Source organism: Oryzicola mucosus, from assembly GCF_014534685.1.
In the GTDB taxonomy this organism is placed as follows: Bacteria; Pseudomonadota; Alphaproteobacteria; order Rhizobiales; family Rhizobiaceae; genus Oryzicola; species Oryzicola mucosus.
This window is the reverse complement of record NZ_JACVVX010000013.1, coordinates 1-52919: the sequence shown is the minus strand read 5'-3', so window position 1 is coordinate 52919 and position 52919 is coordinate 1. Positions and strand designations below refer to the sequence as shown.

General features: G+C 60.0%; 40 protein-coding genes and 10 pseudogenes. 24 read left to right on the top strand and 26 right to left on the bottom strand.

The features are described 5' to 3' along the window. The first annotated feature begins 274 nt into the window (after window positions 1-274). Window positions 275-826, top strand: a complete 552-nt coding sequence (locus tag ICI42_RS22570; RefSeq protein WP_188166863.1) for a MarR family winged helix-turn-helix transcriptional regulator — start codon at window positions 275-277, stop codon at window positions 824-826. 216 nt (window positions 827-1042) lie between these two features. Here ICI42_RS22570 and ICI42_RS22565 read toward each other — a convergent pair whose 3' ends face one another. Continuing rightward, window positions 1043-2467, bottom strand: a complete 1425-nt coding sequence (locus tag ICI42_RS22565; protein ID WP_188166862.1) for a UbiD family decarboxylase — start codon at window positions 2465-2467, stop codon at window positions 1043-1045. 153 nt (window positions 2468-2620) lie between these two features. Here ICI42_RS22565 and ICI42_RS22560 point away from each other — a divergent pair, with 153 nt between their 5' ends. After that, on the top strand, window positions 2621-3217 hold the full coding sequence (locus ICI42_RS22560; RefSeq protein WP_188166866.1) for a UbiX family flavin prenyltransferase: 597 nt from the start codon (window positions 2621-2623) through the stop codon (window positions 3215-3217). Next, window positions 3181-3756: a TIGR02444 family protein gene (locus ICI42_RS22555; protein WP_188166861.1), complete on the top strand. Its 576-nt coding sequence runs from the start codon at window positions 3181-3183 to the stop codon at window positions 3754-3756. Before ICI42_RS22560 ends, ICI42_RS22555 begins: the two co-directional genes overlap by 37 nt. Window positions 3757-4862: 1106 nt before the next feature. On the opposite strand, the gene ICI42_RS22550 is transcribed toward ICI42_RS22555, so the two are convergent. Next, window positions 4863-5315, bottom strand: coding sequence for an SRPBCC family protein (locus tag ICI42_RS22550; RefSeq protein WP_188166860.1), 453 nt, complete (start codon window positions 5313-5315; stop codon window positions 4863-4865). Window positions 5316-5830: 515 nt separating this feature from the next. Next, window positions 5831-6106, bottom strand: coding sequence for a hypothetical protein (locus ICI42_RS23855; protein ID WP_230980516.1), 276 nt, complete (start codon window positions 6104-6106; stop codon window positions 5831-5833). Between the two features lie 190 nt (window positions 6107-6296). Between ICI42_RS23855 and ICI42_RS22540 the strand changes: the two are divergent. Both ICI42_RS22540 and ICI42_RS22535 read left to right on the top strand, forming a co-directional pair. Then, a pseudogene (locus ICI42_RS22540) lies at window positions 6297-6626 on the top strand (ATP-binding protein); the annotation flags it as partial. An 87-nt stretch (window positions 6627-6713) separates the two neighbouring features. Continuing rightward, a pseudogene (locus ICI42_RS22535) lies at window positions 6714-7031 on the top strand (hypothetical protein); the annotation flags it as partial. 443 nt (window positions 7032-7474) lie between these two features. Here the strand turns inward: ICI42_RS22535 and ICI42_RS22530 are convergent. After that, complete coding sequence (locus ICI42_RS22530) at window positions 7475-11611, bottom strand: autotransporter domain-containing protein (RefSeq protein WP_188166859.1); 4137 nt, start codon at window positions 11609-11611, stop codon at window positions 7475-7477. Window positions 11612-12112: 501 nt separating this feature from the next. On the opposite strand from ICI42_RS22530, the pseudogene ICI42_RS23840 reads away from it, so the two are divergent. Next, window positions 12113-12361: pseudogene (locus tag ICI42_RS23840) on the top strand (hypothetical protein); the annotation flags it as partial. 490 nt (window positions 12362-12851) lie between these two features. Here ICI42_RS23840 and ICI42_RS22525 read toward each other — a convergent pair. After that, window positions 12852-12995: a type IV secretory system conjugative DNA transfer family protein gene (locus ICI42_RS22525; protein WP_407945195.1), complete on the bottom strand. Its 144-nt coding sequence runs from the start codon at window positions 12993-12995 to the stop codon at window positions 12852-12854. Window positions 12996-14024: 1029 nt separating this feature from the next. Between ICI42_RS22525 and ICI42_RS22515 the strand changes: the two genes are divergently transcribed. Then, window positions 14025-15215 (top strand): MFS transporter, encoded by a 1191-nt coding sequence (locus ICI42_RS22515; protein ID WP_188166858.1) that lies wholly within the window; start codon window positions 14025-14027, stop codon window positions 15213-15215. Here the strand turns inward: ICI42_RS22515 and ICI42_RS22510 are convergent. The 4 genes from ICI42_RS22510 to ICI42_RS22495 are packed head-to-tail and all read right to left on the bottom strand — an operon-like array spanning window position 15196 to window position 18767. Further along, window positions 15196-16683 carry an FAD-dependent oxidoreductase gene (locus ICI42_RS22510; RefSeq protein ID WP_188166857.1) on the bottom strand — a complete coding sequence of 496 codons (1488 nt, stop codon included), beginning with the start codon at window positions 16681-16683 and terminating at the stop codon, window positions 15196-15198. The two genes, ICI42_RS22515 and ICI42_RS22510, sit on opposite strands and share 20 nt — an antisense overlap. Then, on the bottom strand, window positions 16680-17354 hold the full coding sequence (locus tag ICI42_RS22505) for an HAD family hydrolase (protein ID WP_269140809.1): 675 nt from the start codon (window positions 17352-17354) through the stop codon (window positions 16680-16682). Before ICI42_RS22505 ends, ICI42_RS22510 begins: the two co-directional genes overlap by 4 nt. Further along, window positions 17351-17932: a D-lyxose/D-mannose family sugar isomerase gene (locus ICI42_RS22500; RefSeq protein WP_188166855.1), complete on the bottom strand. Its 582-nt coding sequence runs from the start codon at window positions 17930-17932 to the stop codon at window positions 17351-17353. Before ICI42_RS22500 ends, ICI42_RS22505 begins: the two co-directional genes overlap by 4 nt. A 1-nt stretch (window position 17933) precedes the next feature. Continuing rightward, the gene (locus tag ICI42_RS22495) at window positions 17934-18767 is read right to left on the bottom strand and encodes a class I fructose-bisphosphate aldolase (protein WP_188166854.1); all 834 of its coding nucleotides are present in this window, start codon (window positions 18765-18767) and stop codon (window positions 17934-17936) included. Window positions 18768-19235: 468 nt separating this feature from the next. Here ICI42_RS22495 and ICI42_RS22490 point away from each other — a divergent pair, with 468 nt between their 5' ends. Further along, the gene (locus ICI42_RS22490; RefSeq protein WP_188166853.1) at window positions 19236-21020 is read left to right on the top strand and encodes a winged helix-turn-helix domain-containing protein; all 1785 of its coding nucleotides are present in this window, start codon (window positions 19236-19238) and stop codon (window positions 21018-21020) included. Between the two features lie 280 nt (window positions 21021-21300). Here ICI42_RS22490 and ICI42_RS22485 read toward each other — a convergent pair whose 3' ends face one another. Further along, the gene (locus ICI42_RS22485) at window positions 21301-21744 is read right to left on the bottom strand and encodes an acetyltransferase (protein WP_188166852.1); all 444 of its coding nucleotides are present in this window, start codon (window positions 21742-21744) and stop codon (window positions 21301-21303) included. A gap of 2 nt (window positions 21745-21746) precedes the next feature. Then, on the bottom strand, window positions 21747-22331 hold the full coding sequence (locus ICI42_RS22480; RefSeq protein ID WP_188166851.1) for an NUDIX domain-containing protein: 585 nt from the start codon (window positions 22329-22331) through the stop codon (window positions 21747-21749). A gap of 84 nt (window positions 22332-22415) precedes the next feature. Between ICI42_RS22480 and ICI42_RS22475 the strand changes: the two genes are divergently transcribed. The 5 genes and pseudogenes from ICI42_RS22475 (at window position 22416) to ICI42_RS22455 (ending at window position 25997) form a co-directional block, all read left to right on the top strand. Then, window positions 22416-23177: a DeoR/GlpR family DNA-binding transcription regulator gene (locus ICI42_RS22475; protein ID WP_188166865.1), complete on the top strand. Its 762-nt coding sequence runs from the start codon at window positions 22416-22418 to the stop codon at window positions 23175-23177. Window positions 23178-23731: 554 nt separating this feature from the next. Beyond that, window positions 23732-24244: an RrF2 family transcriptional regulator gene (locus ICI42_RS22470; protein WP_188166850.1), complete on the top strand. Its 513-nt coding sequence runs from the start codon at window positions 23732-23734 to the stop codon at window positions 24242-24244. Window positions 24245-24255: 11 nt separating this feature from the next. Further along, the gene (locus ICI42_RS22465; protein WP_188166849.1) at window positions 24256-25008 is read left to right on the top strand and encodes an SDR family oxidoreductase; all 753 of its coding nucleotides are present in this window, start codon (window positions 24256-24258) and stop codon (window positions 25006-25008) included. 12 nt (window positions 25009-25020) lie between these two features. Further along, window positions 25021-25457, top strand: a pseudogene (locus ICI42_RS23835) (cupin domain-containing protein). Window positions 25458-25550: 93 nt separating this feature from the next. Beyond that, window positions 25551-25997, top strand: a complete 447-nt coding sequence (locus ICI42_RS22455) for a carboxymuconolactone decarboxylase family protein (RefSeq protein ID WP_188166847.1) — start codon at window positions 25551-25553, stop codon at window positions 25995-25997. A 258-nt stretch (window positions 25998-26255) separates the two neighbouring features. Here the strand turns inward: ICI42_RS22455 and ICI42_RS22450 are convergent, their stop codons facing one another. The 7 genes and pseudogenes from ICI42_RS22450 to ICI42_RS23820 form a co-directional block, all read right to left on the bottom strand. Beyond that, the gene (locus ICI42_RS22450; protein ID WP_188166846.1) at window positions 26256-27518 is read right to left on the bottom strand and encodes a type II toxin-antitoxin system HipA family toxin; all 1263 of its coding nucleotides are present in this window, start codon (window positions 27516-27518) and stop codon (window positions 26256-26258) included. Then, a complete protein-coding gene (locus tag ICI42_RS22445) occupies window positions 27515-27742 on the bottom strand; it encodes a helix-turn-helix domain-containing protein (RefSeq protein WP_188166845.1) in 228 nt (75 codons plus the stop codon). The genes ICI42_RS22450 and ICI42_RS22445 overlap by 4 nt, the downstream gene beginning before the upstream one ends. 697 nt (window positions 27743-28439) lie before the next feature. Continuing rightward, window positions 28440-28678 (bottom strand): annotated as a pseudogene (locus tag ICI42_RS23825) (hypothetical protein); the annotation flags it as partial. Window positions 28679-28796: 118 nt separating this feature from the next. Continuing rightward, a pseudogene (locus ICI42_RS22435) lies at window positions 28797-28973 on the bottom strand (AAA family ATPase); the annotation flags it as partial. Next, window positions 28974-29632 (bottom strand): annotated as a pseudogene (locus ICI42_RS22430) (transcriptional regulator). 394 nt (window positions 29633-30026) lie between these two features. Next, window positions 30027-30146, bottom strand: a pseudogene (locus tag ICI42_RS24295) (IS110 family transposase); the annotation flags it as partial. A gap of 62 nt (window positions 30147-30208) precedes the next feature. Further along, window positions 30209-30307, bottom strand: a pseudogene (locus ICI42_RS23820) (hypothetical protein); the annotation flags it as partial. A 176-nt stretch (window positions 30308-30483) separates the two neighbouring features. Here ICI42_RS23820 and ICI42_RS22420 point away from each other — a divergent pair. Further along, window positions 30484-31263: an SDR family NAD(P)-dependent oxidoreductase gene (locus ICI42_RS22420; RefSeq protein WP_188166842.1), complete on the top strand. Its 780-nt coding sequence runs from the start codon at window positions 30484-30486 to the stop codon at window positions 31261-31263. A 129-nt stretch (window positions 31264-31392) separates the two neighbouring features. Here the strand turns inward: ICI42_RS22420 and ICI42_RS22415 are convergent, their stop codons facing one another. From ICI42_RS22415 to ICI42_RS22380, 8 genes are all read right to left on the bottom strand, one after another. Next, complete coding sequence (locus tag ICI42_RS22415; RefSeq protein ID WP_188166841.1) at window positions 31393-32199, bottom strand: VOC family protein; 807 nt, start codon at window positions 32197-32199, stop codon at window positions 31393-31395. Between the two features lie 2 nt (window positions 32200-32201). Further along, a complete protein-coding gene (locus tag ICI42_RS22410; RefSeq protein ID WP_188166840.1) occupies window positions 32202-32972 on the bottom strand; it encodes an ABC transporter ATP-binding protein in 771 nt (256 codons plus the stop codon). Beyond that, on the bottom strand, window positions 32965-33981 hold the full coding sequence (locus ICI42_RS22405) for an ABC transporter ATP-binding protein (protein ID WP_188166839.1): 1017 nt from the start codon (window positions 33979-33981) through the stop codon (window positions 32965-32967). Before ICI42_RS22405 ends, ICI42_RS22410 begins: the two co-directional genes overlap by 8 nt. After that, window positions 33978-34805: an ABC transporter permease gene (locus ICI42_RS22400; protein ID WP_188166838.1), complete on the bottom strand. Its 828-nt coding sequence runs from the start codon at window positions 34803-34805 to the stop codon at window positions 33978-33980. Before ICI42_RS22400 ends, ICI42_RS22405 begins: the two co-directional genes overlap by 4 nt. Then, on the bottom strand, window positions 34798-35778 hold the full coding sequence (locus ICI42_RS22395) for an ABC transporter permease (RefSeq protein WP_188166837.1): 981 nt from the start codon (window positions 35776-35778) through the stop codon (window positions 34798-34800). Before ICI42_RS22395 ends, ICI42_RS22400 begins: the two co-directional genes overlap by 8 nt. Before the next feature lie 123 nt (window positions 35779-35901). Then, window positions 35902-37449 (bottom strand): ABC transporter substrate-binding protein, encoded by a 1548-nt coding sequence (locus ICI42_RS22390; RefSeq protein ID WP_188166836.1) that lies wholly within the window; start codon window positions 37447-37449, stop codon window positions 35902-35904. 360 nt (window positions 37450-37809) lie between these two features. After that, window positions 37810-40161, bottom strand: a complete 2352-nt coding sequence (locus ICI42_RS22385; protein WP_330999225.1) for a molybdopterin-dependent oxidoreductase — start codon at window positions 40159-40161, stop codon at window positions 37810-37812. A 102-nt stretch (window positions 40162-40263) separates the two neighbouring features. Continuing rightward, a complete protein-coding gene (locus ICI42_RS22380; RefSeq protein ID WP_188166835.1) occupies window positions 40264-41175 on the bottom strand; it encodes a LysR family transcriptional regulator in 912 nt (303 codons plus the stop codon). Between the two features lie 101 nt (window positions 41176-41276). On the opposite strand from ICI42_RS22380, the gene ICI42_RS22375 reads away from it, so the two are divergent. From ICI42_RS22375 to ICI42_RS24290, 10 genes and pseudogenes are all read left to right on the top strand, one after another. Further along, window positions 41277-42287 carry a YeiH family protein gene (locus ICI42_RS22375; protein WP_188166834.1) on the top strand — a complete coding sequence of 337 codons (1011 nt, stop codon included), beginning with the start codon at window positions 41277-41279 and terminating at the stop codon, window positions 42285-42287. A gap of 137 nt (window positions 42288-42424) precedes the next feature. Continuing rightward, window positions 42425-43033, top strand: a complete 609-nt coding sequence (locus ICI42_RS22370; protein ID WP_188166833.1) for a cysteine dioxygenase family protein — start codon at window positions 42425-42427, stop codon at window positions 43031-43033. Window positions 43034-43117: 84 nt separating this feature from the next. Next, window positions 43118-44725, top strand: coding sequence for a rhodanese-like domain-containing protein (locus ICI42_RS22365; protein ID WP_188166832.1), 1608 nt, complete (start codon window positions 43118-43120; stop codon window positions 44723-44725). A gap of 5 nt (window positions 44726-44730) precedes the next feature. Next, window positions 44731-45900: a cystathionine beta-lyase gene (metC, locus tag ICI42_RS22360; RefSeq protein ID WP_188166831.1), complete on the top strand. Its 1170-nt coding sequence runs from the start codon at window positions 44731-44733 to the stop codon at window positions 45898-45900. Next, entirely contained in the window at window positions 45900-46925 is a 1026-nt protein-coding gene (locus ICI42_RS22355) for a M14 family metallopeptidase (RefSeq protein ID WP_188166830.1), read from the top strand. The genes metC and ICI42_RS22355 overlap by 1 nt, the downstream gene beginning before the upstream one ends. A 116-nt stretch (window positions 46926-47041) precedes the next feature. Continuing rightward, complete coding sequence (locus ICI42_RS22350; RefSeq protein ID WP_188166829.1) at window positions 47042-47884, top strand: LysR substrate-binding domain-containing protein; 843 nt, start codon at window positions 47042-47044, stop codon at window positions 47882-47884. A 316-nt stretch (window positions 47885-48200) separates the two neighbouring features. Next, complete coding sequence (locus tag ICI42_RS22345) at window positions 48201-49640, top strand: amidase (RefSeq protein WP_188166828.1); 1440 nt, start codon at window positions 48201-48203, stop codon at window positions 49638-49640. Next, window positions 49633-51225 (top strand): ABC transporter substrate-binding protein, encoded by a 1593-nt coding sequence (locus ICI42_RS22340; protein WP_188166827.1) that lies wholly within the window; start codon window positions 49633-49635, stop codon window positions 51223-51225. Before ICI42_RS22345 ends, ICI42_RS22340 begins: the two co-directional genes overlap by 8 nt. An 80-nt stretch (window positions 51226-51305) precedes the next feature. After that, window positions 51306-52466, top strand: coding sequence for an amidohydrolase (locus tag ICI42_RS22335; protein WP_188166826.1), 1161 nt, complete (start codon window positions 51306-51308; stop codon window positions 52464-52466). A 63-nt stretch (window positions 52467-52529) separates the two neighbouring features. Further along, window positions 52530-52727 (top strand): annotated as a pseudogene (locus tag ICI42_RS24290) (nitrate reductase associated protein); the annotation flags it as partial. Window positions 52728-52919 lie beyond the last annotated feature (192 nt).

The following is a 52919-nucleotide window of genomic DNA, read 5'->3' as shown; positions in this document are numbered from 1 at the left end:
CCGAAGATCAGACAAAAACTCAGAACCAGTCCGCAATGGGGATGCAGTCTCAACCATACGGAGTTCGGCGGTCATGGATATCTCCTGCCTGATATGGACCATGTCGCAATGGCCTCCTGCTTCGAGCTGATCGATTGCGTCGCAAGATCATTTGTATACAACCTGTACATATTTTTCCGAGTGTCAAGCCTTGTCTTGCGATGGCCGGTCTGTTGATGATATTCGGAGGGCACTGTCGACGGTCGGATACAGTCCGGCTATCTGGAGACGCTCGATGCTCGATCACACGCCACCCCTGACCATTTCACGGGAAGATTTTCTCAAGGACGGAAGCGACCAACTGTTCCGGGAAGCTATCTACACTTTGGTCCTCAGCGTCGAGAAACTGCTGAGATGCAGAAGCGCTTTTGCCCGCATTCTTGGCCTGACCTCCTCGCAATTCGCCGTTCTCATGGGGGTGGCGTCACAGCAGAAATCAAAGGGCGTGACAATCAAGGCCTTGGCCGAACACGTCGCCTTGGCCCCAACCCACGTGACGACCGAGATCGGGCGACTCGAGGCCAAGGGCCTCCTCGCCAAGCGAAGCAACAAGACAGACCGCCGCAGTGTTCTCGTATCCCTAACGCCGAAAGGAGAAATGGAGATTGCACGCGTTACCCCGGTCGTTCGGGAAACCAATGACCTTTTATTTCGAAACGTCGGCTTGAACAGCCTTGTGAAGACTCACCTCATGGCGCTGAAGGTTGTCGCTAATTCTGAGGAAGCACTTGTCCATGTCCGGCATGTCGCGGCGGCCACATCCAAGACGAAGGTCCCGCGGCACTAAGTCTTCACGTGTCAAAACGCAGGAAAGCGATCTTGCGGATTAGCAGCCGTAAGCGACCGTTCTTCCTGAGCGATCAGGCAGTTTCAACAAATGCGGTTAAAATGACGGTTGCGTCGCACGCAACGATTTCGGCGAGCCGCCGCTTCCGCGCATTCACGAAACCGCATCGCTTTCGCCCAAGTTCTCTCCGCCTAGGCGAGGCGCCGCCTATCGTCTTTAACCGATTTCGGCCCGCCAGCGCCGCATGATTTCGTTGCTCTGCGCCAAGCTCAGCGCTGAGGTTTTTGGGTAGGAGTCGCGATGCTGGAAGGGGATGCAAGCGTCTATGATCATCTTGGAATTGGATGTCAGGCCTGCATCGCGGTCAGCGGCCGAGATGCGCGGGTCAAGCGATGAACTCCAGGCGTTTCGGATGATGTCGACGTCTTCAGATGGCTCCGCTCGCGTTGTTACGGCCCACATGACGTCGGCGAGGTTCGATGGGTCGACGTCTTCATCGACCACGACCACGATGCGCCCCATATAGCTGTTCGCCGCCGCGATCAGCGCGGCGCGCTTGGCATGTCCGGCGTAGCGCTGCTTCAGCGAAATAACGGTCATGAGCTGCGAAACGTGCTGCCAGGCGCCGGCGATGTCGGTAACACCCGCCGCTTCCAGATTGGACCACATGCTTGCGGCGCGGAACGAAAGACCAAAATGGAAACGCGGCGGCTTGAGCGGCGGCGATCCAAGCAGGATGGGATTATGGCGGTGATAGATGGCCGTGACGTGCATGATAGGCGCTGGCCGCTTGTCCGCCGCGTAGTATCCAGTGAACTCGCCGAACGGACCTTCAGGAAGACTGTCTTGCGGGAAAGGCATGAGAAGGCCTTCCAAGACTATTTCAGCCCTTGCGGGGATCGGCAGTCCGGTTCGCGGCCCAGGATGAACCGGCACCGGCGCACCCTTGATTGCACCGGCGAAATCGAGCTCGGAAGCCCCCTCGGGCAGGTATTCGAAACCGGAAATGAAGAGGGCCGGATCCTGGCCGCATACAATTGCGACGGGACAAGGTTCGCCCTTGTCCCAATAGCGTTTGGAAATGATGGCGCCATGGCGGCCATTGTGATCGAACTGGATGGTGACGCGCTTTTCGTCGTGCACCTGGATCCGATAGATGGAACTGTTGACCCAGTTGCTCTCCGGGTCCCTCGTCATGACGAGAGCGCCGGAACCGATATACGGGCCGCCGTCGTCTGGATGCCATACCGGGCTCGGCAATCTCCGGAGGTCGACATCCTCGCCATCCATGACGTTCTCCAAATAGGGAACATCGTCTGTTACCTGGGGTGCGATCAATGTCAGCTTGCTGCGACGCTCCTTCCACGCGCGCAGCGCATCGAGCGGCGTAAGCGTATGGTCGATGCCGAGCGCCATTGCGGCGCGCTTTGCGCCCACAGTCGCGTTAGTAAAGACGCGATTTCCCGCCGGCTGTCCGGGTATTTTGTCGAACAGGATTGCTGGGCAGTGCGAGAGGCCGGCAGCTACCTCGGTGATGGCGCCGATTTCATATTCCAGTCGAGCTCCCGAAACACGCCTGAGGTCGCCGATGGCGTCCACCTTGTCGATGAAATCGCGGAGGTCGCTATAGTCAACGTTCATGCTTCATCTCCTGCCCTGCTTCTACTTGGCGGCACCTGCCGAAACCAGCCTTGCCAAGCAAAGAATTTACACTATGTACATAAATTGCCTGGTTGTCGATGGTCTTGGGATTCGGCATAGCATGGCGATAGCGTTCGGAGCCAAGCATTGACCATGACAGACGGGGCACAGAAGCGAATCGTCGTTGGCATCTCGGGGGCTTCTGGCATTGTCTATGGCGTGACGGCGCTGCGCATTCTGCGTGACCTTGGATACGAGGTTCACCTTGTTATGACGCGGTCGGCGCTAGTCACACTTGCCAGCGAGATGCCGATGAAGGTCAGTGCCATCGACGCGTTGGCGGGAGTAGTTCACAACATCAACGATATTGGTGCTTCGATCGCCAGCGGATCGTTCAGGACAATGGGTATGCTCGTCGCCCCCTGCTCGATCCGAAGCCTGTCGGAAATCGCCTACGGCACCACGTCCAACCTGTTGACACGGGCAGCGGACGTCGTCTTGAAAGAACGCCGCCGGCTGGTGCTGATGGTGCGCGAGACGCCGCTCCATGCCGGCCACCTGCGAGCCATGACCCTAGCTACTGAATCCGGCGCCGTCATCATGCCTCCTGTTCCAGCTTTTTACGCGCGACCAACTTCCATCGAAGATATTGTCGAGCACAGCGTTGGACGGGCGCTGGATCTGTTCGACATCGACAGCGGAGCCGTGCGGCGATGGAAAGAACCCCAAGCCCCGCCCGCCAGTCGATGACCCAACCGAGCATCGACCGAGAGACCGTCTGGGCGCAGATACTCGAAATATACGCGGTGCCCGGCGTGCAGCCTGCATGCCTCCTTCTACAGGACCGGTTTTGTGTCGACATCATGTTACTCCTGTTCTCGCTGGCTCTGGGGCGGTGCCGACGCCAGCCGCTGGACCGATCCGACATAGTTGAGGCTGATCGGTTGATTGCGCATTGGCGCGTCACCGTGGTCCAACCGTTGCGCGGCGTTCGCAAGTCGCTCAAGGATCGCGTCGAGCCCGTACCGCCAAGTCAATCGGCGTCGATCCGCGAAGCCATCAAGCGCGCCGAGCAGTCAGCTGAGGAAATCGAGTTCGAAGTTCTGGCGGAGCACCATGCCAACCGGTCGGTGCTTCGCGCCGAACACGGATGGGCAGAGGCCGCGATCGAGACCGTCGTCGCATATTTTGCTGGCAATACGGTATCAAGCACCGCTGCCGAACGCGCGGAAGCCGTCGCCGCAATTGCCTACGCCGCCGAACTAACGCGCACCCAAGACCGGGTTTAGACGTCAACACCTTGAAACGGCAGCGTCGCTCACAGCCTGCGTTCGCTTGATCGACCTGTGGTAAGACGATCACCTTGGATCACGGAACGCGAGCACTTGCCTCATGGCAAAGCCCGCCTTCGCGCGATCAAGCTTGTCGTCGCTCCTCAGTCCTGCGGGGGGCAATCTCTTTGCTCACCTAGCAGGCGAAGAAGAGTGGCGTTTGACTCTGACGATGGGTCTCGTCGCGTGTGATAGGCGAAAGTTATCTCGATTCGAGCCGTCAGCGAGCAATCCAGCTGAGCCATCGCCAGTGATCTCGTCCAAGCCGGCACATGCGGTCGCGGTTCTTCGAGAACTCCCAATGGTCCCGGGCGCATCGTTGACCCCGACGCCCACGAACCAGCGGAACAAGAGGTCTCACTCCAGCCGCTCCATCAGGTGTCGTTCCGAGCGGTCGAATAGTGGCACAAATTAGCATACCGCTCGCTCTTTCAGGCGAAATCAACGGCCGTCGATGCGCAAATATATCACGGCGAAGTCCGGCTCCAGCGCCGACAGCGCCTCCCTCATGATTAACCGGATCGTCTGCAGCGGACGATTGCGCCGAACCCCACCTCAAGATCAAAGCTGACAGTTCGCCAGTTTCGATTGTCGACGCCGCGCTCCCACCATCACTTATCGGAGACACTGTGTCGCTCTCATAGCGTCGCCGCGAGCGCCGCTTTCAACCGCCTCCTACAAGTTAATTTAAAAGAAGACCACGCCATCCAGCACTACAAATGGGCCGCGGGTAGCCTCGGCTGCAGTTACCCTCCTTTTGTAGGCCTCTCGTAACGCAACAATTCGGTCATGAAATCTGTTCGCCCAAGTCATGTCTGATCTTCCTGCCACTTCCGTGGCTTGCAACCGCGACTGCTACAGATCGGTAGGACGCCGTGTGACAGGGTGGAGGTCGTTGATGACGTCGCTACCACAACGGCCAAGTATGGTCGTGTCAGTTGGCAATAATGCGTCCGAGAGGCGTGGACCGCGTCTGGCTCAGGATCCATCGGCGACCAGGGAGGCCGTCGGGTGCGGCGCAATGCGACGTGTGTTGGGTCGAGGTCGGTCTAGAGTACATGCGCTTAAACATTGCTGAGTTTGTCCCGGAACGTGGAGAAGAATTCGCCAGCCAGCTTCTTAGAGGTCGACGCAATCAGGCGGTTGCCGAGCTGCGCAATCTTGCCCCCAATATCGGCCTTGGCCGTATACCTTAGAACCGTCGCGTCCGAACCGTCCTCCGTCAAAGTAACGTCGGCGCCGCCTTTCGCGAAGCCGGCGATGCCGCCCTTGCCCTCGCCCTCTATCGTGTAGGAATACGGCGGGTTGAAATTCTTCAAGGTAACCGCGCCGTTGAATGTCGCCTTTATTGGTCCGACCTTAAGAACGATAGTAGCAGTCATCTCATTGTCGGCTGACTTTTCAAGGCTTTGGCAGCCGGGAATGCAGGCTTTTAGAATCCCGATATCATTAAGTGCGGCCCAAACCGTATCCAGCGGTGCCGCGATCCGCTCTTCGCCTTCGATGACCAGCGCCACGTCCATTTCTCCTCATGCCATGTATTTGTGGGAAACTACATCCTGACGCGCAGGCCTTTATGATCGTAAAATGGCGTCAGTTGCACTGTCGCGAGATACCGTTTTGAGGGCTGATTCGACTTCCGCCCTCCGACAGTCAGCTCGAGTCGAAGCCTGCGGGATTCTTGACGTACTCCATGCTTAGAGAGGCTTCGAGCCGGAACCCCAGACTCCCAAGGCGTATAGTACCCACACGCTGACCGTCCCGCCATATCACGTCGTTGTACCGAAGTACTGGCGTGGCTCCGGATATTTCGACAAGTCGTTCATCTTTCAGGGCTGGATAGATCGAGCCTTTCTGCAGATAGCGGTTGCCTGTCATACATCATGGCTCTCTCATTCCCGCTGTCGCGAGCGCTTACCTATCATTCCACGCTGCAAAGAGCGTGACAAGCGATTGTCTACAATTATTATCTATCAATGATATATAAAAACAAACACAAATGCCACACAACCGATCACGGCCCAACAATCAATCAGCCGTGTCTCACCCAGCCAGGCAGCGGCCAGCAGGCGAGCTGGCTGGTCCATTTGGTGCATCGGCGCCAGATTCTTTTCGGCTCGCAACTCGAGATACTCCACCCATAGCCAGCCGTGACAATTGTCAAGCGGGCTTCCGCAAGTGTTCCATAAACCGGCGCGCCGCGAACGGTCCGCGCCGCTGTTTCGAATATGATCGCGGCAAGCTTCGGTGCAATCTGCCGCTCGGCCGCATTGCGCGACGAGAGGGCCGGCCCGTCGGGCTTGCGCATCGTCGGACAGGGGATGTTGTGGATCGGCATGTCCACGTCGCGCGCAGCCCCACAAGGATACTGACGATCAGTACGTTCATCGCCACCTCCCCGCCTTTGCCCCTTTCTTCGCGGGCGACCTTCGGCGCGCCGCTGATGAGACATGCCTCGGCAGCCGGAAAGCGCCAGCTCGCGCTTCGGCCGCATAGCAGGCCAGATCGCCGAGACGCTGGTCCGTCTCTATCTGCTGATCCTCGATGAGCTCGGATACCTTCCGTTCAGCGCCTCAGGCGGTGCGCTGCTCTTCCACGTGCTGAGCAAGTTCTATGAGCGCACCAGCGTCATCATCACTACCAATCTCAGCTTCAGCGAATGGGCTACCGTCTTCGGCGACGCCAAGATGACCACCGCTTTGCTGGACCGCCTGACCCATCGCTGCCACATCTTGGAAACGGGCAACGACAGCTTCCACTTCAAGGCCAGTTCGGCCGCCGCAGCACAAGAACAGAAGAGAGGAGAGGAGAAAAGGCCAATCCCTTGACCAAATCCTTATCAGAAAACCATACTCAGAGGTGGCTCACTCCCAATGGAAAAATCGGCTCAGTTCTGCGCGGAAAACAACACGCCCTCGGCCGGAAGCGACGACCGATACGCTCCACAAGCCTTTGACGATCTCGACCTACTGTCGGGCGTGGTCGACGCGCCGCCTCGACTGAGTATGGAGATGGCCGAGCTGATCCGTTTCAAGACCTCGACGCTGACGGCGATCGGCTTCCAACGCAACGGCGTCTGGAGATAGGAAACAGCCTCCCAGATGATCGAACATCTCGGCTTGATGTTCGGGGCGCTCGCCGCCTCCCTCTCGGACATCGTCAAGGGTCGCGGCATCCCACTCAGCAGCCTGACTTTCGCATTCCCACCATCAGCATGTCTTCCTCCTATTTGGCGTAGAAGCCGCGCCGCCGAAACGGACCTTGATTGCCGCTCGCACCGCCAGTTGATTTCGCCGACCTTGAACCGATCCCAGCCCAATGAGCAGGAACGAGCATAGATATCAACGAGACCGTCGATGAAAACTCGAACGAACCGCGAGTGACTATTGTCACGCGGTGCGTGCGGTTCATGCAAAGGACCGCGACGGGAACGGGAGTTCGAACTTACGGATCTTTCACCAACTCACCAAACGAGATCGTCAGGCTATCCGTGAAAAGGCCATTCCGGCGATCCTGACAAGTCTGGAGGAAGTCAGCCTTTGGCTTACCGGTGACGGGCTGCCGTAAAGTATAGCGGTTTGCGGGTTTAGGCCGATAAACACCATATTTTCCCCAATTCAAAAGCCGGTGCAAGGCTTGAGTATCAGCTGTAGCGGGTGCGGTTCTCTTGGTCGTTTCAGAACCGCCATGTCAAATCTGCCTGGGCGCCGTTCTCATATGCATCCGAGCCGAATTGTCCCGAATAGGCAATGCCGAGAGTTGCGGCCGGGGTGAGCATGAAATCGACGCCCAATTCCGCAACGAGAGAATCGCGTGCGATTGGAGCGCCGGCCAGTCCAAACGTACCCCCGCCCGAGTCGAAGGCCAGCGAGGCCGTTGGCGTCACGTCTCCGAACGCGTGCCGCCACCCCAGCGTCCCGTGCGCCGCCAGCCTGTCCGTCAAATCCATCGACGCGCGCAACCCCAGCGTGGTGTAGGTGGTGTCCATACGTCCCGAACCCGACGTGGCAAAGACGCCGCTGTCACTCATATCGCCATTGACATGCACATAGGCAAGGTTAGCGAACGGCTGAAAGGTCGAAGCGCCATGGACGAAACTGTAGGCACCCTCAGCGAACAACTGCGTGGTCCCGAGAGTGTATCCACCTTGCTGCTGGCCGCCGATGCCCACCACGGCGACCTGACGTGATATTTCGATATCGTTCCATGTGTAGGCTGCACCACCGCGCGCACTCCAACCCTCGGACTGCCATCCACCGTAAATTGCGACATGATAGCTGTCGCTGGAACCCGACGCTGCGATGTCCGTGGAGTTGAACGAGCTGTGGCTGTAGCCGCCGGCCAAGCCAAAACGCCAGGTCTCACCGATCGACACGTCGGCTCCAGAAATAAGGCCGCTGATCGAATCGGCGATTTGAGCCGCATTGCCGTCTCCATCGAGAACGCCCTTGCTGCCAAGGGCGCGCCCCCAAATCGCATAAGTAGGCGCAGACTCGATCACACTAGAGCCGCCGACAGCTGCTGGGTTGGTTTCATTCTGCTGCCCGGGGATCGCGTCACGAAGCCGATCGTTTACCGCGTCGCGCAGGAAGTGCGACTGCCTGGACAGCACGCCGAGCGCGCTGGCATGTATGGACGCGTTGCTGAGGCTGGAGAAGGCAGAACTCGCCCGAGCTTCCGTCGCGCCGACTACTTGCTGCCACGCAAGGTTCGATGGAGCATTCTCCAGCGCATTCGCAACCGCCACTTCGTTCGCAGTCGAAGCGAATTCCGAGAACCGCTCAGCGCTTCGCGACGTCGTCAGATAACCATTGTAGCCGTCCTCGCTGAGGGTGAAGGCCAGGAATGGGAAGTCGGCAACGACGACAGTCGGCGACTGCACGCTGAGACCGTCCTTCGTCGTCAGGATTGTATAGGTGATGCCCGGCAGCACCGGTGATAGTGCCGTATCGTCCCGTTGGATTTCAAATCGCGAGCTCAGGATAGTCGCGCTCTTGCCGACCTCGATGCGGTCGCTGGCATGGCCATTGATCTGGACCGTGTAGTCCGAGTTAGACTCCATCGTCAGGTTGCCGTTGATATGCAGCGTCCCGATCGAATTGCCCGGCGCGATCTTGCCGCCGTTGACATCGACCTCGCCGTCGACATTTTCCGAGCCGGCAAGGGTGCCGCCTTTGTTCACGACAAGCTTCGGCGTAACCAGAGTGCCGTTCACCGCTAGCGTTCCTCCGTCGATGGCGGTTCCGCCGCCGACCACGTCGCGTCCCGTTATCGACAGCCTGCCGTCGCCGTTCTTGACGAGGCGACCGGTGCCGGACAGCGTGCCGGCATAGGTTCCGTCATGGTTTTGGTCGAAAAGGAGAGTGCCGTCATTGAGAATGGCGCCCTGCAACGCCTGGGATGTCCCGCGCAAGGTGCCCTCGCGCACCGTAGTGCCTCCAGTGTAGCTGTTGCCCTGCGCCAGCGTCAGGACACCTTGGCCCATCTTTACGAGACTTCCGTCGCCGTAAATCGTTCCGTGGAAAGTTCCGTCCTCGATCTGATCGAATAGCACTGTGCCCGGATCAGGGTTGCTGCGGTCATCAACAAAGGCTACGTCGCCGCTGATCGTATTGCTGTCGCCCATGAGTGTGCCCGCATAGATGGCATTCCAGGAATAAGAGTTTCCTACGTCCCAAAGCGCCAGCGTGCCCTCACCGAACTTTTCCAGCCCGCCGCCCGTGACGGCACCATAGATGTTGAGCGTCTTTTCATCGCTTACCCTGACCTTCCCGCCGTCAGGTCCAAGGGCGACTGAACGTCCGGTCGAAAAGCCCTCTTTTGCCCACAAGGTTCCGCCCGCGATGCTCACGCCCTTATTGACCCTGCCAAGCGCCGCGTCCGACGTGACCTGCAGCGTACCGTCCAGGATCGACGTGCCGCCGGTATAGCTGTTGGCGCCAGTCAAATTGAGCTGTCCGGAGCCGCTCTTGATGAAGGTGCCAGTCCCCGAAATCACACCGCTCCAAGTCAGCAGGCTCGAGCCTACATCGATCCCGCCGTTGCCTTGCAGATCAAGGTTGCGACCGATAGCCAGGTGAGAATCAGCGCCACGGGTTGTCCCGATGCTGCCACCGTCAATGACGATTTGCCCCGTGCCGAAATTGGCATCCGTCGAGAATAGCAGCCGACCGCCCTTCACGGTGGCGCCGTCGAAGCTGTTCGCGGCGTTGAGCACCACGTCGCCGGCGCCAGTCTTGGTTAGATGCCCGCCGCTCACCACGCCGTTCAGCACCAGCCGACCTCCGGTTCCGGCATGGAAGCCGCTCGGTCGCACTGTGTCCGTAAAGATTTCAACCGTATTGCCGATGCTCGCCGCCGCACTTTCAACACCGAGCATCCCGCCATCCAGCGTGACACGGCTGGCAGCGTTCAGAGCCGAGGACGAGCCGAGCAGCAAGGAGCCGTCTCTGATCCCGGTGCGACCAGTATAGGTGTTTTTTCCGGTCAGGACGAGCGCGCCCGCACCCTCCTTGAATAGTGTTCCCGTGCCCGAGACGACATGGGAATAGGTGCCGTCGGTGTGCTGATCGAAGTACAGCGTGGCGCGATTGTCGATGTTTGCGGAAAGGCTCGATGAGTTACCTTCTAGCGCGCCAGCCTCAATTAGAATCTGATCTGAAAAGCGGTTTTTCCCGGTCAGGATCGTCGTGCCTTCCCCTCGCTTGACCAAGTAATAGTCGCCGCCCGTTCCAGCGACACCGGTTTCGGTACCGATCTCATCGCTGATACGCTGCACCTCTCCACGTCCCGGTGCCAAGGTAAGCGAACCTGAGCCTTGCATGAAGATACCGGTGATCAAGCCGGTACCGTCATGACCGCCGCCTATGCCGCCAATGCCCCCAGCCACTGTGTTGCCTGAGATGCTAAGGTTGCCTTTGAGGCTTAAGCTGCCTTTACTTTCGACAAAAATGGCACCGCCGATGCCGCCCCCACCGCCGCCACCGCCTCCGCCAGGCCCATGACCATTCATAGAAACACTCACACCGCCGTCGCCGCCGCCAAGCCCACCTTTACCCGGAGTTGCACCTCTTGCGGCAGCGCCGCCGCCACCGCCACCAACGCCACCATTGCCGCCGTGCCCGTTGTCCATCCCGGCCCCGCCGCCGCCGCCTCCGACGGAGCCCGACTGCGCCGGGGTCGCTCCCTCTCGGTTCGCGCCGTCGCCGCCGCCGCCAACGCCACCCGCCCCACCAAAATAGCCATGAGCATCCCCACCATCTCCCCTGCGGCCACCGCCGCCCCCACCGCTGCCACCGCCATGGTGTGTGGAATCTCCGCCTTCCCCGCCCTGGGCGAGATTGTCCTGAAACGAGACGTTCGTTATCGTCACATCCGCACCGGCTCCAACATACAGGCCTCCACCCAGTCCACCGCCACCACCACCAGCTCCCGCATCTTCCTGGGGGCTATAAAAGCCCCCTGACTTGCCACCCTTGCCGCCCACGACCTTTGCGTCGACAATCTTCAAATCGTTGATCGCCACCACGACCCGGCGGCCAGGATGGATGGTCTCGTTCGCCTCGACCACGAACGCCCTGGAATCGCCACCGCCAGAAAGCGTGTGGCCGGCCCCGTTGAAGGTGACGCTCTTGTAGATCAGCGGAAGATTCGCGGTGAGGGTGATATCGGTCGTGAAGGTGATTGTATCTCCGAACGTCGCGGTGCCGATGGCCACGCGAAGCTCATGTTCGCTCCTGACAAGATAATTGTGGGCCATGGCCGGCGCTGCGACCAGGGACGCAGCGCTGCCGACGAGGACTGCCAGCGTCAATCGCGAGGCCGATCCGCGAAGGACAGCCAAGCGCTGGGGGGAAAACATTGATCGGGCACCTGACGAAAGGCCGCGGCAATGGCGACCACGCAATTCGAATTTACCCATGCTCGTCCCTCATTTCACTCGTCAACCTAGCTGCACACAGTGGTTGGTAGTACGCCCATATCCAGATTCTCTGGACGTACCTTCTTTTTGTTTTGATCCGAAACACCACGCCGCTGACAAAAGAATGTTCGTTGAATATCTGTCGATCTGGTCCATGCAGGACAACAGATTCGGATGAGAACCTGATGCTCCTGCTTACAAGTCAGGACCGCTGCGGCTCCACATCCCTCAAGTCAAAGGAGTACATTGGCGCCTGACCAAACCCCTGCTCAAAGTCCATGAGTCCACAAGCCGTTCCAAACCAACCCGGCCTATAGCAGGCAATTGTTTGCCTGGTGTTTGAAAGCGCCGATCTGTCTGGCAAAGTGAGGCTAGTACCTCCAAGCGTCGGCTGATGGTATGAAACGGGGAAAGTCGCGCTGGAGCGAGCGTAACCGTGGCTGGGAGGTACTGATCCCGTCCAATGCCTTCAAGAAGGCCGGCTCCTCCTTCTTCGGGCAAAAGCCGTTTCGGCTGATTTTGCCAGGCCTGCGGAATCTCTACGCATATCTCGAGGCCAATATTGATCGGCATCGCGGTGTGCTCCTAGGCAGCGCCAGCGACCCAGGTACGGTGACGGCGGAAACAGACAAGCAAGCAAGCCCCCCTATGGTGGTGTGCATGAAGTCCTCTTGCGCGAAGGTTCGTCAGCCGCATTGGCCGAGACCCTCCTTGCCAAGCAGGGCTCGGGCGTCCTTTTTGACGCCGGCCTCTTCGCGTGTGCATCGCCAACGAAACCCGACAAATGGAAAATCATCCTGCCGGCCGCGCCACACGCGGCCGTCCCGAATGTTGATCCTCCTCCGGTTCTCGCCTCGCGAAACGGCTGCGCCGTCCTTCACTGACGTTGCGGCCCGCAGACAAAATCTCTCCCCTTTCCGACTGCTCGCGGACGGGTTCGCGAACCTGCGGCCCTGCGCTTGCCGACCTCGTGACGGCCACGACTGGCGCTGCCTCGAATGGAGGTTCAGGAAAATGAGCAGGAAAGAGAACAAACCCTAAGAGCGGCGTCCAACGACTTTCGTGAATCGTAACGGCAGGTTCGATTCACGCGCTGATGGGTGTTTCTCCCTTTGAGCCCGCCTGCGCGACGCTATGCCCGGAGACAACATCGACCGGCGTGTGAGGTCAGGAATTCGGAGGAAACCTTGTTCTTGCCCGCGACCGCCTTCATGTCGTTTCGCCGGAACCAGATGGCGCGACCGCAGCGCAGCGGCGCATTGCCGCCGGTGAACACGATATGCCGACTTGACCTGCGCTGGTGCGAGTGGATGAATCGGATCGAGGCCGTGCTGTTTGCAGCGCCAAAACCGGTGGAGCGCGATGCTCTGGCGTGGATTGCCACTTCTGCTGCGGTGCCGGACCGCGGTTGATCTGACCCAGAACGGGGCCATGGTGCTGGTGTCGATCGCTTATTATCAGCCGGGACGCGGGCCGGGTGTCGGAAATCGTGGCCCGTGAGGTGTCGCGCGACGTGATTGGAGCGCTGCGGGAAGAGAATATGATCACCGGGGCCACACAGCCCAACGGCGGGAGCGCCGTTCACCTATGTGACGACCAAGGAATTTTTGGAGCATTTCGGGCTGGATGCGCTCTGAGACCTGCCCGACGTAGAGGCGATCGAGGATGCTGGTCTGCTGTCGGAAACGAGGCCATTTCAGCAAGCACCATGCCGGGGATTGCAGGCGCGGACGACGAGACCGACCAGCTCGTTTTTTGATATGGGATATCTGCCCAGTCCTTGTCGTCACCGCTTGATAAAGCAGCTCTTGGTAGCTTCTGCCTGTTTGGCTAGACGGACGTGTGTCTGGACGTCACGCGCTGACGACCATGGCTTGCAGCAACGGTACTGGATCGCTCGGGTACTCAGCCATGAACGCGTCTGCCGACCGGCGGCCGTCCGCGAATTCGCCAAGAATCTCCTCAACGACCGAATTGTGATAGGCGGCGAGCCATTCGAACTTGGCCCCTATACGGTCGCTTGTTTCAGTTCCACGAACTGGTCCGTGAGAAATGTGACTGCGGCGCTTTGGATGCCTAAGCGCGTCCTGCGGACCAGGCTCTCGGCTGGCGAACAGCCTCAATGCAGGATATATTGGCGGAGCCGAAGCTCCGCCCGGCGGCGGCAAATCACGCCTCAGCTCAGGTGGCGCCGTGGCGTGGCATGCACTAGAGTCGAAACTGGATCATGCAAGTGGCGACCGATAAGAACAACTGTTCGGTAGGGCAGCGTGCGTGCGCGTGCAAAGGTGGGGCATACTGGCAAATGACACGACAGCTAGAGCCGGCTCGGTTGACCTGGTTGTGCTATGCGGCGATGGTATGCTTGGCTATTGGCGTCAATCTGCTGCCCGTTTTTTTGATACAGATCGGCGTCACTTTCGGCGGGGAAGAACCCCTGAACCAGGAAGTGCTGGGTCGGCTGGGATCGCTGATCTTTACGGGTCTGGTCGTTGGTATCGTTGTGACCGGGCCACTTGCCGACAGGTATGGTGCCAAACCATTTGTCTTGCTGGCCAACCTTTTGATGGTTGTTGGACTGGCAGGAATGGCCGTTTCCGCAGGCTTTCTGACGCTCTCGATAATGTTGTTTATCCTGGGTCTCGGTGCCGGGATGCTCGACATGATACTCAGTCCCGTTGTTGCGGCACTGAATCCCGAACGGCGCATGGGGGCGATGAATTGGCTGCATTCTTTCTATTGCGTCGGCGCGGTGATCACGATCCTGATCGGCACAGCAGCACTGGCTACCGGATACGATTGGCGCGACGTCTGTTGGGTCTTGATACTTTTGCCGTTAGGCTTGGCGATTGCATTTCTGCCGATGCGCTTTCCAACTCTAACGACGGAAGACGGGCGTATGCCGATGGCTGCGCTTTGGCGAAAACGTTGGTTTCTGGCTGCGCTTCTGGCGATTTTCCTGGGCGGTGCGACCGAGCTGGGCATGGCTCAATGGCTTCCTGCCTATGCCGAGCTTTCGCTTGGCTTTTCCCCTGTGGCGGCCGGCAGCGCGTTGTTGTTTTTCTCCGTTGCCATGGCGGTCGGGCGCATGGCAGTGGCGATGTTGGAGGGCCGGGTCAGCCCGTTCGCCGTTCTCGCGGTGGGCAGCGCGCTGACGGTCGTGCTGTTTCTGCTGGGCGCATTTCTGCAAAATTCGAATCTGGCGCTGCTCGCGTGTATCGCTGCTGGATTTACCGGCAGCAGCTTATGGCCAACGACCCTGGCAATCAGCGCCGACCGCTATCCCAATGGCGGCGCGAGCATGTTTGCCGTGCTCGCCGCTTTCGGAAATGCCGGTGGCATGGCGATGCCTTGGCTCGTCGGCGTGGTTGGAAACATGCATGATCTGAGGTGGGGCATCGCGACATCCGCAATCGCGCCATTGCTGATGCTTCCACTGGTCGGGCTACTGTGTCTGAGAACTGACCAAAAGCAAGCTATTCAGCCCGCAAGCTGAGCAAGGCCGATAGCTTCTTCGCCACTTTCGCGCCGCTGTCGAGGCCGCCTTCCATATATCCGGTGAAGAGAAGGTTCGTATATTCACCTGAAAAGAACAGCTTGTTTTCAACCCCCTTATCCAATTTAGGATAGATGGTCGTAACCTCGCCGAGTCCCGGCGAACTGTAGCCGCACCGGGTCCACTTGTCGTCTGGCCAACCCATGAACATGGTCTTCTCGACGTGCGAAGAATAGCCGGGATAAATCTGCTCAATGTAGCTATTGAACGTTCTATCGCGCGTTTCAGGAGCGAAATTCAAACAGTCCTGGGCAGCCTGACCTCCGGAAAACACAGTGAGACAGGCTGCCTCGTCGTCGCTGGACCGCTGCCCATCGGTTGCCTCCCAGGTTTCGCCAACGGGCGAGTCGGTCAGCGAGCCTGGCACCAGCCCATCCTTGACCCAATAGGGGCGAGAGACTTTCGAAAGATATTTGATCGCCGGTCCAGTAGACGGCTGATAACCGCGCGGAAGCGCAGGCTCGATGACGAAGTTGTCCCATGTGCTTGGGGGAGCCGTCAAGACGACGATGTCACCTTCGATATTGGCTCCATCTGCCAGACTAATCTGTACCCCCGACCCAGCAAGACCGATGCGGGTGATGGGCGCCTGCAGGCGAATATTCTCCGAGCCAATAGCTTCGGCCAGTTTGAAAGCCAGGCGCTGGTTGCCGCCAATGCAACGGAAAACCTCCGTTTCCGTCCAGAACTTCTCATATCCGCCACCTGCTACGCTGGCGAGGGTGCCGAGATAACTGCTTTGGTCTGGACGGCTGGCGTCGTCATTGGCCAGAAGGGTCAAAGCACCGTGCCGCGCCGTGTCTTCCAACTCCCAGGACGCAAATGCCGCTGCCAGGCTGGTGTTGTCCAACTCAACGGCGCCAGGCGTGTCCCACGGTCGATCAAGGTCTATCTTGCGGGCATCCGCATTGAGAAATGCAAGCGCCTGCTGAATTTGCGTCCACAGCACTTCCAGCTCCGGATTGTTAAACTGCTTGCCGTTGAGGATGATCGGCGTCTCGTTGGGATCCGGCTCGGTGACGTCTCGGAACTCCAGGCCGAAATGTTTGCCATACGCCATCCAGGTCGGATGGTTGGACCCGATGAGCTCGGCGCCGCCTTCGACCACTTTGCCCTCGATAAAATTCGGCAGTGACAGGACGCGGCCACCGACCCTATTGCGGGCTTCCAGTATGGTCACCCGGGCTCCAGCATTGCGAAGTTGAAAACCACAACTTAGTCCCGCAAAGCCAGCGCCGATGACGATCACATGAGGCGGCGTTGCGCTTGTCTTCGCCGAGGCGAGATGTCCAGGCAGCAAAAGGCCCGCACCTGATGCCGCCGCTCCCTTAAGAAACTGGCGACGGGTCACAGCATCCGAAGAAGCCCCGACGCGCCGCGCAATTTTTCCAATCAGGCCAGGTCTCAAGATGCACCTCTCGGAAGCGTTTTCAGCCAATTCACCACGCCGTCGAGGGAAGCGAAGACCCCGCTGCACAGCGCAGTGATCTCATCGGTGCTGGGCAGAAGGTCTGGGACAAGGACAACTGGCATGCCGCCCGCGGTAGCCGCGCGAACGCCACTATGTGCGTCCTCAAAAACCAGGCAATGACCGGGTGCCTGGTTCAACCCCTGCGCAACTTTCAAAAAGATTTCAGGATCTGGTTTGCCGTGGCTCACCTGATCGCCTCCGACCACAACAGAAAACTTGTCCAGGATGCGATGATGCTCCAGTCGACTTCTGGCCTCTTCGGTAAGTGTCGAGGTGCCGATGCCACAGGGAAGTCCCCCCTGCTCGGCCCAGTCTAGAACCGCATGAACGCCCGGCTTTAAGGGGATTCCTTCGGCACGGACGATTTCGTCATAGAGCGCTCGGGCTCGGCCCCGAAACATCTCGAGCGGAAATTTCGGGCCGAACGATTCGACCAATTGCCTCTCGCAGTCCGCGATGGTGATGCCGATCAGCTTTAGATACAGCGCGTCAGTAAGGTCGAACCCGAGATCGCCTGCAGCTTCCGTCCAGGAGCGCTTATAGACGCCTTCCGTATCCATCAGAAGCCCATCCATGTCGAAGACGAGGGCCTTTGGCCGTTGTATCATGACGACGCCTCCGAGGGGAAACCGCCATATTCCGCTGTCTCATCCGGTTCGATGGCATGGAATATGTCCACCCGTGGGTCGGCGAAGAAATTGTCAGTCGCCTCGTCGCACCATGTGCTGACTTCGCCGATCAGTGTCCCCGCAGCGGATGGCGCGAATTCGTGCCAAATGCCGGGCGTCAGCGTAATGCGTTCGCCGGCCTTCAGGAAAAAAGCCTCGCCTGAAAGCAGCCGTCGCATTTCCCGATTGATCTGCACCTCCACGGCGCCAACAGAAGGAGTAAGTCTGGGGTTGTCCGCCCAGACAGTGAGCCGAAGTTCGCCCGACCGGCAGATGATGTCCTCTTTCTTCTTGCCATGAGTATGCGCCGGCGTCGACATGTTCTCGCTGGCATACATGATCTTCTCACAATACTCAGGCTCATTGGCGAGAAGAACTTCGACCAGCCCCGCCGCACGGTAGTCGCCGAGACCGAAGTCGGTCGCGGCGAACTGAGCATTGGGCGGCAGTATCCAGCCTTGCAGACGAAAGCACTCGTCTGCTTCCCGGCAGAGACGGTTCACCTCACTTTGTTTCATCTCAGCCGGCCCGCAGCATTTCCAGAGCTTCGTCCGCTGTTTTTTCGTCGTGGAGAATGCCTTTGAGAGCTCGCGTCATGGCGGACGGCTTCTCGTGCTGAATGATGTTGCGTCCATAGATCAGGCCGGCAACGCCTTGAGCCACGAGACGTTCGGTATGCTCCAGAACTTCGCGGTCCGATGCCTTGCTTCCGCCGCGTACAGTGACGGGCACGCCGGATGCGGCCTCGATAACCCGGTGGAATTCTTCTTCCGGTTCGGTCGCATCAGTTTTGATAAGATCGGCACCGAGTTCCGCGGCCATGCGCGCAAGTGTCGTCACCCGTTGCGGGTTTCCGTCGCCGATGTAGCCGTCCCTGCTGGTTTTGAAGGACAGTGGCTCGATAGCCATCGGCATCCCGTACCGATCGCAATCGTTCTTTACGCGAAGAATGTTCTCGACACACTGGTTCAGCATCTCGGGATGGTCGTCGATCTGCAAGAGATTGAGCAGAATGCAAGCAGCGTCCAGACGCAGCGCAATTTCCACCGCATTATCGTAGGCACGGCAATGAAGGCGGGATACAGGAGCGATGGTATTGTAGAAATTTGCAGGATCTACGCGCAGCAGCAGGCCGGGCTTGCCGCGACCGGGTAGCTTCTGGAGATGCGGCGCCTCGCCAACTGACAGCAGAATACCGTCCGCGTCGGCACCCGCGACTTTCGAGACGCTTTCCGCCATGTTTTCAATGCCTGGAAGAAAGGCATTGTTGTTAAACAAGGCATGATCGATTGCTACAATCAAAGCGCGCTTCGAAGTAGGATCGAACAACCGTTGAAGCCGGTATTTTTCCATTTCTCTATCCTCACGGGAACAAAAAGACACTTACACAGCGGTGATACGGCTTGCTGCTAGCCTGGCCGCCTTGAAGCGGCCGGCCAAGGCAGGCGTCGGCGATGGCTGCCTCCGGCTGCACCTTTCCATTCAATATTCTCCGCGTGTGCAGCTGTGCCGGCCATTGCCATGCAGGTTACCGCAGCCGGCACGATTACAGCACCGGTCACTAGGCTACGGCGATGATGGGTCAACCGGCGGCCCTGTAGCGAGCCGTGGCTCGGCACGTTCATCGCCATGGAACCGGCGTTATGTTGGATCGGATGGGTTTTCGAACGCGCCATCATGTTCTCCGGTTACCAACAGGCTGAGTACAAAGTTGAAACATCGAATTGGCTGCACGAAATATGAAGTTAGGCCTGTTCAGATTGGAGATCCGCCTATAGCAGGCGATTGTTTGCCTAATATTTGAAAGCGACTACAATTCTGATGACGACGTCCGTGGCTGACTGGTCGGTTAAAACCGAGCGAAAAGGGCGGCGTCGTGGCAGCCGCTGTCCGTGCATTCGCGCGCGTCAGCTGTATTTCTCGTTCCAGCGTCAAGCTTGGGGCATTCTGGGACGCCATCGGGACGGTTGCTGCCGTCTTGACCGGCAGTGGGGGCAGGTTCGAATGGAACGTGGGATGCTGGAGCCGGACGGTTTGGTATTCGGTGATATCGTCTTGGACCGTACATGCCTGTTTGCTCATCGCAACGGTGAGCAGATTTGGTTCACGCGTAGCGAGCGCGCATTGCTTCTTGCGTTTTCCCGAAACCCGCACCGGCTGATGCAGCGCGCCCAGTTGTTGGACGCGATCGCGCTGACGCAAACCGATGCGTCAGACCGCAACGTCGATTTCCTAGTCAACCGCCTGCGTACCAAACTAGGTGACAGCGCAAGGGCTCCAAAATACATCGCCACGCAATATGGCGAGGGCTATGTCTGGATTGCAAAGAAGCAGCCCGCCATTGCACGAAATCTCAATCCTGCGCTGATCAGCGGACTTCTGGCGATAGCACCTGTCGTCCAGCCACAGGACGGTCGTCTTGCCAAGCGTGTAGACGCCGTGACCAAGAAGATGCGCGACATGATCGTCAGCCGGCTCGGCGTGGATGAGTCCGTAATAGTCTTGGCGCGTGAAGGGGGCTCGCCGCCGCCAGGGGTGCGCTACGACCTGAAAGTAAGCTTTCGGGACAATGGAGACCGGTTGGACTGCACCGCCACACTGCGGGAGGGGCCGTCACGGCGCATCATCCGCGCTTTCCGGCTTGAGCTCAGTGGCGTCACCCTCGCCTCAATGATGCCAGAGGTGGAACGCGCCTCGATCGGCATAGCCGAGGCGCTGCAGCGCAATCTTGCCGAGGCCTCTGAGGGACTTGGTATGCCGGTCGACCAACCGCTCGAAATCCGACTTCGCAAGGCATCGACCCTGCTGTCGGCTTCCAATCCTACATGGCTTGAGAAGGGGCAGGAATTGCGCGAAGCGCGGGCGCAAAATCCGACGAGCGCAGACCTTGCCCTGCAGTGGTGTCTGCATCTGTTTGCGCGTCTCGTCCTTACCAATCCGTTCACCGGCATCGATCCCGGCGACCGCGACGAGATCGAGAGCGAGATCGAAGCGACAGCGCTCGATTGCCTGCCATTCATCGAGACCAATCCACTGTTGATGTTGGCGGCTGCCAAGCTGCTGTACTTCGTCGATCGAGGCCACCTCGAGCTTGCCGAGGATCTCGCGGACCGGGCATATACCCGTGCCGCGGACTCCGCCGCTTTGCCGTTGCTAGGGCAGTTGCGTCAGGCGCGCGGCGACTTCGCCGCCGCAGTTGCATTCTTCGACCGCGGCATTGAACTGGCGGCGCCGGATTCCGAGCTGCATTTGTACATACGTGTTTTGAAATGCATTGCGCTGCTGGCAGCAGGAGACCGCAAGGCACTGAAGGCTGCGGCGGCCTTTTCCTATGAAAGCCCGCACAGCCCGCCTGATCTCAGCGCGATGGTCGCTGTGCTGGTTACGCCGCCAGATCAAAAGCTGCCTCAGGGGATAATCGACGTGCTGCAAGCCGCAGGTCCCGAAGGGGCGCGCAACGCGATCGCTTACACCTACATGACCTCGGCGCGCCACCTGACCTCGCCCCAGGCACGCTCCAACATTATGGAAGGCATCATCGCTCACCTGAGCGGATTGCACGGCACGGATGTTGCAAAGCCCTTCTCTCGGAAAGGATCTGATTAGTACAGATGACGGTTCCGCATGCAACGAAGTGATCCCGCTCCCTAGGACGGCGGGCATAAGAGTGACGGGGAGAACATTCCGAGATTCAAGTCAACAGTGGAAGTTGCGTTATCCTTGTTGGATCAACCCTGCCGACGCTAACTGGCCGCTCTTGAGGCTTAATGTGTCGATGGGCACTCGTTGTGTTGTCGAACTAGCCTGGAAAACTCCATGAGACGCAAGCCGCGTACCCGCGGCACTGTTTCTGCGTCTCTCCCCGGATCAAGCGGTACGAAATCCGTCATGAGCGCCTCCACCGCATATGCAGGAGGGGGTACGGGCGACCTGCGTCGTCGAAGTCGGAACTGCCCGTCACTTGAAAGCCCATCTTTTCGTAGAACAACCTTCCCGAGCTATTTTGCTCATTCACATCAACTGTCACCTCTTCGCGACCCGACAAGAACGCCTCAAGAAGAAGGCGGCCTACACCGTTCCCTATGCTCTCGGCATGAACAAACAATGCGTCAACGTTGTCTCCTGTCGTGCCCATGAACCCCTGCGGCACATCCTCTTCGCCAACTGCCACTACCAGCGCCGCCGCTGGTAGGTATGACTTCTCGACCATAACGCTAATCCCATGGAAATCTCTCTTGGAGAGGAAGCCGTGCGTTGCCAACACGGCGCTGCGCCAGATCTCGAAGTTGCGCGGCAAGTCTTTGCACGTTGCAGGTCTCAAGGTGAACATCGCTACCCTTTGAAGATGTGCAGGGCAGCGTACTGCAGCAACATGATCGTTTTGCCGTCGCGAATATGGCCATCGCGGATCATCCCAAGCGCCTCTTCGATTGTCGGCTCAAGCCGCTCAATGTCTTCCCCCTCCTCGGCGTTACCACCACCTTCAGAAACCTGATCAGCGAAGGAATAGGATCCGACGAAGAAGTGCAGCCGTTCTGTGACGGATCCGGGGCTCATGAAGGCATCGAACACCTGCCGGACATTGGTAACGCGATACCCCGTCTCCTCCTCCACTTCCGCCCGAATTCGATCCTCAGGGCTCGCATCATCGAGCAGGCCGGCCGGCGTCTCGATCAGCAGGTCGTCGTGGCCGTTGACAAAGGCCGGGTAGCGAAACTGCCTTGTGAGCAGGACCGTCCGACGATGCGGATCGTAGAGCAGGATGGTTGCGCCATTTCCGCGGTCGTACGTCTCCCTGCTCTGCCTCTGCCAGCTACCATCGCTCCTCAAATAGCTGAACGTCGTCTTCTTCAGAACGTACCAGTCATTCGAAAGGGTCGTCACGTCTTCGACCCGCACTTTGTGAGCAATCGCCATAGGTTTCTCCATTCAAATCAATGCACGATGTTGCACGGTAATCGATTTCGTGCAATGTACAGCATCAACAGGATAGGCATAACTATGCTCACTACGGAACGTAAGGCCCTGATCCTCGACACGCTCGGAAGGGAGGGCCGCGTTATTGCCAAGGAGTTCAGCGATAAGCTGAACCTGTCGGAGGACACGATCAGGCGCGATCTCCGTGAGCTGGCGGGCGAAGGTCTTCTGCAGCGCGTTCATGGAGGAGCCCTTCCGGCATCAAAGGCGCTTGCAGACCTCGCGATGCGAGGCAAGGTTTCTGTCAACGACAAGAGCGCCATCGCCAAAGCTGCCGCCGCTATGGTCAAGAAGGGGCATATCGTCTTTCTCGACGGGGGCACGACTGCAGTCGCCGTTGCTCGTGCGCTTCCGTTGGATCTCAGAGCCACAGTCGCCACGCACAGCCCAGATGTCGCAGTCGCGCTTCTCGACCATCCAAGCGTCGAGGTCGAGCTCATCGGCGGACGCATCTACAAGCATTCGAACGTGGCTGTTGGTGCTGTCGCAATGGAAGGCATCGCCAAGATCAAAGCCGACATCTACTTCATCGGCGTCACAGGCATTCATCCTGATCACGGGCTCACCACAGGAGACCGGGAAGAAGCCGCCATCAAACGGTCGATCAGCCGCCAGTCTGCCGAAACCATTGTTCTCGGGTCAGGCGAGAAGCTTGGTGCGGTTTCCGCCTATCATGTCATCGATCTAGATCAGGTAGACGGGATGATCATCGAGAAAAGCTGTAGATCGGACGCTATCGGTTCCATCAAAGAGCGGGGCATCTCTGTAGTTCACGCGGCAGGTTGAGCGCCGCTTCGGAGAAGAAGTCCATGCCGCAACCCTTCGGCAAGGCACGACTAGTGAAAGTTCCGGGCCTTAACTTTCAAGGTATCGATGTGCAGACCCTAGCGTAATTATCCCTCGCTTTCGGTATTCGCGTGTGACGATCACGAGTATCCCCACCCAACCGCCGAGGATGCGCGAACTCATCGCCGCGACTGCTCGGGCTCCGTGACTGCGTTTCAGTCGGCAAGCGCGGAAAGATCGTCCAGCTGTATGATGATAAACGTGACGCCGGCGCGCTTTGATCGCCTCGGCCCAGGTTATGATCTTAGGGTTCCAGAGGTCTTTGCGCAGGAAGGCGACTGGATGCCGCGCAGGGTAAGGCGCCTGATGCCTCAGCCTTTCTCTTGATCAAGAGTTTCCCCATTATTGACGTCAAGCGAAAAAGTGCCCTCAGGATGATTCAGTCCCAGAACTCCAAGCCTTGGCGAAAATCATGTTGAACGCGTGCTTTCCAATCGTGGATTGACAGCGATGCTATTCATGGATATTTATTATCCACGATTAGGAGATACAACATGAAACTGAGCGAAGGAGTAGAGCAGGCCATCCACTGCACGGCATTCCTGGCGGGGCTGTCCGACGACGGCGTCCTATCGGCGGCAGCACTGGCTGAACTCCACGGCGTTTCGACGAGCTACCTCTTGAAGCACCTGCAGGCGTTGTCCGGCGCAGGGATGGTCGCAACGACGCCGGGTCCGAAGGGTGGATATCGGCTGGCCAAGTCGCCGAAGGACATCAGCCTGCTCGACATCGTCCTCGCGGTCGAAGGACCGGCCCCGGCCTTCCGCTGCGCTGAGATCCGCCAGCGCGGGCCGAACCCTCTTCCGCAACGCTACTTTACCAAGCCCTGCCAGATCAACGCCGCGATGCTGAAGGCCGAGAAGGCCTATCGCGCAGAACTCGCCAAGGTATCCGTCGCGGACCTATTGGCGAACCTTGGTGCAGACGACGACGGCGGTATCGCGGCCCGTGGATGCGCCTTCCTCGAACTCCACGAACGTAAGACGGGCAATCGCGCCTCGTCATAGGAGAAAGCACCATGACCAAGATGAAGAAGGTCGTCGTCATCGGCGGCACAGGCCTGATCGGCTCGAAGGCTGTTAAACTGCTGCAGGACGCCGGCCACGAGGCCGTCACGGCAAGCTCCCGCAACGGCATCAACGCCTACACGGGCGAAGGACTGGCCGAAGTCCTCGCGGGCGCCGACGCCGTCATCGACGTGTCGAACATGATGTCCTTCGACAAGGCCATCATCACCGACTTCTTCGGCAAGTCGAGCCGGAACCTGACGATCGCCGAACGGGCTGCGGGCGTGCGCCATCACGTCGTCCTCTCGATCGTCAACGCGGACCACCTCGCCGCTAACCCATACATGGCCGGCAAAATCGCGCAAGAAGAGGCCGTCGCAGCATCGGGCCAGGCCTACACCATCGTGCGTGCGACGCAATTTCATGAGTTCATCGAGACGCTGGTGGGCACCTACTCAGCCGACGGCGCGGTGAAAGTGCCGGATATCGACTTCCAGCCGATCGCGGCCGACGAAGTCGCCGCTGCTTTGGTGGAAGCCGCGCTCGGCGAGCCGAAGGCCGGATCCGTCGATCTTGCCGGGCCTGAACGGGGACCGTTCGAATCCTTCATCGGGACCTATCTCGATGCCAAGGGCGACACTCGTCCGGTCAACGCCGACGCGGCCGTCGACTACTTCGGCGCTCCCGTTGTCACCGGCTCACTGGTTCCCGGCGGAGACTACATCAAGGGCGCGGTCACGATCGCCGAGTGGCTCAGAGCATAGGAAGGAAGAATTATGAAGACCATACTCTATGCCGCTACAGCACTTGCGGTCTCTCTGGCCACAGCGTCCGCTCATGACGTCGCCAAGCCTGGACTGGCGTGCGACACGAAGGACGCGAAGGTGACGCAGGTTTACGAGCATCCCCTCTCGGACGTTCCCGGCAAGAGCGTGAAGGGCGTCCTCGTCGAGTACGGCCCCGGCGGCTACAGTTCCGCTCATACGCATGCAAAATCCGCCTTGATCTACGCGACGGTTCTCGAAGGCGCGATCCTAAGCGCCGTGAACGGTGGCGACACGAAGACCTCATCGCCGGTCAGAACTTCACCGAGATGCCGGGCGACCGCCATGACGTCAGCGCCAACGCCAGCAAGACCGAGCCCGCGAAGCTCCTCGCCGTCTTCGTCGTCGACACCGATGACACCGCCCTGACGACGCAGCGCAAGCCGTAGCGGCACCTACCAGACCTACCACCTCAACTACCGCACAAGCAACGACGGTATCTCCGGCGAACGGAGAACCGTGTCACGAGAAAGGAAAACAATATGTCCCGCATGAACTGGTCCGAAGTCGCCCCCGACGGCGCAAAGGCGCTCTTCAGCGTCCATCACTACGTCACCAAGAAAACGAACCTGCCTGACGAGCTGATTCATCTCGTCTTCCTGCGCGTGTCGCAGATCAACGGCTGCGCCCATTGCATCGACATGCATAGTCGCGATCTGCGCAAGACGATGTCCGTCGATAAGATCACGCTTGTTCCGGTCTGGGACGAGGTGCCTCACCTGTTCAGCGAGCAGGAACGAGCAGCGCTGGCCTGGGCTGAAGAAGTCACGAATGTCAGCCAGACCCATGCCTCCGACGAGGCCTATGCCGCCGCCGCCACCGCATTCGAACCGAAGGATCTCGTCGATCTGACGATCACGATCGCTGCGATGAACGCGTTCAACCGCCTCGGGGCGCCGTTCCGGCTTCCGGTTGCGGCGAAGGCCTAACGCAATTTAACCTCGAACCCGCTGTCGGTCGACGAAGGACGACCGGCGTTCGCTTCATCACCTTATGACGCGCGCCCAAGCCCGGCGCTTATCGTTGGGAGCTGGCGAACAGCGTGGCGCTGCCCCGAATGATAATCTAAAGCTGAGAGCTGAGATTCTCCAGCAAAATGCTCGCCAGTCTCTTTTCTCTTGGTGGGATACGAACCACCGGCCCGTTGTTCGAGGGACAGAGCGATGATGTTCGAGACACTTAGTTTCTTAGGGCACATGCTCCGTGACCCTCTGCAGCGAACCAGCCCGGCTTGAGATGACCTTGCGAATTGCGCTCAGGATAGGATGCTTGATCCCGTCTTCGGCCAACTCTGCAAGAAGGATATCAGCCTCGCTCACAATCCTTTCCGCCATTTGGGCAAGGTCGCGAACAAGGATGCGCTGAGAAGATTTGGTTTCCGGCACAAGTGTCGCCCAATGCTTCAGCTGGATCGTGTCGGGCACATCGCGGCCGCCAATTTTCATGGCGAGCCTCTTTGACAAACGGGGATAAACGGCCGTGCAAACGACATCGTAGATCGGAGCCAGATCCGGGGTATCGGAGCCGTAAAGCAGGGCGTAGTTCTTGCCGTGGGCATCGGCGTTGCCCACGAGATAATGGAAGATCAGCATTCGAATGAACTGTAACCGATCCGCGACAGGTCTCGCACAGGCCTGGTCGATCAGCCCGAGAGACTGTTCTGTTCCCGGTCCGCCCTCAGCCTCGTACTTCAGCTCCGGCGGCACGCTAAGGGCCTGGCAGAAGTCTTCCTGGTGCAGCCGCTCAATGATGCCGTCTGCCGCCTTCGTCCGATCATAACGTTCAACCAGGAGAAAAGCGGTTGCTCCGCCCAGGCGTATCTCGACATGGGGTACCGGCAGCTTGAGACGGGCAGCCAGCCGCATACAAAAATACTCGTTCTCCACTGTGCCTTCCAACGCCTGGATGACTGGTTTCAAGATATGGGTCGTTGGTCGACCATCTCTCGCCAAGGAAATGGAATCTCCATCGACAATGACCGCCAGTTTATCCTGCGCGCCGGCGAGCGACAGGCGAATGCCCTCGTCTCCGCCAAGCAGAGGCCGAGTCCGCAGCCTGCTGAGAATTTCATCCAGACGTTCCGAAGTGAGAATTTCGGCTTGGGACTGGCCGGAGGGTTCGGGCGCCGTGCCGGTGGGATAGAGTGACAAAGCACCTGCGCATTCGCCCCCGATAACTTCCAGCAGTCCAAAAGCGTTCCCTGCCGAAAGGCCCAGCGCGCCAGCAAGGCGTTGCCGCGCGCCCTCGTCCGGCAACAGACCGGAGAAAAACGGGCGCACCACCCGATCACCAAAGGGTTCTTCTTGCAGGGGCATCGAGAACGATATCGCCCGCGATTGTTGGTCCAGGAGATACGCGCCATCATAGGTAAAAGTCAGCAGACCGTCTTCAAGCCGGCCGAGTACGCCGGCCTTGGTCTCGCGAAAATAGACGTTCAATACGCGGGTCATGATCGCAAACTCTGGCGCCGACCGACCGAAACAATAAGGCCTAGTCCGGCCAAGACTTGCATCGCACGGCCAATCTGGCAGCTCTCTTTTCCGGCCTCGAGCTCACGCAGAAAACGTACCCCAACGCCAATCACCCCGGCGAGCTGTTCCTGCGTTAAACCTTGCTGTTTGCGCTCGTGGCGGATCAGCGTGCCGAGACTCTTCGTATCTTTGATCTTTTCCATAATCACCCCCATCGGGATGATTATATTATCGGATGGCAGTAAGGGAAGTCAAAAGAACCGATCGGGATGATTTTATGATTATCGGCGCCAGCGAACCGAAATGGAACCGATCGGGATGGAACGACTACAGCGTAAGACTACCCTGGTGCTCACTGCTTGAAGCAGTTCTAACGGTGCCATCTCAGGAATTGGGGATGTGGCCGCTCGAAGACCCTGCCAGGCACGACCGCCCTTCCAGTCTTGTTGAGGATGCCATGAATGCTGACAGGATCATTCGCGGAGGCCTTGTGAGAACTCGGCGTTGTTCGCTCAGTTGTTTGCCATGGCGCGTGTTGGCGCCGTTCACCCGCTATCGCTTTGAGGGTCGCAGCACGCCGGTAACCGCGATGGCGCGCTTGATGTCGTAGGCCAGAATGCCAGGTTGGTTTGGTGGCGTCGTCCTGGAGCCCCGCATTCGGAAGTGGGTGGCGCCCATCCTGCCTTTTGTGGTGCCGAAGACTTGCTCGATGGTACAGCGGCGGATAGCCATTGCGTCTGGCATTCCATATGTCTTTGCTCCATGGCATCAAGCACCGCTTGGTGCTCCCATTGTCGGATGCGCTTCTCTTGCCGGCAGCACAGCGGGCGGGATGGACCTGACCGCAGGCTTTCTGGTTGAAAGTAGACACCGATGAGCTTGTGGCCTTCCACGCTGGCGAAGCGCTTCTGCGAAGGCGGTTGCATTCCTGACATTTCCGATCCTGCTGCCGGATGTCTGAAACTGTGTCAGTTCCTCCTGCAGACGGCGCTTTACCGCCTTGCCTCCGCCAGGGAGAGGGCGAAGTTGTCGAGGCGCACTCCGTCAATAATGCGGTCGACGATTGCGATCTCCCGACGCTGCGGAACGCCATCGGCGCCGACAATCTCACCCCAGACCTTCATCCTCACTTGAGCCATCACGAGTGTCCTTTCCGAAAAGGCCCCGACTACATGAAGGTTCTTACCCCCACATTTTTCCCGGTCCCGGCGGAACGGCGGCATTCTTACCATTAAATGCCAAAGGACATTGGCCAAGCGGACCGGCACACGCAACGATGATCTGGTCCGCATCCGTGTTGATCAGGAGATTGGCGTTATGCGTGACGATACTGACCTGACGCTTCGCTTTTGCCGCGACGAACAGGCTGACAAGCTCGTCGAAATCGACTTGGGATCGAGTTTCTTCCGGCTGATCGATGATCAGCATGGTGTCTCAATCCAGTTTTAGACGCCTGCGAAGATCGGCATTTTCGGCGCGAAGTTGCTCCGAGAGCTGCTTGCGCAGTCTCTGGTTTTCTTCCTCCAGCTGCAGAAGATCCGCAATCTCGTCGCTGGCCGCCGTCGTCTGTACAGCCTTCGGAGCACGCTTCTGATATGCACGTTTGGCACTTGCCGGGGCTTCCACCGCTTTCGCCTTGCGCCCTCTCTTCTGCGTGCCATTGTCCCAGTTCGAGGCAACGGTCGGTTCCGCCGGAGCATTGGCAGAACCTGACGCCGCCTCAGCAGCAGCTTTTTTGGCGCGCTGCCTACGCTGCTTTGGCGCAATGGGCGTTTCAACCACGACCGGCGCTTCGGCATCGGTCGTCGTATCGCTTTCGTCAGCTATGCCTATCTCCTGTGTCTTTGTTTCAGTTGTCGATGCACTTTGAGGCAGTGTCAATGAGGACAAGCCTTGTTCTGTCTCCTGGGGAGACACTCCTCATCAGACTTGCCGCCCTGTCCTTTGGCAGACGAGACTGGTGCCACCTCCTCTCCTAAAGCCCGCGCAACAGACTTTATATCCAGATCACCCCAGATCGAGTTGGGCTTGAGATTGGTTCTGCGCCGACCGGATTTATATTCGATGGCAAAACTGCGCTGGATCTTTTTCAATTTGAGAAGACCTTGGGAAATCCGTTGAATGTTTCAGCAACAAGCTGAAATCGAAAATAATTGCTAAGCTGGCAGAGCGATCTTGGAGGAGGAAAGCTACAAGGCCCGCTAGCATCTGATCCCATATGTGGACGGCCCCCTTCTCGCAAGATAATCGAGCAGCTTTTTGATCGGATCGCTTGCGATCATATGTCCCGCCTTCGCGTGCGGTCGCACATGACCGCGGGCCAAGATGGTTTCCGCAAAGCAAGTTCCTAACATCATGACGGCCGACAATGGCCGATGGGATCAACGGAGTGTCTTGCGTCTCGGATCGATCACACCACCTACTCACTTCCTGGCAAATCCGGTGTCGGCTCAGCACGGTAATGTCCCCGTGTTTGGCCAATCTCCATGCGGTGCGCGCCAGGCCGGGTGGCGCATTCGCTCTGCAGCTTTCGCCGCTCACCATCAGCTTCCAGGCGATGCGCGCGATCTTGTTCGCGAGCGCCACGGCGGCGAGCTTCGGTGGCCTGGGATGCCGCCCTGCCTGTAGAGCACCACATCCTTGTTGCGGTGGCGCGCGATCTGCACGAAGCCCATGGTAGCCAGAAGACCGTCGAGTTCCTCTGCCTCGGCTTCATTGGCCGCGAACTCGACGAACTCCACGCCCGTCGTGATGATGCGATCCGGCATCGTGGGTGTCGAGATCGCGATGTCCGGCTCCAGCCGCCACGACCAGGACATGCGCGGGATCGCACCGATAGCAATCTCGAACACATTAGCAGCACTGATAAGACTGCGCGGCATGATTTGTTTGTTTCCATCATGGAGTGCTTCTAAATTCATCGCGGAAAATGTGAGGTTACATCATGAAGCATCGGGGAAAATCCGCCGTCGTTACCGGTGCGGCGAACGGCATAGGGCTGGCCTGCGCGGTCCGGCTCGCCAATGAAGGCGCCAGCGTCATCTTGGCGGATGTGGATGTCGAGAAGGCCGAACAAGAGGCCCAGTCCCTGGTGGAACAGGGGTTCAAGGCGGCGGCGATACGGTGCGATGTGTCGAGCCGCGCCGACATCGTGGCGGCGATCGAGCTGGCAGAGTCCCATGGCGACGATCTGCACATCATGGTCAATAATGCCGGCTACTCCCTCAAGAAGGACGTGCTGGAGGTTGATGACGAGGACATGCATCGCCTGTTCAACGTGAACCTCATGGGTGCATTCTATGGCACCCAGGAGGCGGCGCGGCGGATGGTGAAACAGGGCGCCGGTTCGATCGTCAACATGTCGTCGATGCAGGCCGCCCTGGTCATTCCCGACCAGTTGCCCTACGGGGTCACCAAGGCGGGCATCAACCAGCTGACGCGGGTCAACGCCGTCGCACTCGCCCCCAAGGGCGTGCGAGTCAACGCAGTAGGCCCGGGAACCATCCTGACCGCTGCGAGCCAGCGGAGCGTACTGCAGAACGACGCCGCAAGGCGGAGTGTGCTGTCGCGCATTCCCATGGCGCGGCTGGGCCGGACCGAAGAGGTTGCGGGCGTCATCTCATTCCTTGCCAGCGACGACGCGTCTTACGTCACCGGCCAGGTGATCTATATCGACGGCGGCCGCAATTGCCTCAACCTGACCGTTCCGGTCAGCGAGGACTAATAGTCGGACGATACTATTGTAATCCGGCGTCTAAGCGCCGATGCTCTGACCGTCGCGCGGCAAACCTCTATGCACCGCGCGACTTTTTTTGCTTTTGAGATCCAACCTTCCTGATGGGGGCCCTCGGGCCTAATGGAAGGGAAAGCCATCCACGCTCGACACGCGCAGCTTTGCGCGGTGCCTGGCCGCTACAGGCAGGGACTCGATCGCCTCATTGCCGAGCAAAGTGGCCTCGTACAGCCCGGTACCATATTTCTGGATGTGGGTGCCAATCGCAGTGGCGCTGTTGATCGGCTGGACTAGCTCGACCCAGATTTTCTCTTCTTCGAACAGCACGGCAATGGTCCCTGCCCCATGGCGCGACGCAATGGCGGCAGGCCTTCCGAACACAGCTGACATCAGGGTCTTACTGCGCTCCAGGTCATCAGTGACACACGTCACGCCGCGCACGGCGCTGATGCCGTGCGGCTGGCGGATGTCATCCCCTAAGGGCGGCAGACGCCATTCGGTAGGCGTTTTCTCCTCGATGAGAAACGGCAGGACGGGGTCGAATGCTCCGACGCCGGGTTCGATCAGGTCGAGCTCCCAGGATTTGCCGACATTGGGCGCAGGCTTGCTCAGCGAGCGCCGCGGCAGTTCACGCCCCGTCTCCGACCGCAGCGCTTCGGTCTGCCGGCTGAAGTCGCTGGCATTGAGTGCGAAGTCGATCCAGCCGCTACCTTTCATCCAGCGCGGGGCAAACCGGTGCGTGCTGTCGCCGGAAAAGGCCAGAAGCTCGAGAAAGCTGCCGTCTGCGAACCGGACGAGACGGTTCTGCATCGGGCCGGCGGCATCGCCTCGGTCGAGCACATCGAAGCCGCAGTGACGGAAATCCGACTCCGCCTGCTCGAGGTTGATGACGCCGAGGACCAGATGATCGATTCTGGGGACAACCATGATCAGAGTTCTGGCACGGCAGCGAGAAGGGAGCGCGTATAGTCATGCGTGGGGTTCGTGAGCACCTCCCCCGCCGGTCCATGTTCGACAATGCGACCGCGCATCATGACGGCCACCCGGTCGGCGAAGGCACGGGCAACGGAAATGTCGTGGGTGATCATCAGATAGGCCACGTTTCGCTTCTGCCGGATATCCAGAAGCAGGTTCAGAATCTGTCCGCGGATCGACACGTCGGCACCCGAAAGGGCTTCGTCGGCGAGGATAAGCGCCGGTTGCATGGCCAAAGCCCGCGCAACGGCAACACGTTGCCGCTGTCCGCCGCTCAACTCATGCGGGAAGCGCGCCAGATATTCGCTGCCTGGCGTCAGGCCTACGCTTTCCAGCAAGCCGATGGCATATGCTTCAAGCTCAATTGCATCCGGATGCGACGCCTGCGCCAGCAAGGCCCTGATCGTCTTGCGCGGATTAAGCGACGCGGTCGGGTCTTGGAAGACCGGTTGCATGCGTCTGCGCGCGGCCCGCAATTCGGCTGGACTTAGGCCCGCAAGGTCACGGCCATCAAGGCAGACGCTGCCGCTGTCGGGGCGGATGAGACCCAGCGCGATCCGGCCGAGGGTCGACTTACCGGAGCCGCTTTCGCCGACGAGGGCGACGATCTCGCCCTGCGCCACGGAAAGGCTGACATCGTTGACCGCGTGAAACCAGTCGCCCGCATTGTTGCGGAACCGCTTGGTGACATTCTGGATGGATAAAATTGGGCCGGAATTATGCATTTTTAACGTCGTTTCCTTGGGCCGGAGCGATGCCGCTATCCTGTGCTGCCCAGCATCTGACCCAATGACCGTCCTGGCCCAGGACCTGAGTGGCTGGGCTCATCGTCGTGCATTTGGGCATGGCAAGAGGACAGCGCATGCGGAAGGGGCACCCTTCGATCTTGTGAGCGAGATTGGGCACGTCGCCACCGATGGTCGCGAACAGACCATTGGGCAAGCGCAGGGCGCGTGCAGAGTCGAACAGGCCCTTGGTGTAGGGATGGGCCGGGGTTTTCAGGATGCTGGAACCGGGGCCCCACTCCACCGTGCGTCCGGCATACATGACGTAGATGCGCTCGCAGGCCTTAGAGACCAGGCCCAGATCGTGGCTGATCAGCAGCATTGCCATGCCCAGCCTCTGGCGCAACTCGCCGAGCAGATCCATTATCTCGGCCTGCGTCGTCACATCGAGGGCGGTCGTCGGCTCGTCGGCCACCAGCAGCTTGGGCTTGCTTGCCAGAGCCATCGCCAGCAGCACGCGCTGGCGCATGCCGCCCGACAGCTCGTGCGGATAGGACCGCCGTGCCGCCTGAGGCAGCTTTACCAGCCTGAGCAAGTCATCCACGCGCTCCGACACCCCTTCGGCGCGCATCGACTTGGGGATCGCCTCGACGATCTGCCTGTCGATACGCATGACCGGATTGAGGAAGGAGAGAGGGTCCTGGAACACCATCGAGAGAGAGGAGCCGCGCAACACGCGCCAGTCACGCTCGCCGAAGCGCGTCACGTCGGTGCCGTCCACGAAGATGGATCCACTATCGATCCGGGTACTTTTGGGGTCGTTCAATCCCAGGAGGGCGCGCGCAAGGGTCGATTTTCCCGAGCCGGATTCGCCGACGAGCCCAACGGCCTCACCGGGCGCGATCGTGAGGCTAGCGCCCCGCGATGCCTGTATGGTCGCCCGCTGCATGGTATAGGAGAGGTGCAGGTCGCTGATCTCAACAAGCGGCTTTGCTTGAGGGCTGGTCATCGTCCAGTGTCCTTCGGGTTGAGTGCGGCGTTCAGCGCGTCACCGATGAAATTGAAGGCCAGCACGGTCAGGAAGATCGCGATACCGGGCAGTACGGACAGCCACCAGGCGTTGAAGAGATAGCGCTGGCCGCTGTTGAGCATGCCGCCCCAGCTGATGACATCGGGACTGCTGAGGCCGAGGAAGCTGAGCGATGCCTCGATCAGGATGGCTTGGCCCACAATCAGGGTTCCCAGCGCCACTACGGGGCGCAGTGCATTGGGCACGACCTCGCGTATCAGGATGTAGATCTCGCTGTAGCCGAGACAGCGCACGGCATCGACGAAATCGATCTGTTTGACGCGATAGACTTCGCTTCGCATCACCAGCGCTATCTGCGGCCAGGCCAGGATGGCGATGACGGCAATCACGCGGGTGGTGCCGGGCCCAAGCATCGCGACAATCACCGCGGCAAGCACGAAGGTGGGAAGAACCTGGAATATTTCAGCGACACGCATGAGAAACATGTCGATCCTGCCGCCGAAATACCCCGCCCAGGCACCGATCAGCACGCCAAGCACCGAGGCGACCAGCGCTGACAGCAGCCCGACCGACAGCGAGACGCGGACGCCGTGGATCAGGAGTTGCAGCACGTCGCGGCCAAGTTCGTCCGTGCCGAGGAGGTGCTGGGCCGAAGGCGGGAACAGCGCATTGCCGCTGATCGCCATCGGGTTCACGCTATGGACCAGCGGCACGACGATCGTGACCACGATCAGCAGTAAGATGAAGCCGCCCGCGATGAATCCTGCCGGGCTTCCGGCTAGTCGTTGAAAAAGCTCACGCATGACGCGCTCCCAAGCTGCGGCGGATCCGGGGATCGACGATGGTGTAGAGCAGGTCGGCCAGGACGTTGGCGACCACGACAAGAATGGTGGAGAGCAGGAGGATGCCCTGCAGGACAGGGAAGTCGCGCTGGCCAACCGCCGTCACGAACAGCTGTCCGACGCCCGGCCAGGCGAAGACAGTCTCGACCAGCAGCGAACTCGTCAGGGCATGGCCGAACTGGTAGCCGAAGACGGCGATCACCGGGATGACCGCATTGGGGAGGACGTGGCGCCACAGCGTGTAGCCGCGCGAAAGCCCCTTGGCGCGCGCGGTCATCACGAAATCCGAGTTCAGCACGCCCAGAATGCTGGCGCGCGCCGTGCGCGAAAATACGGCGATCTTGAAAGCCATGATGCAGGCCAGTGGCAGGACCATGTGCCGCAGTAGATCAAGGAAGGCTCCGAACCCGCTCTGCGGCGCCCGCAGCGAATACATTCCAGACGTCGGCAAGACGCCCAGCACGATGGCGAATATCAGCACAAGGACCTGGCCGAGCCAGAAAACAGGGATGGAGTAGCCAAACAGGGTTATGGCCGACACAGTGATGTCGAAGCCACCTCCGCGTGACGCTGCGGCCAGGGACAGTGCGATACCGATGATTGCCGAAAACACGATTGCCGGCAGGATCAGGATCAGCGTGTTAACGGTGCGGCCCAGGATCAGGTCGAGAACCGGTTGCCGGTTGGCAAAGGAAAAGCCGAAATTGCCTTGGGCCAGATTGCCCAGATAGAGCCACAGCTGGACATGAAGGGGCTGGTCGAGGCCGAAATCGCGCCGCAGCTGATCGATGTAGTCTTGCGGCGCCGGAAAGTCGCCGATCATGGCATGCACCGGATCGCCGGGGACGAGCTTAATCAGCACGAAATTGACGATGATGATCACAAAGATCGTGACGATCGACCAGAACACGCGCTTCAGGAAATACTGCCACATGGGTGGACCTTTTGATGTGTGATTCTGCAGCATCACGAGGGCGGCAGAGGCAGCTTAGTTCGACGCGTCGGCACTCATCGCGGCGCGTCGCTTGTGATGATCGAGCAGGGGCGGGCCAGCCAGCTACTGCTCCAGCCAGGCATGGGCCCAGCGGCCGTTACCGATCCAGCCCCAAAGCCCATGCAGCCTCTTGGCAGCGCCGTCGAAACCGCTGAGTTCATGCAGCATCATCACCGGCATGTCGCGGACAAGGATCGGTTGGATGGACTGATAGATTTCCGCGCGCTTGTCTGGATCGATTTCCTTCGCGCCGGCGGCGAACAGGGCATCGACTTCCGGGTTGGAATATTGGGCGGCATTGCCCGAAATTCGGCCGATCGACTCGGTCACGAAAACTCGTCCAACACCGATTGCAGGATCGCCATAGGAATTGTTGTCGTTCAGATAGATATCGAAGTCGTGCTCCTTAAAGACACGGGGCATCACCACTGCAATCTCGAGCGGCTGCAGGGTGACGTTGACACCGACAGCGCCCCAGTTTGCCTTCAAAGCGTTGGCAACCTGGTTACGTTCTGCAATGGCGCTGTCATAGATAATATTCAAGCTGAAGCGCGTGCCATCGGCACCGGCCAACAGGCCCGCTTCGTCTAGAAGCGCCGCAGCGCGCTCAGGGTCATAGGGGTTGGAGACGTCGTAGTTCACCTCCCGATTGGCGGCCCACTCGATTCCCGATGGCCATGGCGCACGACCCAGGTCGCCCAAACCGGAAAAGGCGGTATCGTGGATGAATTGCCGGTTCGTCGCCATAAGCAATGCGTTGCGCACGCGCGCATCGTTGAACGGCGCCCGCTTCAGGTTGAACGCGGCGTATGTCATCCCGGGCGCAAAGCCGGACCGGACGATTTGTAGATCGGGGGTGCTCTCCACCATTCGCGCGTCGTTCAGCGGGAAATGGACCATTGGAATAAAGTCGATCTCGCCGGCCATAAGGGCCTGGATGCGCGAGGCGGCGTTCGGGATGGCCCTGATGATCAGGCCGTCCAGATATGGCTTGCCGTCTTCCCAATAGTCGTCATTGCGAACCAGATTGATATGACTGCCGCGCTGCCAGGACTCGAACTTGAATGGGCCGGTGCCGATCGGCTGAGACGTTGTGGCTGGATTTGTGGCCACATCCGTGTTCTTGAAGATATGGGCCGGCAGGATCGGCGTAGAATAGGTGCAGTTCAAGGTGCGCAGCAAGGTTGGGTAGGGCTGCTTGAGCTGGATGATGGCCGTGCGCTTATCCGGCGTTTCGACTTTCACCAGATTCGTGCCTACCTGCGCCGAGAACATAGGGCTGAATTTCGCAGCGACCTCCTCGAGCGTGTAACGCACGTCTTCGGATGTGAACGGCTGTCCATCATGCCAGTTCGCGTTGCGCAGGTGGAAAGTATAGGTCAGTCCATCGTCCGAAACGTCCCACGACTCTGCCAGCAGAGGCGAAATCTCGTCTTTGCCATTTCCAGTGTCGATCGTCAGAAGCCCCTCATAGACCATGCAGCCGGCGACGGTGTCGGGAGTGGAACTAGTCAGGGCAGAGTTGAAGCCCTTGGGTTCCGCCGCAAGGCCGATAATGGCCGTGCCGCCACGTTGCGGCGCCGCTTCGGCCTGCGCGGCCGCAGGCGCCACCCACAGACCTCCAAGAATGGTCCAACGCAAAACGCTAATTATTCTGCTTTTTTTGAACATGCTAACTCCTGTCTTGATGCCTTCGGCAATATCCCTGCGCCACCCAACTCGTCATGCTCACTCCAAGGATTGCATTGACAACGCTGATGGGTCGGACGGTCCGGGCCGAAGGCTCAGCTCCGATGGTGTCATGCAAGCATGGTGGTAATGACGAAACAAATCGATTTTCCGCCAGTCACCTATAAGGGTATCTAATGTTTTGGTGTTTGCCGGTTCATGCTCGATCCGTCCAGTGGCTGAGTGGATGAATGGATATTGGCTGGCCGGCCCTTCAGTGGGTCCGACATGCGCACGCGGTGGCTAGGCGTCGAGGCGCGGGGGCTTGTGGCAGCGTAGTTCGGGCAACGGCCCATGGAACAGTTCTACATCGACCATGGACAGTTGGCCCGTCGACCCTTGTGCAAGGCTCGACGTTCCACGATCGCGGGTGACGGTATTGGGATTGCCATGCACGCACACTGTGCCGAAAGGCACTATGTCCTGGGGATCGTACCAAGCGCCGGTGGCAATCTGGATGACGTCCCGCCGAATCGCGTCGGAGATATTGGCCCCGGCCAGGAACGATCCCCGGTCATTGAAAACACGCACGATGGAACCCTGGACTATCCCACGAGCCTTTGCCGTGTCGGGATGGATGGTCAGCGGTTCGCGCCCGGCGATCTTGGAGCCGAGGCTGGCGCGCCCGAAATCGAGCTGGCTATGCAGCCGGAACGCCGGTTGATTGGCGACCAGTTGGATGGGAAAGCGCTCGACTATCTCGCCGCCAAGCCATTCTTCCGGTTCGAACCAGGCGGGATGGCCCGCGCAATCGTCGTATCCGAAGCCGGCTATGACCTCGGAAAAGATCTCGATCTTGCCACTGGGCGTCGGAAGCGGCGCCCCCTGGGGGTCCTGACGGAATTTTTCGAGGATACTGAGCCGGTCGGTGGTGGGGACTTCGAGTTCTCCCGCCGCCCAGAACTCGTCGAAGTCTGGCGCCGGCAAATCACGTTCGGCAAGAGCCACCCGCGTCGTTTCGTAGATAAACGCCATCCACTCACGCGCCGTTCGGCCCTCGGTGAATTCCTGATGACGATCCAGCCTTTGCGCCAGTTCGGAGAATATCTCGTACTCGTCTTTGGTTTGCTGGAATGGCTCGATGGCCTTCCGCATGGTGATCATTTTCGGGTCGTTGCCGGCAGCCCCGATATCATCGCGCTCCATGGTGATCGTCGCTGGCAGGACGATGTCGGCATGGCGCGCGCTGGATGTCCAATAGGGTTCGTGCACCACGATGGTGTCCGGCCGCGAGAAGGCCTCCGCGAGGCGGGTCAGGTCCTGCTGGTGATGGAAGGGGTTTCCACCGGCCCAATAGACGAGCTTGACATCTGGATAGACCAGTTTCTGCCCGTTGAACGAGAAGGGTTTTCCCGGATGCAGCAACATGTCGGAGATCCGCGCCACCGGAATGAAACCCCTGGCCCCGTTCTTGCCCTGGGACAGAGTAGGCAGCGGCACCGCCACGGGTGGCTTGCCGACGTTGCCGATCGACCCCAACCCATATGAAAAACCGCCACCCGGCAGGCCGATCTGTCCTAGCATCGCTGCGAGCGTAATCGCTGCCCAGACCGGCTGCTCGCCATGTTCTGCCCGCTGCACGGATTGGCTGACCGTGATCAGGGTCCGTCGCGCCGCCATGTCGCGCGCCAGGTCGATGATGTCAGCCGCGGGAAGCTGTGCGATCAGCTCGGCCCAGCCGGGTGTCTTTGCGATACCGTCCGACTGACCCCGAATGTAGGCCTCGAACCGGTCGAAGCCCACGCAGTGCTTTGCCAGGAAGGCCCGATCGAGGAGATCTTCCACTATGAGCACATGGGCGAGCGCCAGCATGACAGCGGTATCCGTAGCGGGCCTGATGGCATGCCATTCGGCGCGGATCCATTCGGGTAGGTCGGCCCTGAGCGGGCTGAAGAGCACGAACCGTACACCCCTATCCTGCAACCGGTCGAACACGCCGGCGACATTGTGGTTGGAGTTACCACCCCCACTGACCGAACTGTTCTTCAGCGCCATGCCACCGAAAGAGACAACCAGCTCTGTATTGGATAGCATCGGTCCCCAGATCGGCGACTTCCGGTTGGTTTCCTCAAGCGTTCCGAACACATGCGGCGCGATAACCTGTGCCGCGCCGGCACTGTAATTCCCGACGGAGCGGCAATAGCCACCCAGTGTCGTATTGAGGAACCGGTGAATCTGGCTTTGCGCGTGGTGGAACCGGCCAGCGCTGGACCATCCGTAGGACCCGCCGAACACCGCTTCGTTGCTATATCGGTCGACAATCCGTTGCAGTTCATTGGCAAGATGGTCGTAGGCGCGCTCCCAGCTGACCGGGACGAAAGCATCTTTGCCCCTGCTGGTGTCGGGCCCCGGTCCGTTATCGAGCCATCCCCTGCGAATCATCGGCTGGCCGATGCGACAGTCAGGTGATGCGGCATCATTGAGATTGGGAAGGATAGGCGATGGCATGGGGTCGCAGGGATGTGGCGTCACCTCCAGCTCGTCGCCATGAGATTGGACGGAGAACGCGCCCCAGTGCGAACTATGAGGAACGCCTTGAGATATCCGCTTGCCCATGTGCCGCTCCTCTCTGTCACCGGCGGTCTGCAGAAGCACCAGCACTCCTGAGCTAGCCGTTCAACCAAGAGCTAGTGCGCGCTCCCAGGCGAAACAATTCGATTTATCTGGCACAATAGTGAAGCGGCTCTAATACGCACCTCAGCGAATGGCCGGGATCGGCACAGTCCCTTCTCCCTCGGGCAGCAGCCCGAGCAGCATCTGCTTAGCACGCGTCATATGGCGATCGGGATGCATCAGGACGGCGAAGGAGCGCTCGGCATGCGCGAGGGGGAATGTGCGGACCCAGTCTGCCGTCGCCATCGCCGCGACGGCGCGCTCCGACAGCACGCTGAGGAAGCGGCCGGCCGCCACGGCAGCCAGCACGGCCTCGTTCGAGGGAAGCTCGAGAGCAATCGTAAGGTCGGACAGTTTCACACCACTCTTCGTGAGCAGGCCCTCGAACTCGGAACGGGTGCCCGACCCCTGCTCCCTCAGCACCCAGCCCCAGTCAGCAAATGCCTCGGGCGGAACGGAATGTTCGCTGGCCAGCGGGTGGCCCGACGCCATTACCAGCACCAGCCTGTCGCGCGCGATTACCTGGCGCCGGAGATTGCCCTGGGTGATGTCGCCTTCCACGAGACCAAGATCCGCGCGTCCCTCGTGAACGGCTTCGGCCACGCTGGCAGTATTGCCGACCGTCATCATGACCGCGATTTCGGGATAAAGGTCATGCAGCGCCACAAGTCGTGTCGGCAGCCAATAGCTGGCAATGGTCTGGCTGGCGTGAACCCGCAACCTGCCGCGCAGCTTCGAGGACAGGTCGTCCAGGACCAGACTGGCGCTCTCGGCATGACTGAGCAGCGAGCGGGCTTCACGCAAGAAAATTCGCCCATTCTCTGTCAGACTGACGCGCCGCCCGATGCGGTCGAATAGCCTGACATCGTGGCGTGTCTCGAGGGCCGAGATGGCTGCGCTGACCGCGGACTGGGACAGCCCCAGCTTGGTGGCGGCATGGGTCATGTGCTGCCCGTCGGCCACCGCAAGAAAGATACGAAGCTGTTCAAGGGTCATCGTCTTATCGATTCTATCGATCATTATATTCGAAACAATATGATAGAATGATTGATTATGCAGGTCCATCTAGCGCGTAAACACGCGTTAGGACGGATTGCATGACCCACCCTGCCGAGGCGACGAATGGCGTAACGGCATTCCGCATCATCCTGCCCGGACTGGCTTTGACGAGCGGGCTTGCGGCCCTGGCGGTGATCATCCAGCGCACCAGTGGGTTGTCTGCCCTCAGCCCACTGATGCTGGCCATGGTGCTCGGCATGGCGGTGCGCAACCTGGTCGGTGTCGGCCCTGCGGCCACGCTGGGCATCAAGTTCTCGCTCCGGCGCATCCTGCGCCTTTCCATCATGCTGCTTGGCTTCCAGCTCACCTACACCCAGATTGTGGATATGGGCCTTGTAGGCTTTGCGGCAGCGGCCGGCATTCTGGTCGTGACCTTCGTCTTCATCAAATGGATCGGCCGCCTTCTCGGGGTAGCGCCGGCCTTGGCGGAGCTGATCGCGGCCGGCACGGCGGTGTGCGGCGCATCGGCAGTTATCGCGACGAATACGGTAACACGCGGATCCGACGAAGACATCGCCTATGCCATTGCTTGCGTCACGGTATTCGGTTCGATAGCCATGCTCGCCCTGCCGCTGCTGGCTCCGTTGCTCGGCATCGAGGGCACTACCTTCGGCTGGTGGGCCGGCGCCTCGATACACGAAGTCGCACAGGTCACGGCAGCCACCTTTCAGGGCGGGCTTGAGGCTACCCAATCAGGCACCGTCGCCAAGCTCAGCCGCGTCGTCCTGCTCGCTCCTCTTATCCTTGTCCTAGCCGCCTTGGCCCGACGGCGCGGCCATGCCGCAGGCACAGGCGCGCCACCGATGCCATGGTTCGTGTTTGGCTTCCTGGCAGTGGTCGCCATGAATTCGGTGTGGCCGGTAACGGGTGCGACCAAGGACGTGATAGTCACCGTCACGACGCTGCTGCTGACCATCTCCCTCGCCGCCATGGGGCTGGAGACTGACACGCGCAAGCTGGGGGCCTTGGGTTGGCGCGCCCTGGCACTCGGCGCCATCGGCTCGATATTCATCTCCGGGCTGGCTTATGCCGCGCTGGGCGCGATCTGACCGGCACCTGTCCGAGCGTTTCGCGCTCAGGCTCATACATAAGTGATGTTTAAGCAACGCGCGAAAATTATGAATTTGAATTCCCGCGCGACGAACAGCTAGGCTCACGCCGAAACATAAACCCGACAGGAGTGTATATGTCCTCATCTCCACCCAAGACACAGGCCGGCGCGCGGGATGCCGCGGTCCAGACGGCATTGTCCGCGACCCGCAGCGCGCTCGCCGGCGGTGTCACGCGGGAGACGCTGGACATCGCTCGCGCGGCGCTCGACAAGCTGGCCTCCGACACCACGCTCTGGACCGAACAGGACTACCCCGCCCCCCAGGACGGCGAGATGCAGGCACGGTACATGATCGCGCAGGACGATCCAGAGGGCCTCACTCTCTATCTGAACGTCATGCGGCCGGGAAAGAAGATACCGCCCCACGATCACACGACCTGGGCTTGTGTCGCGGGCGTGGAAGGCATTGAGCATAACGGTGTCTGGGATCGTCTCGACGACGGCTCCGTCGCCGGCAAGGCCCAGTTGCAAAAGCGCGACGTGGTTGCCCTCGGCTCGGCCGAAACCCGTTCCATCGCGCTCATGCCCGATGACATTCACTCGGTGGAAATCAGGGGCGACGCCATCATTCGCCACCTGCATATGTATGGCCGGCCACTCGAAACACTTTCGAACCGGACCGTCTACGATCCGGATGCCGGCACCTGCAGGCTCATGACCGTCGGTGTGACGACCCGTCGCTGACGGGCCAACAGCTCAAGCAAACGACAGACAGAACTTCATGCCGTCCCACGCCTAGCCGGGCTGGGCGACGAGGACCGACTTTTTATGCCCTCACCACACGCTTACATCAGCTCGGCCGATCTGAAGACGGCACTTTCGGACGGCGACGAAATCGCGCTGCTCGATGTTCGGGAACATGGGCAATATGGCGAAGGCCATCCGTTCTTCTCGGTGAATTGTCCGTTCAGCACGCTTGAATACCAAGTGCGAGACCTTGTGCCCTCAACTCGCTCGCGCGTCGTCGTTTTCGACCAGGCGGGGGAAGGCATCGCCTCCAGTGCAGTGGAGCATCTGGCAGCGCTTGGCTACCAGAATGTGCGCATTCTCGATGGTGGAGCGGATGGCTGGACCGCCGCCGGCTTCCAACTCTTCAAGGGCGTGAACGTGCCCTCCAAGGCATTCGGCGAAATCGTGGAAAATGCGATGCAGACGCCGTCAGTGTCGGCTGAAGAGTTGCATGCCATGATCAAGGGGGAGGAAAACATGGTCATCCTCGATGGCCGACCGCCCGAGGAATATGCACGGATGAACATTCCAACCGCCCTCTCTTGCCCCAATGCGGAACTGGGCTACCGCGTAGATTCCTTCGTCAGGGACGACAAGACGAAGATCGTGATCAACTGCGCCGGCCGTACCCGCTCGATCATCGGTGCGCAAACCTTGATCAATCTTGGAGTCCGAAACCCGGTCTTTGCGCTACGCAACGGCACGCAGGGCTGGCAGTTGTCCGGGCTGAGCCTGAATTACGGCAGCATGCCGTCAGAGAGCCAGCCGCTGTCAGCGCAGCAGTTGGAACACGTGCGCGCGCGGGCCGTCGATTTCGGCAAGGCCAATGGCGTGCCCCGCATCAGCATGGACACACTGCACCGCTGGAAGGCCGAGCTCGACCGCAGCCTCTATATCTTCGACGTGCGAACCGCAGCGGAATACCGTGCCGGGCACGTGCCGGACGCAGTGCATGCCCCCGGAGGGCAGCTGGTCCAGGCGACTGACCACTGGGTAGCAACGAGACGCGCGCGGATCGTGCTGACCTGTGATCTCGGCCCGCGCGCCGTCATCACTTGCTACTGGCTGCGCGCCATGGGACACGACGCCTACGTCCTCGACCTCGACGTGTCGACGATAGCCGGAGCGCAGGAAGCGCCTCGTCTGGAGTTGAGCAAACTCAGTGGTCTGCCGCATCTGACCGCTCGGCAATTCACGCGGATGCGCACCGACGGCGTTGTGCTGCTCGATGCCTCCCCCGGAAGCGACTATCGCACCGCCCATATCGTAGGCGCGCAATGGGTGATACGTCCGCGCCTAACGAAGATCACGGCCAATCGCGCACAGACCATCGTGGTTTGCGGAGACGGCCAGCGCGCTGCGCTCGTAGCGCATGATCTGGCGTCATCGGGATTCGCCGATATACGGATACTGGACGGAACGCGCGACGACTGGGCGGCTGCGGGGCTTGCACTCGAACAGACGCCCGACACCCCCAAGGACGAAGATATGATCGATTTTCTTTTCTTCGTCCATGATCGACATTCGGGCGGCCTCGAGTCGGCCAGGGCCTACCTGGCCTGGGAGCGCGGATTGACAGACCAGATGGACGAACAGGAGCATGCCGTGTTCGATGCGAGGCTACCCGTATCGACGGCTGCGGAGTGATCAGGATGAAGAGAGAAACCAAGCTTTTGCACTATGGTGCCGCAGCGCGTCCCGGTCCGGCCAATCCCCCGGTGATCAGGGCCTCGACCATCCTGCACGATACGGTGGCCTCTTACGATGACATCAAGCGGCGGCGCGAGACCGACGAAACGCTGCTGTCGTATGGCCGGCGCGGAACCACACCCGCGCACGCGCTTCAGACGGCCCTTGCCGGTATCGAGGGAGGCGACGCCGCCTATCTGTTCCCCACCGGCGTCGCCGCTCTTGCTGGCACGATCAGCGCCTTCCTGTCGGCAGGCGACCATGCATTGGTGGTGGACACTGTCTTCTCTCCCACCCGAAAGCTGTTCGACGTTCTGATGTCCCGCATGGGCGTATCGGTGGACTATTTCCCCGCCGACGCCCAGGACCTGTCGCGCTATCTCAAGCCCAACACGCGCGTCCTGTTCCTTGAATCGCCGGGCTCGCAAACATTCGACCTGCTCGACGTCCCTATGCTGACCGCACAGGTGAGCGGTCGCGAAGTGACGGTCATCATCGACAATACCTATGGCTCCGGCTGGCTCTATCGCCCTCTCGAACTGGGCTGCCACGTTTCCATCATTGCCGGCACGAAATATCTCGGCGGCCATGCCGACGTAATGATGGGCGCCGCCATTGCAAAGGGTGATGCGCATGCTGTGCTACGCACGCATGTGAACATGACAGGGCAGACGCTGGCGCCCGACGAGAGTTACAACACGTTGCGCGGCATGCGGACGCTCGGCCTTCGTTATGACCGTCACCACCACGCCGGGCTGGCTGTTGCGGCCCAGCTTGTTGCGCGTCCCGAGGTTGTACGCGTGTTGCACCCCGGACTGCCTGATCATCCGCGCCACGATTTGTTCGTGCGCGATTTTTCCGGCGCGGCGGGACTGTTTTCGGTTGAGTTCCGCTCTGGGTTTGAAAGCGTGTGCTTTATCGATGCGCTTCAGCTCTTTGCCGTCGGCAGTTCATGGGGTGGCTTCGAAAGCCTGGCCATGCCGATTTCCCCCTATGGCGAGCGGCTCTATCCACCACAGCAGCCCGTCGGGCCGATGGTGCGCCTGCATGTCGGCCTTGAGGATCCGGAAGATCTTGCAGCCGATATCGAGCAGGCTTTCGCCACGGTTGCCACAAGCGCAGGGGTAAGATGATGACCAGCAGAGACGAATTTATTTCTGTTGGCTCGGCGACCGCCGCGCCGGGCCAGGTCGCCAACGGGGAGCTAAGGGTGGGCCGGCTTTCGAGCGGCTCGGACCTGACGATGCCGGTTTGCATCGCTAACGGCCGCGCGCCCGGCCCGACGCTGTGGCTCAACGGCGCGGTGCATGGCGACGAGGTCAACGCCTTCATGGTCATGCGACGTCTCATCGCATCGCTGGACACGGAGACGCTACAGGGAGCGGTGGTGTGCACGCCCCTCAGCAACCCTGCATCGGTGAACTGGCGCAGCAAGATCAACAACCTGGACTGGCTCGATCTCGATCAGCAGTTTCCGGGCCGGGCAGACGGCACCTATTCGCAACGTGTCGCCCATATCCTATTCGAGGCGGTGCGCCGCTACGCCACGCACCTGATCAGTTTTCATACTGTGGGCACGGCCTATGCCGCCGAGCCCTATACGGTATTCAAGGCGCATGCCGGCATGTCGCCTGATTTCGGCCGTCGCACCGAAGCCATGGCGCTGTCGTTCGGGACACAGCTGAATTGTCGCGTAGACCTCGCCACCGCCACCGGCGAAATCGCCGGCGGGGTGAATGGCGGCATCGATGCGGCCTGTGCGGCGGAGGGCATTATCGCCTTCATGGCCGAGATCGGATCGGGCGGCGACTTCCAGGAAGGCCCGATCACGACGGGCCTGTCCGGAACGCGGGCCGTCATGGCCCACCTTGGCATGATCGGAGCACAACAGGACACAGAGAGCAGGACAGGGCGAAAGATCGTCACCAAGCGTACCTTCGCCTATGCTGATGCGGCGGGAATGCTCATCGATTGTGCGCCTGCCGGCGCGCTGGTCAAGGCCGGCCAGCCGCTCGGTCGCATCGTGAACTTCTTCGAGGACAGGGATGTTGTCCGTGCCGCCCGCGACTCGATCGTCATCATGTCGCGCCGCGACCCGGTGGTCCATGAGGGTGACCGGCTCGCCTTCCTTGCCCTTGAATGGCAGGACATCCCCTGACGCTGCTGCTCAGGGCCGTCAGGTTTCGCATGATCACGCAAGAAGCGTCTTTGCTTCGCCTGCCGATTGCTTTAGCTTATCTAATGTAATCGAGGCAGCCCGCTGCAGGAAAGACCATGCGAAACCTGGATTTGAGCATTCTCAGAACCTTCGTCGCCATTGCGGACAAGGAGTCCTTCGCCGCTGCGGCCGACCATGTTTCCCGGACCCAGTCCGCTGTGAGCCAGCAGATGCAGCGGCTCCAGGAACTGCTGGGATATGACCTGTTCAAGAAGAAGGGCCGGACCAAGGTCCTGACGGAGAACGGCGTCAAGGTCAGGGATTATGCACGCCGCATTGTCGAGCTGAACGACGAATTGATGTCGACGGCGGTGGCCGGGGGAAAGTTCACCGTGCTGCGCGTCGGCGCTTGCTACGACGTAACGGAGACGTTCCTGTCGCTGCTGCTGCAGAAGGTGGCCAAGGCGCATCCGAACATTCTGCTCGAAGTACATTCTGAGCGCAGCCCATTCCTGATGGACGCCTTGGCCCAGGGAAACCTAGACCTCGCCATCACCACCCGCTCCGACGACAGCTTCATCAGCGAAACCCTGCGGGTTACGCCGACTGTCTGGATCTGTGCCGACGGCTTCGCCTTTGACCCCTCACGTCCCCTGCCCCTCGTGCTGCCCGACGAACCGAGCCTCTTCCGGTCATTGGCCATCGAGGCTCTGGAAGGGGCCGGCAAGAAGTGGTTCATCGCCTATCTAGGACTGAATCTGGGGGCTGTACGAGCCGCCGTAAGGGCCGGTCTTGGCGTAACGGCCAGAAGCCTCAACCAGGTCGCCGAGGACATGCGGGTATTGGGCTCGGCCGAAGATATGCCCCTCATGCCGGACGTTGCCTTCAAGCTGTTCATGCGGCCGCGTGACAAGGGCACCGTGACTGAAAAGGTCTTCGAGACCCTGCGTGTCGTCTAGGCAGGTTGCTCACGGCATTGCTTTTACCTCCTCCACACGCGATGCATGCGCGGCCCATTGCTGCAAATAGTGGCTTGCCGGCTGATACATCAGCCCTGCTTAAGTTCGACCCGAAATATTCTTGATTGTTTGCCCCGAAAATCGGGTGCTAGCTTGACGGAGGAATGGAACGGAGGGTGAGCGAGGTCCGGCTTCCCAGCGAGCTGATCGGCATGTCCACCAGCGATCCATCACCCTTGAAGTAGTGGTTATTGCAGCCGCCTATCCGGCCCCGCTCCGGATGTCTCCGCGCGGCGAGAAGAAGGCCGACCGAATAATGAAAGACCAAGACCTGCTTTACACCTCAGCCGTCGACCTGTTGATTGCCTATCGCAATCGCAAGATTTCGCCCGTCGAGGTGACGAAGGCAATTCTCAATCATATCGAGGAGACCAATCCGGCACTGAACGCATTCGCCCAGTTCGCCCCGGAGCGGGCGCTGGCGGATGCGCGCAATGCCGAAGTCCTGTGGGGAACCGGGGACGTCGACAAGCCGCTGCTGGGCGTGCCCGTCACGATCAAGGACACCGTTGCCATGCGAGGGATGCCCCCGCGCAGCGGATCCAACACGACTGCCGGAGCGAAAGTGACGCGCGATGCGCCTGTCGCGCAGCGGCTGGTCAACTCCGGCACCGTGGTCCTTGGCAAGACGACGACGTCCGAATACGGGTGGTCCGGGGTGTCCTGGTGCCCGCAGACCGGGAAAACCCACAATCCCTGGCAACTCGAAATGAATGCCGGCGCGTCCTCCGCCGGGGCCGGAGCAGCGGCCGCTGCCGGCTACGGCCCCCTGCATCAGGGCGGCGACGGGGCCGGTTCAATCCGCATGCCGGCGCATTTCTGCGGCATATACGGCCTGAAGCCGACCTATGGCCGGGTACCGATTTCCCCGGTTGCGTTGAGCGATCTGACCGCGACCGTCGGCCCGATGACCCGCAGCGTCGCCGATGCGGCCCTTATGCTCGACGTCATGGCCGGCGACCATCCCGCCGACTTCACCACGCTGCCAAAACCCCAATACAGCTACTACGAGCGACTCGGAGAGCGCCCCTCCATCCGCCGTATCGCCTATAGCGCGGACCTGGGCCATGCCCGCGTCGACCCGGAGGTGGCCGAGATCAGCATGGCGGCAGCGCAGGACCTTGCCAAAGAGCTTGACTGCGAACTGCAAATGGTCACGCCCGACTGGGGTCCGAAGGGGCCCGATATCGAGCGCTTGCTTTGGGCCGCGCACATGACCCGTGCCGAGCCGAACCTCGCGAAATGGGAAAGCCAGATGGACCCCGGACTTGTCGCCTGCATCAAGGACGGCATCGGCATCACCATGAGCCAGTATATGGCGGGCAAGGCGCGCAAATACGAATACGTCACTGAGATCCATCGCTGGTTCGAGGATTACGACCTGCTGCTCACGCCCGCTGTCTCCGTCACTGCCTTCCCGCTTCCCGACCTCATGCCGCAGGACTGGCCGCAGCACAATTGGGACTGGCTGCAATGGGCGGAGTTTTCCTACCCCTTCAACCTCTCGGGAAGCCCCGCGGCCTCTATCCCCGCAGGCCTCACCAAGGCCGGCCTACCGGTTGGCTTGCAGATTGTCGGACGCAGGATGGATGAGCTCACCGTCCTGCAGGCCTCTGCCAGATTCGAAAACATCCGTCCCTTCACGACCCGCCCGACCGCCTATCTGTCGGCGCGAAAGGAAGCGCAGCATGCGTGACTTCACTATGACATCCGCTGCGGTGCTCACAGCAATTCTTCTCACCGCACCCGCCTCGGCACAGTCTGCGCCGCGCCTGGGCGGCACGGCGATCATCGGTCTGGGCGCTGAACCGCAGGGGTTCAATTCGGCCCTGACCAGCGCTACGCCCGACGCACTGAGCGGCTGCATGATCTATGAAGGCCTGGTGACAACAGCCAATGACAATGGCGTGGAGACCATCCAACCGCTGTTGGCCAAGTCCTGGGAAGTGTCAGGTGATGGATTGACTTATACCTTCCACCTGCGCCAGGCGACCTGGCAGGATGGCGAGCCGTTCACTTCGGAAGACGTGCGCTACACGCTCGAAGAGGTCGTCTCAAAGTTCAGTCCAATCTTCTCGACGCAAGTCGGTTCCAACTTGTTGGCCGTCGATACCCCGGACAAACACACCGCCGTCATCAGGCTGAAGGAACCCTATGCCCCGCTGCTCAAGACACTGAACTGCACCTATTCGGCACCCATCCTGCCCGCCCATCTGTTCAAGGGCACCGATGTCAAAACCAATCTGGCAACCAATCAGCAGCCCGTTGGCACTGGCCCGTTCCGCTTCGTAGGCTGGGAGCGCGGCAGCCACATCACTCTGGTGCGTAACGAGACCTATTGGGAGGAGGGCAAGCCCTATCTGGACGGCTTGATCATTCGCAGCCTGCCCAATGCCGCGTCGCGCATTCAAGCGCTGATCTCGGGCGAGATCGACTTCATTCCGATGGTCTATTTTCCGCTCAATGACGCCAAGCTGATCGAGAACAATCCGGACCTGAAGGTGACAAAATCGGGCTTCGCCCCGAACATGACCTATATGTCCTTCAATCTCGAACGCGAGCCGATGAGCGATGTCCGCGTGCGCGATGCATTGCTGCGTGCCTCGGATCGTCAATTCATTCATGACAACGCCTTTTCCGGTTACGGAGAACCGGGTCGCGCGCCCTGGCCCACGGAAATTGTTTGGGCGGCAAATCCTGACGTGAACTACGACCAGTCGCATCCCTTCGATCTCCAGCGCGCGGCGCAGCTCCTGGATGAGGCAGGATACGAAGCCGGTCCGGACGGCACGCGATTCGGAGTGAAGATCATCTATAGCGGCACGATTCCCGAGCGGCATCTGGCAGCTCTAGCCCTCAAGGCAAACTGGCGTGAAATCGGTGTCGATGTGGCGCTTGAGCCGCTGGATCTGGCCGTGGTCATGCCGCGTGTCTTCGTTGATCGCGATTTCGACATCTATCTCAACGACTTCAGCTCCTATGGCGATCCCGCTATCGGTATCGCTCGAGCCTTTATCACCGACGCCATCGGCCGCGTATCGGGCAATGCGCCCGGCTATTCCAATCCCGAAGTCGACCAGCTGTTCACCGACGGCGCCAAGGCGACATCCGAGGAAGAGCGTGCCCGCATCTACCGGTCGATCACGCCCATCCTGATGCGGGACCTGCCGCTGGTGATGCTGCATGAGCTCAGCGGCTTCGATGGCTCCTCGCAGAAACTGCATGGCCTTTGGGGATGGATGGGTAACGGCCGCTGGGGCAATGCCTGGGTGGACGAATAGGGTCTGACCAGCAGCAGCGCCGATTTCGCCTATCGCGGGACCGGCGCTGCCTGTGACCCAGCCGGATCTGGATGTTACCGATGACGATTGCCGATCATATTGCCGGTTTCAAAGCCGATCTGATGCAGATCCGTCATCGGATTCACGCCCATCCAGAACTCGGGTTGCAGGAATTCGTGACTGCTGAACTGGTAGCCTCGGCGCTCGAAAGCCTAGGCATCGAAACCCACCGTGGAGTCGGCGGCACCGGCGTCGTGGGCGTCCTGCGTTCCGGCAACGGAACTCGCAGCGTCGGCTTGCGGGCCGACATGGATGGCCTTCCCATTCAGGAGGCACCGAACCAACTGCCCTATCGCAGCACGGTTGAGGGCGTATCCCATGCCTGCGGACATGACGGCCATACCGCAATCCTGCTGGGCGTAGCACGCTATCTGGCCGAGACCCGGCATTTTGACGGCGTGGTGAACCTGATTTTTCAACCCGCTGAAGAAGGGCGGGGCGGCGCCGTCGGCATGCTGGAAGATGGTCTGTTCGAGCGTTTTCCCTGCGATACGATCTATGCCCTGCACAATCTCCCGGCGATGGCTATCGGCAAGGTGGCAATTTGCCGGGGGCGCTCCAGCGCAGGCGGCGTTTTCTTTGATATCAGCGTGACCGGAAAAGGCGCCCATGCGGCCAGTCCGCATCTGGGAACCAATCCAATCCTGGTCGGCTGCCAGATCGTCACCGCGCTCAACACACTCGTGGCGCAACGGATTACCGCACTGGAACCGGCGATCCTGAGCGTGACCAGGTTTCAGGCCGATGGAGGCTACAATATCATTCCCGCAGCAGTCACCATGTCCGGGACGATCCGCGCGCATTCGCGCGCTGTGCTGGCACAATTACAGGCAGAGATCGACCAGACCGCAAACGCCATGGCCGACGCTTCCGGATGCACTGCAACCAGCAGCTTTCGCCTGGTGTTTGCGCCGCTTTTTAATGATTTGGACGAGGTGGAGATCGTCGCCGATGTGGCGATAGGGCTTTTCGGCCGCGAAAACGTCAACCCCGACAAGCCCGTTGGCATGGGGTCGGAGGATTTCGCCTTCATGCTCGAACAGTGCCCGGGCGCGCATTTCTTCGTCGGTAATGGCGAGAACAGCGCCCCGGTGCACAATGACGCCTATGACTTCAACGACGACGCCATCGTTCCGGCCGCGACCATTATGGCGGCCATCGTCGAGCGGAAGTTGACCTGAGCGCGGGCGCCAATCGACCTCACCAAACCTTGAAAGCGATGCCGGACACGATTTTTTGACTTCGAAAAGGACTTCGGCGGCAGCCTGCGCTGTATCCCGATGGCGGTCGGACTCAAGCTGGACCTGATCGGAGTTAAGCTGTCTCTACAGCAATGGTATCAGTTGAGTCATGACCAGCGCCCAGGTTTGTTTGAGATGCCATGCGGCAGCACTCGCGAGCGGACCGCCATGACTGCAGTGATTGGAAACTGGGTGACAGCTCGGCCCGGTCGAATACCGACGCGGTACCTGAGGCCTTTATACTGCAAGCAAATGACGGTTGTGTGCGTGAAGTTCTGCAAATTGGGGCGGCCATTGTGCTGGTCATGCGGCTTTTCGGAGTTCGAGCTTCTTGTGCTCTCTGAGGTCGTCCATGTTGATGTAGCGGTTGGCCTCCATCCAATTTTCGTTGGT

Bases quoted from the DNA above. Each gene is read 5' to 3' on its own strand.
- ICI42_RS22380 (WP_188166835.1), bottom strand. From the start codon at position 41,175: ATGACCCTTGAACAGCTTCGTATCTTTCTTGCGGTGGCCGACGGGCAG.
- ICI42_RS22560 (WP_188166866.1), top strand. From the start codon at position 2,621: ATGACAGACGGGGCACAGAAGCGAATCGTCGTTGGCATCTCGGGGGCT.
- ICI42_RS22570 (WP_188166863.1), top strand. From the start codon at position 275: ATGCTCGATCACACGCCACCCCTGACCATTTCACGGGAAGATTTTCTC.
- ICI42_RS22335 (WP_188166826.1), top strand. From the start codon at position 51,306: ATGACGATTGCCGATCATATTGCCGGTTTCAAAGCCGATCTGATGCAG.
- ICI42_RS22420 (WP_188166842.1), top strand. From the start codon at position 30,484: ATGAAGCATCGGGGAAAATCCGCCGTCGTTACCGGTGCGGCGAACGGC.
- ICI42_RS22505 (WP_269140809.1), bottom strand. From the start codon at position 17,354: ATGATACAACGGCCAAAGGCCCTCGTCTTCGACATGGATGGGCTTCTG.
- ICI42_RS22455 (WP_188166847.1), top strand. From the start codon at position 25,551: ATGTCCCGCATGAACTGGTCCGAAGTCGCCCCCGACGGCGCAAAGGCG.
- ICI42_RS22565 (WP_188166862.1), bottom strand. From the start codon at position 2,467: ATGAACGTTGACTATAGCGACCTCCGCGATTTCATCGACAAGGTGGAC.
- ICI42_RS22485 (WP_188166852.1), bottom strand. From the start codon at position 21,744: ATGTTCACCTTGAGACCTGCAACGTGCAAAGACTTGCCGCGCAACTTC.
- ICI42_RS22555 (WP_188166861.1), top strand. From the start codon at position 3,181: ATGGAAAGAACCCCAAGCCCCGCCCGCCAGTCGATGACCCAACCGAGC.
- ICI42_RS22480 (WP_188166851.1), bottom strand. From the start codon at position 22,331: ATGGCGATTGCTCACAAAGTGCGGGTCGAAGACGTGACGACCCTTTCG.
- ICI42_RS22340 (WP_188166827.1), top strand. From the start codon at position 49,633: ATGCGTGACTTCACTATGACATCCGCTGCGGTGCTCACAGCAATTCTT.
- ICI42_RS22350 (WP_188166829.1), top strand. From the start codon at position 47,042: ATGCGAAACCTGGATTTGAGCATTCTCAGAACCTTCGTCGCCATTGCG.
- ICI42_RS22355 (WP_188166830.1), top strand. From the start codon at position 45,900: ATGACCAGCAGAGACGAATTTATTTCTGTTGGCTCGGCGACCGCCGCG.
- ICI42_RS22500 (WP_188166855.1), bottom strand. From the start codon at position 17,932: ATGAAACAAAGTGAGGTGAACCGTCTCTGCCGGGAAGCAGACGAGTGC.
- ICI42_RS22410 (WP_188166840.1), bottom strand. From the start codon at position 32,972: ATGCATAATTCCGGCCCAATTTTATCCATCCAGAATGTCACCAAGCGG.
- ICI42_RS22490 (WP_188166853.1), top strand. From the start codon at position 19,236: ATGACGACGTCCGTGGCTGACTGGTCGGTTAAAACCGAGCGAAAAGGG.
- ICI42_RS22365 (WP_188166832.1), top strand. From the start codon at position 43,118: ATGCCCTCACCACACGCTTACATCAGCTCGGCCGATCTGAAGACGGCA.
- ICI42_RS22400 (WP_188166838.1), bottom strand. From the start codon at position 34,805: ATGCGTGAGCTTTTTCAACGACTAGCCGGAAGCCCGGCAGGATTCATC.
- ICI42_RS22495 (WP_188166854.1), bottom strand. From the start codon at position 18,767: ATGGAAAAATACCGGCTTCAACGGTTGTTCGATCCTACTTCGAAGCGC.
- ICI42_RS22515 (WP_188166858.1), top strand. From the start codon at position 14,025: ATGACACGACAGCTAGAGCCGGCTCGGTTGACCTGGTTGTGCTATGCG.
- ICI42_RS22405 (WP_188166839.1), bottom strand. From the start codon at position 33,981: ATGACCAGCCCTCAAGCAAAGCCGCTTGTTGAGATCAGCGACCTGCAC.
- ICI42_RS22370 (WP_188166833.1), top strand. From the start codon at position 42,425: ATGTCCTCATCTCCACCCAAGACACAGGCCGGCGCGCGGGATGCCGCG.
- ICI42_RS22345 (WP_188166828.1), top strand. From the start codon at position 48,201: ATGAAAGACCAAGACCTGCTTTACACCTCAGCCGTCGACCTGTTGATT.
- ICI42_RS22475 (WP_188166865.1), top strand. From the start codon at position 22,416: ATGCTCACTACGGAACGTAAGGCCCTGATCCTCGACACGCTCGGAAGG.
- ICI42_RS22450 (WP_188166846.1), bottom strand. From the start codon at position 27,518: ATGACCCGCGTATTGAACGTCTATTTTCGCGAGACCAAGGCCGGCGTA.
- ICI42_RS22375 (WP_188166834.1), top strand. From the start codon at position 41,277: ATGACCCACCCTGCCGAGGCGACGAATGGCGTAACGGCATTCCGCATC.
- ICI42_RS22465 (WP_188166849.1), top strand. From the start codon at position 24,256: ATGACCAAGATGAAGAAGGTCGTCGTCATCGGCGGCACAGGCCTGATC.
- ICI42_RS23855 (WP_230980516.1), bottom strand. From the start codon at position 6,106: ATGCGCAAGCCCGACGGGCCGGCCCTCTCGTCGCGCAATGCGGCCGAG.
- ICI42_RS22395 (WP_188166837.1), bottom strand. From the start codon at position 35,778: ATGTGGCAGTATTTCCTGAAGCGCGTGTTCTGGTCGATCGTCACGATC.
- metC (WP_188166831.1), top strand. From the start codon at position 44,731: ATGAAGAGAGAAACCAAGCTTTTGCACTATGGTGCCGCAGCGCGTCCC.
- ICI42_RS22445 (WP_188166845.1), bottom strand. From the start codon at position 27,742: ATGGAAAAGATCAAAGATACGAAGAGTCTCGGCACGCTGATCCGCCAC.
- ICI42_RS22415 (WP_188166841.1), bottom strand. From the start codon at position 32,199: ATGGTTGTCCCCAGAATCGATCATCTGGTCCTCGGCGTCATCAACCTC.
- ICI42_RS22470 (WP_188166850.1), top strand. From the start codon at position 23,732: ATGAAACTGAGCGAAGGAGTAGAGCAGGCCATCCACTGCACGGCATTC.